This window comes from Hymenobacter sp. FMD4 (genome assembly GCF_058932745.1).
The window spans coordinates 57672-102611 of sequence record NZ_JBZYWH010000019.1 but is presented as its reverse complement, the minus strand read 5'-3'; the positions used below and the strand labels follow the sequence as shown (position 1 = coordinate 102611).

At 60.3% G+C, this 44940-nt stretch carries 36 protein-coding genes; 28 read left to right on the top strand and 8 right to left on the bottom strand.

Annotated features, from left to right (window positions below; genetic code table 11):
- The coding region (locus AC5FXY_RS16400) for a DUF4468 domain-containing protein (protein WP_493557782.1) at positions 1–566 on the bottom strand (566 nt) is incomplete at its 3' end.
- Between the two features lie 434 nt (positions 567–1000).
- Positions 1001–1204 (bottom strand): hypothetical protein, encoded by a 204-nt coding sequence (locus AC5FXY_RS16395; protein ID WP_493557781.1) that lies wholly within the window; start codon positions 1202–1204, stop codon positions 1001–1003.
- A gap of 3 nt (positions 1205–1207) precedes the next feature.
- Here AC5FXY_RS16395 and AC5FXY_RS16390 point away from each other — a divergent pair, with 3 nt between their 5' ends.
- The 13 genes from AC5FXY_RS16390 to AC5FXY_RS16330 all read left to right on the top strand — a co-directional run bounded on the left by AC5FXY_RS16390 (position 1208) and on the right by AC5FXY_RS16330 (position 14644).
- The gene (locus AC5FXY_RS16390) at positions 1208–1348 is read left to right on the top strand and encodes a hypothetical protein (RefSeq protein WP_493557780.1); all 141 of its coding nucleotides are present in this window, start codon (positions 1208–1210) and stop codon (positions 1346–1348) included.
- A gap of 201 nt (positions 1349–1549) precedes the next feature.
- Positions 1550–2419, top strand: coding sequence for a dihydroorotate dehydrogenase (locus AC5FXY_RS16385; protein WP_493557779.1), 870 nt, complete (start codon positions 1550–1552; stop codon positions 2417–2419).
- Complete coding sequence (pyrF, locus tag AC5FXY_RS16380; protein WP_493557778.1) at positions 2407–3189, top strand: orotidine-5'-phosphate decarboxylase; 783 nt, start codon at positions 2407–2409, stop codon at positions 3187–3189. Before AC5FXY_RS16385 ends, pyrF begins: the two co-directional genes overlap by 13 nt.
- The gene (pyrE, locus tag AC5FXY_RS16375) at positions 3152–3769 is read left to right on the top strand and encodes an orotate phosphoribosyltransferase (protein ID WP_493557777.1); all 618 of its coding nucleotides are present in this window, start codon (positions 3152–3154) and stop codon (positions 3767–3769) included. Before pyrF ends, pyrE begins: the two co-directional genes overlap by 38 nt.
- 568 nt (positions 3770–4337) lie before the next feature.
- Positions 4338–7379 (top strand): phosphoribosylformylglycinamidine synthase subunit PurL, encoded by a 3042-nt coding sequence (locus tag AC5FXY_RS16370; protein ID WP_493557776.1) that lies wholly within the window; start codon positions 4338–4340, stop codon positions 7377–7379.
- 12 nt (positions 7380–7391) lie between these two features.
- A complete protein-coding gene (locus AC5FXY_RS16365) occupies positions 7392–8279 on the top strand; it encodes a phosphoribosylformylglycinamidine synthase subunit PurQ (protein ID WP_493557775.1) in 888 nt (295 codons plus the stop codon).
- Positions 8280–8303: 24 nt separating this feature from the next.
- Positions 8304–9248, top strand: a complete 945-nt coding sequence (locus AC5FXY_RS16360; RefSeq protein WP_493557774.1) for a phosphoribosylaminoimidazolesuccinocarboxamide synthase — start codon at positions 8304–8306, stop codon at positions 9246–9248.
- Between the two features lie 12 nt (positions 9249–9260).
- On the top strand, positions 9261–9719 hold the full coding sequence (locus tag AC5FXY_RS16355; protein ID WP_493557773.1) for a DUF6985 domain-containing protein: 459 nt from the start codon (positions 9261–9263) through the stop codon (positions 9717–9719).
- 34 nt (positions 9720–9753) lie between these two features.
- On the top strand, positions 9754–11040 hold the full coding sequence (gene purD, locus AC5FXY_RS16350; RefSeq protein WP_493557772.1) for a phosphoribosylamine--glycine ligase: 1287 nt from the start codon (positions 9754–9756) through the stop codon (positions 11038–11040).
- Positions 10988–11668, top strand: coding sequence for a phosphoribosylglycinamide formyltransferase (purN, locus tag AC5FXY_RS16345; RefSeq protein ID WP_493557771.1), 681 nt, complete (start codon positions 10988–10990; stop codon positions 11666–11668). Before purD ends, purN begins: the two co-directional genes overlap by 53 nt.
- Before the next feature lie 26 nt (positions 11669–11694).
- On the top strand, positions 11695–13197 hold the full coding sequence (gene purF / locus AC5FXY_RS16340; protein WP_493557770.1) for an amidophosphoribosyltransferase: 1503 nt from the start codon (positions 11695–11697) through the stop codon (positions 13195–13197).
- A gap of 14 nt (positions 13198–13211) precedes the next feature.
- A complete protein-coding gene (locus AC5FXY_RS16335) occupies positions 13212–13505 on the top strand; it encodes an EF-Tu C-terminal domain-related protein (protein WP_493557769.1) in 294 nt (97 codons plus the stop codon).
- Positions 13506–13525: 20 nt separating this feature from the next.
- On the top strand, positions 13526–14644 hold the full coding sequence (locus AC5FXY_RS16330) for an AIR synthase-related protein (RefSeq protein WP_493557768.1): 1119 nt from the start codon (positions 13526–13528) through the stop codon (positions 14642–14644).
- A gap of 564 nt (positions 14645–15208) precedes the next feature.
- On the opposite strand, the gene AC5FXY_RS16325 is transcribed toward AC5FXY_RS16330, so the two are convergent.
- On the bottom strand, positions 15209–16699 hold the full coding sequence (locus AC5FXY_RS16325; protein WP_493557767.1) for a nicotinate phosphoribosyltransferase: 1491 nt from the start codon (positions 16697–16699) through the stop codon (positions 15209–15211).
- 441 nt (positions 16700–17140) lie between these two features.
- Between AC5FXY_RS16325 and AC5FXY_RS16320 the strand changes: the two genes are divergently transcribed.
- Positions 17141–18478: a M20/M25/M40 family metallo-hydrolase gene (locus AC5FXY_RS16320; RefSeq protein ID WP_493557766.1), complete on the top strand. Its 1338-nt coding sequence runs from the start codon at positions 17141–17143 to the stop codon at positions 18476–18478.
- Positions 18479–18816: 338 nt separating this feature from the next.
- On the top strand, positions 18817–21690 hold the full coding sequence (locus tag AC5FXY_RS16315) for a T9SS type A sorting domain-containing protein (protein WP_493557765.1): 2874 nt from the start codon (positions 18817–18819) through the stop codon (positions 21688–21690).
- 110 nt (positions 21691–21800) lie between these two features.
- Here the strand turns inward: AC5FXY_RS16315 and AC5FXY_RS16310 are convergent, their stop codons facing one another.
- The 3 genes from AC5FXY_RS16310 to AC5FXY_RS16300 form a co-directional block, all read right to left on the bottom strand.
- Positions 21801–23153 (bottom strand): DUF4132 domain-containing protein, encoded by a 1353-nt coding sequence (locus tag AC5FXY_RS16310; RefSeq protein ID WP_493557784.1) that lies wholly within the window; start codon positions 23151–23153, stop codon positions 21801–21803.
- On the bottom strand, positions 23098–24390 hold the full coding sequence (locus AC5FXY_RS16305; RefSeq protein WP_493557764.1) for a hypothetical protein: 1293 nt from the start codon (positions 24388–24390) through the stop codon (positions 23098–23100). The genes AC5FXY_RS16310 and AC5FXY_RS16305 overlap by 56 nt, the downstream gene beginning before the upstream one ends.
- A gap of 86 nt (positions 24391–24476) precedes the next feature.
- Positions 24477–24875, bottom strand: a complete 399-nt coding sequence (locus tag AC5FXY_RS16300; protein ID WP_493557763.1) for a hypothetical protein — start codon at positions 24873–24875, stop codon at positions 24477–24479.
- Between the two features lie 374 nt (positions 24876–25249).
- On the opposite strand from AC5FXY_RS16300, the gene AC5FXY_RS16295 reads away from it, so the two are divergent.
- From AC5FXY_RS16295 to AC5FXY_RS16255, 9 genes are all read left to right on the top strand, one after another.
- Positions 25250–26503: an efflux RND transporter periplasmic adaptor subunit gene (locus tag AC5FXY_RS16295; protein ID WP_493557762.1), complete on the top strand. Its 1254-nt coding sequence runs from the start codon at positions 25250–25252 to the stop codon at positions 26501–26503.
- 27 nt (positions 26504–26530) lie between these two features.
- Positions 26531–28096 carry a TolC family protein gene (locus tag AC5FXY_RS16290; protein WP_493557761.1) on the top strand — a complete coding sequence of 522 codons (1566 nt, stop codon included), beginning with the start codon at positions 26531–26533 and terminating at the stop codon, positions 28094–28096.
- A 581-nt stretch (positions 28097–28677) separates the two neighbouring features.
- Positions 28678–29103 carry a hypothetical protein gene (locus tag AC5FXY_RS16285; RefSeq protein WP_493557760.1) on the top strand — a complete coding sequence of 142 codons (426 nt, stop codon included), beginning with the start codon at positions 28678–28680 and terminating at the stop codon, positions 29101–29103.
- 566 nt (positions 29104–29669) lie between these two features.
- A complete protein-coding gene (locus AC5FXY_RS16280) occupies positions 29670–30338 on the top strand; it encodes an ABC transporter ATP-binding protein (RefSeq protein WP_493557783.1) in 669 nt (222 codons plus the stop codon).
- Positions 30339–30468: 130 nt separating this feature from the next.
- Positions 30469–30648, top strand: coding sequence for a hypothetical protein (locus tag AC5FXY_RS16275; RefSeq protein WP_493557759.1), 180 nt, complete (start codon positions 30469–30471; stop codon positions 30646–30648).
- Positions 30638–31897, top strand: coding sequence for an ABC transporter permease (locus AC5FXY_RS16270; protein WP_493557758.1), 1260 nt, complete (start codon positions 30638–30640; stop codon positions 31895–31897). The genes AC5FXY_RS16275 and AC5FXY_RS16270 overlap by 11 nt, the downstream gene beginning before the upstream one ends.
- 30 nt (positions 31898–31927) lie before the next feature.
- Positions 31928–33127 carry an ABC transporter permease gene (locus AC5FXY_RS16265; RefSeq protein ID WP_493557757.1) on the top strand — a complete coding sequence of 400 codons (1200 nt, stop codon included), beginning with the start codon at positions 31928–31930 and terminating at the stop codon, positions 33125–33127.
- A 217-nt stretch (positions 33128–33344) separates the two neighbouring features.
- Positions 33345–34736: a sigma-54-dependent transcriptional regulator gene (locus tag AC5FXY_RS16260; RefSeq protein ID WP_493557756.1), complete on the top strand. Its 1392-nt coding sequence runs from the start codon at positions 33345–33347 to the stop codon at positions 34734–34736.
- Between the two features lie 126 nt (positions 34737–34862).
- The gene (locus AC5FXY_RS16255) at positions 34863–36221 is read left to right on the top strand and encodes a sensor histidine kinase (protein ID WP_493557755.1); all 1359 of its coding nucleotides are present in this window, start codon (positions 34863–34865) and stop codon (positions 36219–36221) included.
- An 840-nt stretch (positions 36222–37061) separates the two neighbouring features.
- On the opposite strand, the gene AC5FXY_RS16250 is transcribed toward AC5FXY_RS16255, so the two are convergent.
- Positions 37062–37664: a fasciclin domain-containing protein gene (locus AC5FXY_RS16250; protein ID WP_493557754.1), complete on the bottom strand. Its 603-nt coding sequence runs from the start codon at positions 37662–37664 to the stop codon at positions 37062–37064.
- Positions 37665–38080: 416 nt separating this feature from the next.
- On the opposite strand from AC5FXY_RS16250, the gene AC5FXY_RS16245 reads away from it, so the two are divergent.
- The 4 genes from AC5FXY_RS16245 to AC5FXY_RS16230 all read left to right on the top strand — a co-directional run bounded on the left by AC5FXY_RS16245 (position 38081) and on the right by AC5FXY_RS16230 (position 43873).
- Entirely contained in the window at positions 38081–39040 is a 960-nt protein-coding gene (locus AC5FXY_RS16245) for a mechanosensitive ion channel family protein (protein ID WP_493557753.1), read from the top strand.
- Between the two features lie 265 nt (positions 39041–39305).
- The gene (locus tag AC5FXY_RS16240; protein WP_493557752.1) at positions 39306–40853 is read left to right on the top strand and encodes a M43 family zinc metalloprotease; all 1548 of its coding nucleotides are present in this window, start codon (positions 39306–39308) and stop codon (positions 40851–40853) included.
- 209 nt (positions 40854–41062) lie between these two features.
- On the top strand, positions 41063–42583 hold the full coding sequence (locus tag AC5FXY_RS16235; RefSeq protein WP_493557751.1) for a T9SS type A sorting domain-containing protein: 1521 nt from the start codon (positions 41063–41065) through the stop codon (positions 42581–42583).
- A 195-nt stretch (positions 42584–42778) separates the two neighbouring features.
- Positions 42779–43873, top strand: coding sequence for a hypothetical protein (locus AC5FXY_RS16230; RefSeq protein ID WP_493557750.1), 1095 nt, complete (start codon positions 42779–42781; stop codon positions 43871–43873).
- Positions 43874–44180: 307 nt separating this feature from the next.
- Here AC5FXY_RS16230 and AC5FXY_RS16225 read toward each other — a convergent pair whose 3' ends face one another.
- Entirely contained in the window at positions 44181–44912 is a 732-nt protein-coding gene (locus AC5FXY_RS16225; RefSeq protein ID WP_493557749.1) for a TIGR04283 family arsenosugar biosynthesis glycosyltransferase, read from the bottom strand.
- Positions 44913–44940 lie beyond the last annotated feature (28 nt).

Here is a 44940-nt window from a genome sequence, read left to right as displayed (position 1 = left end):
TTGCCGGCGGGCAGACCTACGCTACCGTCTTCCACTGTCGGCATGCTGTTCATGTACGAGCGGAAGGCTAAGGCAATTTCGCTGGCCAGAGAATTAGCTTGTGCCCGCACGCGGCGGTCGTTTTTGGTGCGTTCGTTGTTTTTGTCGGCCCGCAGCTGCGTCAGGTAGTCATCAAGGGCAACCAGTTCTGCCGGCTTATCGGAATCAGGAATGATGCGAAAGGCGCCCACGCTATAGGTGTAGCCTTCGTCGGTAGCCTGAAACATAAATTCAAAGCGGGCTGCCCGTTCCACGTCCTGGCCTTTGTTGTCGACCTGCTTGAGCTTCACGGTACCTATTACGCTAAGGGAGCCAGCGTCAGGGTTGGATTTGAAGTCCGTCTTGGGGCCGTAAGCAAACCGACGATCAGCCCAATCCCGTGCACGGGCGTGCAAGGTTTGGCGGCCAACAGCATTGGCTGAAACTCGTTCGCTATACTCTACTGGCGCCGTGTTGGTCTGGGCAACAGCGGGCAAAGCAACGAGCAGACTCAGTAGCAGACCAAAGAAGGGTACTATTGATTTCATAGCGCAGAAAGACAAAATGAAGTGACTTGGAAATGTGCTGCACAAAACTCCGCCCAGCAGTGGCGAAAGAGGTTAAGTTGGCGTTACCAAAACATGAACTTATAACACCTAGACTTCGCTTAACGCTGCAAATTTAAATGAAAGATAAGCTTGTTTTTGCATTTTTTCAACGGCTGTTAATTTTCGAAGAACTGTCCAACTAAACCATCGATAAATAAAAAGTCCAAACTTGAATTGGCCCCATAGATAGTTGTAAAAGAAGTGTGGTTTCTACAATGCGCTGTATATCAAGCTTGTTAAAATAGATTTTTGTTGCGCACTCGTGTTCCTTGATAATACATATGGCCATGCGGTGTTAACATTTACTTAACAATGATTTTCATGCGGGGAGGAGTTGTGTTGTAACCGAAGTTGGATACTTTTGCGACGTGCTTCTAGTCAATCAACATCAGATGAAGCGCAGAACGGCTCATTCGACGGTTCTGCAACGGGGTCGAAACCCGTTCCCATCGGTTGATTTTGTTTCTTCTTTCTGCTTTTTCCTCGTTTGCCGCCCGGTTGTAGCCGGAGCGGTTTTTTTGTGTCCGCTCGGTTCGGATGCGAGGCAAGACGGCCGCCTGCGCTAACACTTCATCCACGCAATGGAACAAACTTCCGCACCCGCCAAGGTTCAGAACTACAACCTGACTGTGACACCCCAGCGCGTGGCTCAGTTCATCCTCGGCCTGACGGGCATCCGCAACTGCGTGCCTTTCCTGATCAACCGCGACAATGGTATCTAGGCTTGCTGCCTACAAAAGGCCCGGTGTATTGCCGGGCCTTTTGCTTTTTGATTGCCTGCCGTTTAACGCAGCAAAGCGGAGTGCAGGACCTGTTGGACGCAGCAGAAGCACGAAGGCTTGGATAGTTCAAGCCAGCTCATCAAACCAAATTCTCTCACCCCGCCGCGGATGACCGCCCGAACCAAATAGCCGTTCCCCACTATGCAACTCGGATCTTCTTTGACGCTGCAAAATCCCGTGTGCCTCGCCGCAGCTCCCTGGCAGTTGCCCGACGGCCTCGGCTATGAGCGCCTCGGTGCCATCTTCACCAAGACGGTAATTATGGAGCCGCGCCCCGGCAGCCGGAGCGAAGGCATCATCAAAGTGGCCGATTCGTCGCTCCTGAACACCACCGACCGCCGCACCGACGGCGCCGAGCAGCTGGTGCAGGAGCACCTGCCGCACCTGCGGCGCCACGGCGTGCCCGTGCTGGTGAGCATCACCGCTCCCGGCATTCCTGGATTTAGAAAAATAGCCCGCTTTCTGGCCCGCGAAGCCGCTGGTCAGATTGCTGGAGTGGAAGTATACATCAGTAGCGCCACCACGCAGAAAGGCTTTGAAGTGACGCCGCGCTTCGTGCGCGAAGCCACCGAGGCCGTGCGCAACGAGCTGGGCCCGGATGCGGCCCTCATTGTTAAGCTGCCGCCGTGGCCCGACCACGTGCGGGTTTTGGGTTTTGCCGCGCAGGAAGGCGGTGCCACCGCCTTAGCAGCTTGCAACACCTTGAAGGCCCTGCACCTGCCCGAGGAAGGGGAGCCTATTTTGGGCGGCCTGTCGGGCGAGGCCCTACGGCCCATGGCTCTGCGCTGCGTGTACGAGCTAGCCCACGATGAGAATATCACGCTGCCCATCATCGGAACGGGCGGTATCTTTACGGCCCAGCACGTGCGCGACTACCTGCGCTGCGGCGCCACAGCTGTGCAGCTGGCCACCGGCGAATGGCTGGAGCCCGGCCTCACTGCCCGCCTGGCTACGGAGTGGGAAGAAGCTGCTACGCTCACCGAAACCAATACCCCCGCATGGAACAGCTAACCCGCCGCGCCCTGGGGGCGCAGTCTCTGCTCTGCGTCGGCCTCGACCCCGTTGAATCAACGCAGGGGGAAAACGTCGAAGCTCGCCTGCAGGAAGTGGTGGAGCAAACGGCCGAATACGCCGCCGCCTTCAAGCCCAACCTCGCCTTCTTCCTCGCCCGCCCCGACGGTGTGGCTTTGCTGCAGCGCCTGCGCCAGTGGATTCCCACCGACGTGCCGATGATTCTCGACGGCAAATTCGGCGACATTGCCAATACGGCCGAGCGCTACGCCGCCTTCGCCTACGACATCGTCGGGGCCGATGGCGTGACCGTCAATCCGTACATGGGTGAGGACGCTATTTTGCCCTTCGCCCGGCCTGGCAAAGCCGTATTCGTGCTGGCCAAAACCTCCAACAAGCCCGTGCACTCCTGGCAAGACCAGGAGCTGGTGAGCGGCAGCACCGTCAGCGACTTCTCGGCAGATGTGGTACAAACGCTCAGCCACGAACACCGCGGCCTCGGTCTGGTAGTTGGCGCAACCAACGCTGAAGCCTTGGCGCACTTGCGCCAGCGTTGCCCCGGACTGTGGTTCCTAGTGCCCGGTATCGGCGCGCAGGGCGGCGACTTGGCCGCCACGGTGCAAACCGGCTGCCGTCTATCCGATGGCTTGGGTGTGCTTATCAATTCTTCCCGCGGCATCTGGCAGGCCGACGATGCCGGCGCTGCTGCCCGCTACCTAAACTCGCAAATCAATGCCTTACGCGCCGAGCGAATTTCAACAGCAATTTGAGCAACAGCTCCGCGGCGAGGATGCGCTGCTGAGCGGCCACTTTCGCCTATCCTCCGGCCTGCACTCCGATACCTACGTGCAGTGCGCCCGATTCCTGCGTCGCCCCGACCTGGCGGCTCCGGACCTGGGTGTTTTGGCGAAGCTGATTCAGGAAGCCGGCCTGCAGCCCGATGTAGTAGTAGGCCCGGCTATGGGAGGGGTGGTTGTGAGCTATGAGCTGGCTCGGCAGCTAGCCGTGCCCGGTATCTTCACCGAGCGCGACGCCGACACCAAAATGACTTTGCGCCGCGGCTTCACCCTGCAGCCCGGTGAAAAAGTTATCATCGCCGAAGATGTGGTGACGACCGGCAAATCGACCCTGGAAGTAGCCGAAGTGCTGCGCAGCATGGGCGTGGAAGTATTGGCGGTGGCTTGCCTGATCGATAGAACTGGCGGCAAACATGAACTTGATTTCCCCTTGTTTGCGTTGCTACCGGTTCAAGCGGCCACGTATCAGCCCGAAAATTGTCCGCTGTGCGCCAAGGGCATCCCCGCGGTGAAGCCCGGAAGTCGGCCCGATGCGGTGCCGGCGCTTGCGTAGGGGCGGCGGTTGTCGTTCCTTTGTGTCTCCTTCGCTACCCTGTGCAACGAAGTCTCTCCCATACCAGCCCCTCGCATAACCGGATCAGGCCCGCGTCTGATTTCGACAGCATGTGGCGCGGCAGCGCGCTCTTCAGCGTAGCCGCGGGGCACCGTCTCGACGCGCAACGGGGAGAGGCAGAAGACCGAATAGCCGAGCGGCAACAGCAGCAACGCACTGCCGCGCAGCCCCAGCACAGCCAAAGCCTGGCGTGCATTATGGACTTACGCAAGCAGCTGCGAAAACCCGCAGCTGCCAAGTTTGAAAAGTTGCTGGGAAACGACTGCGGAGTAACCGCTGCCAATCTCAACCGGAGCCAAGCTCCGCACCACACTGTAAGCCGCCTTGTGGCCCGCTCGTCGGGCCCGGGGCGGCTTACCGCATTCATGGGGTTTGCGAATGCGGAATTCCGCATTCGCAAACCCAAAAGATTAACGCAGAAAGGCAATCGGTTAAACGATGGAATTACTATCTGCGGACGCGGACTACAAAGTCCGCGCTACACCCTGCTGTGCTACCCTTCTGAGCTTTGAATAACACCGCCTCCCATACCATCCAACTGATTCCGCGCCCCAGCCAGCACGACGGTGAAGGTGCCCGCGTGGCCGAGGCCGCACGGCGCCACCTGCACCTGCTTACTGGGCACGTGCAAACCAGCGCCGTGTATACCGTGCGCTACCCGCTGACTACGGAACAGCTGCAGAGCTTTTCCGCGCACTGCCTGCAGGACCCGCTGCTCAATGACGTGGCCTTGGACGAATGGGCCGTGGCCCCGGGGTTCAAGAGCTACATTCTGGTAGCCAAAGGCCCCGGTGTAACCGACGACGAAGGCACCTCGGCTCAGAACGCGCTGCAAGACTTCCTGGGCGCCGACCTGGATACGCGCACCCAGCACATCTTCAGCAAGCGCCTGTATTTGCTGGAAAAGGAGCTGCCCGAAGCGGACTTGCGACGCTTGGCAGAGGAGTTGCTCGGCAACAAGCTCATCAACCGCTTCGTGGTGGGCCACACCGCCGCTGGCATCCGCGACTTCACCCCGCAGCCCGGCGGCGGTGCCGATTCTACTACGCACACCATCCGCCTGGAGCACCTCACCGACGAGGAATTGGTGCAGCTCTCCAAGGAAAACGTGTACGCGCTGAACCTGGAGGAAATGCGCGCCATCCGGGACTATTACTACTCGGCCGAGACGCAGATCAGCCGCGCCGAGGCCGGCCTTACGCCCGACCCGACGGACTGCGAGCTGGAAATCCTGGCCCAGACCTGGTCGGAGCACTGTAAGCACAAAGAGTTTGCGGCCGTCATCCGTTACCGCAATGCCGTGACGGGGGAGGAAAAGGAAGTTGACGGACTGTTCAAGACCTATATTAAAGGAGCTACGTCGGAAGTCGACCGGCTCCTGCGCGAAAACGGCAACGACTGGCTGATTAAGGTATTTTCGGACAACGCCGGCGCGGTGCGTATCAATAAGGATTCGTTGTTTGTCTGGAAGGTTGAAACGCACAACTCGCCCTCGGCCATCGACCCCTACGGCGGCGCCATTACCGGCATTCTGGGCAACAACCGCGACCCGCTGGCCACCGGCATCGGCGGCGCGCGGCTGCTCTTCAATACCAACGTGCTTTGCTTTGGCCCGCCCAACTGGTCGGGGCCGCTGCTGACGGGGCAATTGCACCCGCGCCGGGTGTTCGAGGGCGTGCGCAAGGGCATTGAGGACGGCGGCAACAAGTCGGGCATACCGACGGTAAACGGCGCCATCGTGTTTGATGAGCGCTACCGCGGCAAGCCGCTGGTGTACTGCGGCACCGGCGCCGTGCTGCCCATGCAATTGGCCGGGCAGGATGCTTGGGAGAAAAAGATTGACGCCGGCGACCGGATCATCATGGCCGGCGGCCGGGTGGGCAAGGACGGCATTCACGGTGCCACCTTCAGCAGCATCGAGCTGGACGAAGCCGCGCCGGCCACGGCCGTGCAGATCGGCTCCCCGATTACCCAGAAGCTGGCCATGGACTTCTTGCTGCTGGCCACCCGCCGCGGGCTGATCAAGTGCAGCACCGACAACGGCGCGGGCGGCTTGTCCTCCTCGGTCGGCGAGTTGGCGGGCATCAGCGGCGGCGCCACGGTGGAGCTGGAAAAGGTACCGCTGAAATACCCTGGCCTGCGGCCTTGGGAGATTTTTGTGTCGGAGTCGCAGGAGCGGTTTACGCTGGTGGTGGAGCCCGCGAAGCTCGATGAGCTGAATGCGCTGGCTGCCGAAATGGAAGTGGAGCTGTCCGACATCGGCCAGTTCACGGACAACGGCCGCCTGGACGTAACCTTCGACGGGCAGCCAGTGGCTTCGCTCTCATTAGAATTTCTGCACGAAGGCGTGCCGCGCAAGGTGCTGGATGCCGAGTGGCAGCAGCCCACGCTGCACGAACCCAAGCTGCCCGCTTCGCTCGACGCAACCGAACTCCTTATTAAGCTGCTGGGCGCGCTCAACATCTGCTCCCGCGAGGCGGTGATTCGGCAGTACGACCACGAGGTGAAAGGCCGCACGGTGGTGAAGCCCCTGATGGGCCGCACCGGCCAGGCCCCGCAGGACGCGGCCGTGGTGCAGTTCAATTTCGAGTCGTGGGAAGGCGTGGCGGTGAGCAACGGCATCTTGCCGCGCTACGGCGACATCGACCCCTACCAGATGTCGGCCGGGGCCTTTGATGAAGCGGTGCGCCAGATCATTTCGGTGGGCGGCAAGCTGCCCAACCTGACGCCCGGCGACGGGATTTTCTGGTCGGTGAACGACAACTTCTGCGTGCCCGACTCGGTGTACGACCCCGTGACGAACCCCGACGGCAAGCAGAAGCTGGCCGCCCTGGTGCAGCTCTGCGAGGCTCTGCGCGACATGTGTGTGGCCTACCAAATTCCGCTGACCTCGGGCAAGGACTCGATGAAAAACGACTTCAAGGCCGACGGGCAGAAGATTTCGGTACCGCCCACTGTGCTATACTCGATGACTGCCCTGATGCCCGACGTACGCCGCGCCGTCACCTCCGACTTCAAGGCCCCCGGCGACGTAGTATACCTGCTCGGCGACACCTACGACGAACTGGGCGGCTCGGAGCTGTACCACCTCTTCGGGGAGCTGGGTCAAAACGTGCCCCGCGTGCGCCCCGCCGAAGCCAAGGACTTGTATCAGAAAGTAGGGGAGGCGCACGAGCGGAACCTCATCCTGTCCTGCCACGACCTGTCCGACGGCGGCTTGGCCGTAGCCGTGGCCGAAAGCCTGTTCGGCGACGACAGCCTCGGCGCCGAGCTGACGCTGGAAGGCGAGCTGCCGGCCCTCACGGAGCTGTTCTCGGAAAGCCACTCGCGCTTCGTGGCCACCGTGGCTCCGGAGGACGGGGTAGCTTTTGAAGCCCTGATGGAAGGCCGCGCTACCCGCCTAGGTGTTGTAACTGATGGCGGCCGCCTCGTTATCCGTCACCAGGAACAAACGGTGGTGGACGCGGCTACGGCTGATCTGCGCGAAGCCTGGTCGAACGGCCCGGTCAACCGCGTGATGGCCGGCGAAGAACTTACCCTGCAAGCTTAGGAGGTGGAGACGATGAACGAACTTACTGCAAACGCCCGCCCGGTGCACGCTTTGGTGCTGACCGGCTTTGGCATCAACTGCGAAGAAGAACTGGCCGCCGCCTACCGCCTCGCGGGCGGCCAGGCCACCATCGTGCACTGCAACGACGTGCTGCACGGCCACGTCAGCATCCACGACTACGACGTGCTCAATTTCCCTGGGGGCTTTTCCTTCGGCGACGACCTGGGCTCGGGCGTGGTAATGGCCAACAAGGTGCGCTTCCGCAAGCTGCCCTCGGGTCGCACGCTGCTCGAAGAGCTGCGCGCCTTTATCGAGGCCGGCGGCTACGTGGTGGGCATCTGCAACGGCTTCCAGATGCTGGTGAAAATGGGCCTCTTGCCCGATTTCGCCGGTCAGCAGGAGCGCGAAGTAACTCTGACTCACAACGCCTCGGGCCGCTACGAAGACCGGTGGGTGCGCCTGGCAGTGAACCCCAACAACCGCTCCCCCTTCCTCAAGGGCCTGACCTCCCTGGAAGTGCCCGTGCGCCACGGCGAAGGCCGCTTGGTCATCCGCGACGAAGCAATCCGGAGCCGCATCCTGGCCGAAAGCCTGAACTGCCTGACTTACTGCGACGCTACCGGCTGCGAAACCGAGCTGTACCCACACAATCCCAACGGGGCCGAGCTGAACTGCGCCGGTCTCACCGACACCACCGGCCAGGTGTTTGGGCTGATGCCGCACCCCGAGGCGTTCCTTTCGCTCTACAACCACCCCGACTGGGCCCGGCGCAAGCGCCTCGACCCCACGGTATCGGAGGAAGGCGACGGGCTGAAGCTGTTCCGCAACATTGTGGAGCACATCAGCCAAACACGCGTCGCGCAGCCCGCTGAGGCTGCCCAGAACGAAGTTTCTCTTTAGCCAGACAGCCGCTTAATCCGCGCCATGAACACGCTTCCGCACTTTACCACGTCCCAACTCGAGTTGCTGCACCGCGGCAAAGTTCGCGACTCGTACCGCGCCCCCTCGGGTGAGCGGCTCATCATCGTGACGGACCGCCTGTCGGCCTTCGATTCGGTGCTGGAAACGGCCATTCCCAACAAAGGCGCTGTGCTCAACGGCCTGGCCAACTTCTGGTTTGAGAAAACTCAGGACATCGTGCCGAACCACGTCATCCGCATGATCGACCCAAACGCCATGCTGGTGAAAGAGGCCGAGCCGATTCGCGTTGAGATGGTGGTGCGCGGCTACCTCACCGGCTCCATGCTGCGTGGCTACCTCCAGGGCCAGCGCACCTTCTCAGGCGTGTCGGTTCCCGACGGGCTAAGCAAGCACCAGCGCTTCCCCGAGCCCCTCGTGACGCCGACTACTAAGGAGGAGTCGGACCGTGAAATCACGCCGGAAAATCTGGTTTCCGAGGGTTGGGTAACGGCCGAGCTGTACGAGCAGATGCGTGTGATTTCGCTGAAGCTGTTCAATTTCGCCTCGAAGTGGATGGCCGAGCGCAGCATTATCCTGGTCGACACAAAATATGAGTTCGGCCTGGTGGACCGGGAGCTGATTCTCATCGACGAAATCCACACGCCCGATTCTTCACGCTTCTGGGACGCAGCCGATTACCAGCAGAACCCCGAAGGTGCCGCTCAGATGGATAAGGAGTACATACGTCAGTGGCTGATTGCTAACAAAGTTGACGGGAACTACCCCACCCGCCTCACCGAAGAAGTAACCGCCGAAGCCAGCCGCCGCTACCTCGACATCTACCAGCGCATTACCGGCCAGCCGCTGCCCGGTGCCAATGTGGACGGCGTGAACGTGCCCGCGCGTTTAGTGCAGAACCTGGTGAAGGAAGGCTACATGCAGCATGATGCTTTGGTTAGCTTCTCTTAAGAGAGAATCAGCATGAGCGACTGGAAGCAAACAGTACAATATGAGGACGAAGAGCTGACTGCTCAAGTATCAGTGACGGTACTGCAAACCGCAGAATCTGTGCGGGTTCAGTTTCTGGAAGCCGATGAAATGACTCCTGCTGCCGAAGCTGCTCTGGATGCAGTGCTGCAGCGGCTGCCCGGCCTGGAGTCAGCTATTGCAAAAGCTGCATTTGAAAACTATCAGCACGTAGTCGAAGCATTCAGCCGCATCTACGGCAACGCGGTGCAGCTGCCTGAAGCCGCCGATGCGCAGGCGTTACGACCTTTCTACTGGCTGGTAAGCATCTACCTGCCCTACGAGCCGCAGCTTGGTGAATTCGGCCTGGGCTTTGGCTGCGATTGGGAAGAAGAGCATGGTTTCGGCCTGTACTTCCGCCAGTGGCAGATTGTTGATAACGGCGGCTACACGGTAGCGTTTGACCCCGAGTAGCTGCAATCACTCCGACCTATTTATCTCACCTATTTTGGCAACTCCCACAACCAACCTCATCCTCCTCGGCAGCGGCGCCCGCGAACATGCTCTGGCCTGGAAACTAACCCAGGACGGCGCCCAGGTGCACGTGCTGCCCGGCAATGCCGGCATCCCCGGCTCGGTGCCCAGCATCAGCGCCACCGACTTCACGGCCATTCAGCAGTTCTGCCAGGAGCACGCGGTGAAGCTCATTGTGGTAGGCCCCGAAGCGCCGCTGGCTGCCGGCGTGGCCGACTACTTCGCCGACACGGATATTCGCGTGTTTGGTCCGCGCAAGGCCGCGGCGGTGCTGGAAAGCTCCAAAGTGTGGTCGAAAGGCTTTATGCGCCGCCACGGCGTAGCTACCGGCCGCTCCTGGACCTTCCGTTCCGATCAAATGGAGCAGGCCCACGCCACGGCGGCCGAGCACGAGGGACAGGTGGTGCTCAAGTACGACGGCCTCGCCGCCGGCAAGGGCGTGTGGGTGTGTTCTTCGGTAGCAGAGTTTGATGCCGCCCTGCAGGAAATGCAGGCGCTCAGCCCGGCGGGCCACGACTGGTATTCTTTCCTCGTCGAAGAAAAACTCACCGGCCCCGAAATCAGCATCATCGGCATCACCGATGGCAAAACGATGCGCCTGCTGGCTCCCTCGCAGGACCATAAGCAGCTGCTGGCGGGCGACCAAGGCCCCAACACCGGCGGCATGGGTGCCTATTGCCCCGTGCCCTTCGCCGATGACAACGTGCTGGCCCTCGTGCGCGAGGTTATTATCGAGCCGACGCTGCGGGGGCTGAGCACGCAGGACATTCCTTTCACCGGCTTCCTGTATTTCGGCATCATGCTGACGCCTGCCGGCCCGAAACTGCTCGAATACAACGTGCGCCTCGGCGACCCGGAAGCGCAGGTACTGCTGGCCGCCATGGGCAGCAGCTTGTTGGAAATCATCGAAGCCACGCTCAACGGCCGGCTGTCTGAAATAGGCGTGCGCCAGAAGCCCGGCTCCTTCGTGGGCGTGGTGCTGGCTTCGGGCGGCTACCCCGCGGCGCAGTTCCCCACGGGGTTTCCCATCGATGGGCTCGACCAGCTCAGCCCCGGGACGCTGGTATTCCAGGGCGGCACCAAGCGCAACGAAGCCGGCCAGCTGGTGACCAGCGGCGGCCGCGTGCTGACGGTGGTAACCCATGGCCACGACCTGGAGCTGGCCGTGGAAAATGCCTACGCCGAGGCCAAGAAAATTACCTTTCAGGATGCCTATTACCGAACCGATATCGGCCAACGACCGGCCCCGCAGCTTGTCTGAGCCAACGCACCACCAGCGGCCAGCGCGGCTGGCCATCCTGCTGTCGGGGCGCGGCTCCAACATGCTGGCCCTGGCGCGCGCAGTGCGCGAAGGCGTGCTGCAGGGCGTGGCCGACGTAGCGGTAGTGTTCAGCAATATTCCCGAGGCTGCGGGCCTGCAAGCCGCCGCCGACCTCGGTTTCGCCACCGCCAGCCTCGACTCACGCGGCCGCAAGCGCACCGAGTTCGATGCCGACGTAGTTGCCCTGCTGCTCCAGTACCAGCCCGATTACGTGGTGCTGGCCGGCTACATGCGCATCTTGTCGCCGGGGTTCATCCGGGCTTTTGCCGGGCGCATCCTGAACATTCACCCGGCCGATACGCACCAGCACCAAGGGCTACACGCCTACGAGTGGGCGTGGGAAAATCGCCTGCCCGAAACGAAAATCACCGTGCACCTTGTTGACGAGGGCCTGGACACCGGTCCCGTGCTGGCGCAGGCACCCGTAGACCTCCGCGGTGCCGAATCCTTAGCTGATGTGGAGCGTCGCGGCCTTGCCGTGGAGCACCGTTTTTACGCCGACACGCTGGCCCGCCTTATCAGCGGGCAACTGCAGCCGCAAGCTGCATCTCACTCCACCCACCCCTAGTTTCCTCTAGACTTTCCCCTCCGGCTATGTGCGGAATTGTTGGTTTTTTCGGTCCGGATGACGTCGCTCACGACATGGTATTTGGCCTCACCGCCCTGCAGCACCGCGGGCAGGACGCGGCCGGCATGTGCACCTTCGACGACAACTTCCACCTCTGCAAGGGCAACGGCCTCGTGGCCGATGTGTTCCGGCCCAAGCAGCTCAAGAAGCTGACCGGCAACATCGGCATCGGGCACGTGCGCTACACCACGCAGGGCTCCAACGACTCGGCCCTGGCGCAGCCCTTCACCACCAGCTACCCCTTCGGGCTGGCCATGGTGCACAACGGCAACGTCATCAACTTCCGCGAGGTGGCCAAGCGTCTGCACGAGAAGTACCACGTGCTACCTAAAACCAGCAACGACCTGGAGCTGATCATGTACACCTTCGCCTCGGAGCTGCGCCTCAAAAATCTCGACAACCTCTCGGTGGTCGATATTTTTGACGCCGTCGAGACGACGCAGGAGCTAGTGAAGGGCGCCTACGCCACCATCACCGTCATTGCCGGCCACGGCCTGCTCGCCTTCAACGACCCCAACGGCATCCGCCCGCTGGTGCTCGGCCGCCGCGACACGCCCGAAGGCCCCGTTTTCGCCTTCGCCTCCGAAAGCACCTGCTTTGATTACCTCGGCTTCGAGTTCATCCAGAACGTAGGCCCGGGCCAAGCAGTGTTCATCGACAAAGACTTCAACATTCACTTCAAGAACCCCTACGAGCTGCCCAAGGCGTTCTGCGTGTTCGAGCAGATCTACTTTGCCCGCGAAGACTCCACCATTCACGGTCGCCTGGTGGCCCGCGAGCGGGTGCGCCTGGGCAAGGTACTTGCTCGCAAAGTCATGGCTGCCGGCATAGAGCCCGATATGGTCATCGATGTGCCGTCGTCGGGCTACTTCGCGGCTTCGGGCCTCGCCGAAGCCATCGGCGTGCCCTATCGCCGCGGCCTGGTGAAAAACAACCATATGGGTCGCTCCTTTATCGTAAGCAGCCAGGCCGGCCGCGAGGACGTGGTGAAGAAGAAGCTGAACCCCATTCGCGAGTTCGTAGAAGGCAAAAAGGTGGCCGTGGTGGACGACAGCATCGTGCGCGGCACCACCTCGCGGCGCATCGTGCGCATCCTACGCGAGGCCGGGGCTAAGGAAGTGTACTTCATTTCGTCGGCGCCGCCCATCATTTCGCCCTGCATCTACGGCATCGACATGGCCATGAGCACCGAGCTGATTGCGGCCAACTACACGGAGGAAGAAATCTGCCGCTACATCGAGGCCGACCGCGTCATCTACCAGTCACTCGAAGACCTGCAGGAGTTATTTTCCGCCGAAAAAGGCCACGGCGGCAGCTGCTTCGCTTGCTTCTCGGGAAAGTATCCTACCGGCGACGTGACCAAGTACCTGCGCCACATTCAGGAAGAGCGTACCAGCCACCGTTCAAAGCAAGACCGACCAACGGAAACGTCGGTAAGCGCGAAAGCGCCGGCGCCCACGGAGCATTAAGCACGAAGCTGAACATGCCCCTGCCCATTGAAGCAAAGCTTCAATTATTTAAAACCAAAGAAGGCGGTCGTAAGACGCCGTTCTTATCCGGGTACCGACCCGGCTTTCATTTGCGCGAAGGGCAACAGTTTTCAGGGGTCATCACCCTGCTTGATCGAGATGAGCTTTTTCCAGGTGAGGAAGCATTGGTGCACATTGATTTTGCTTTTCCACTTTTAACGGCTGATGACGTCGCCGTTGGCAAAGAAGTAGTGTTTGGTGAAGGCGCTAGGGTTCTAGGTAGAATTCTAATTCTCCAAGCACTTTAAATCCATTGAATTTATCCCGCATGAGCCAGACTACCGCCGCTTCCAACCTCAAAGAAACCGCCGGCTACTCCATCGAAGAAGGCAACGCTGCTTCGCGCTGCGCCTATAACTGGGCCAAGAAAACCTTCACGACCCGAGCTGGCAAGCCCGGCGAACCGGCGCAGGACCTGGAAGGTGGCTTCTCGAACGAAGTTCGTTTCGGAGCTGAGCGCCTGGGCATCGGCTCCGACGGCATCGGTACCAAAATCGAAGTAGCCGAGCGCGTCGACCGCTACGACACCCTGGGCTACGACCTCATAGCTATGGTAGCAGACGACTTGGTGGTGGCGGGTTTTATTCCCACGAACCTCTCGAACATCATCGACGTCAACACCCTGAACTACGACGTGGTGGACGAGCTCATGCGCGGTCTGCACGACGCGGCGCAATTCAGCTCCGTGGCTGTAACCGGCGGCGAAATTGCCGAGCTGGGCAACCGCATTGGCGGCTACCCCGGCGCCCGCATGAACTTCAACTGGTGCTCCACCGCCGTAGGCGTGCTGCACCCTAGCCTGGAACGTCCCCTGAGCGGCGCCAACGTGCGCGCCGGCCAGGCCGTGGTGGCGCTCCGCTCGCCCTCGTTCCGTTCCAATGGCTACTCCCTGGCCCGCCGCGTGCTCACCAAAGCCTTCGGGGAAGAGTGGCACAAAGCGCCCTACACCGGCTCCGATGCCGACCAGATGGGCCAAACCTGGGGCGAGGTGATGCTCGCGCCCTCACTCATCTTCGCGCCCGGCGTAACAGCCGTGCTCGATGCTGGCTTGCCCGTGCACGCCGCCGCGCACATCACCGGCGGCGGCATTGCCGACAACTTCAAGCGCGTGCTGAAAAACGGTGTCGGCGCCGAGCTGGACAACCTGTTCGAGCCGCTGCCCGCTATGGCGCAGCTCTGTGAGCTGGGCGACATTCCGCTCACCAACGCCTACCTGTACTGGAATATGGCCAATGGCATGCTGCTCGTTACCGACGCCGACCAAGCCGAAGCCGTAGCCGCCGAATTGAGCTCCAAAGGCTACGCGGCTCAGGTGGCCGGCCGCATCATCGCCGAGCCGACGATTACGCTGAAGGTGGGCGCGGGCGAGCTGCGCTACGAAGTCTAGGCTACGTATATTATTCATAAAACAAACCGGGCCGATTAGTTGCGAACTAATCGGCCCGGTTTGTTTAGCTACACTACTTGCTCTGGCCAATTCCTAACGAATCGTTACTTGTCAATTGGTAGCTTCTAATTCTTGAAGTGTAAGTGAAATTTTCCTATAAAGCATCTTCCGATTAAGGCTGTCCATGTTTTGGTAGAGCCGAACGGAATCAGCGTCATAGATGAAAATATTCAGCTTGCCATTGGTGCTGCTTTTTACACTCTGAGTCCAAGCATCTTTACCGGGAATGATTTGGTCAACAGTGTCTTTCGGTAATATGATGTGTCTTAAATAGAACTCTGGGTGATTGAGGGCTGAGACTGGCAAGGTGTCCTCAAATGTTTCAACGCAAATTGGCCTTTCAGTTTGGTTTATGACTTTGAGCCGCCCGTCATAATAGTCTATAACGCAACCGTTCAATATGAGACACAAAGCCCCAAGGGCTATGCAAACAGCGTTTCTCATATAAAAAGAAGATTGGCTCTGTTGATAATCATTGCCTGAGTTTAGTAACCCAAGTTGCCCTTATGCCGGCCGCACGGCCCGCTTCTCCAGAATCAACTGCGTGCGGAATTCGTGCAGGCTCTTCTCCAGGCCCACTGGATACACGTGCGGGTTCAGGAAGCGCCGGATGCTCGGGTCGAGGGCGTTGACTTCCTGCCGGGCGCGCTGCCGGCTTTCTTCCAGGGTGGGCAGCTCCAACACGCGCTGGCCATGGCGGAACACCGGCTCCAGCAGCTCGCGGTAGTTGGTCGACTTCACCGGCCGGCGGCGCGTGGGGTCCATGGGGTCCACGATGGTAAGGTCACCCGGTAGCTCCTCAGCGGTGTTGTAAAGCATATCGGCCACGGGCTTGCCTTCCTCGTTCAGGAACCGGCGCACCTGCAGGATGCCGGGGATACTGGTTTTGGCCAGCTGCTCCGAGATTTTGACGGTGTAGTCCCAGCCGCTGCCGTCGGCTTTTTTCATGGCAGCCAGCTTGTACACGCCGCCCAGGGCTGGTTGGTCATAGGCCGTTACCAGTTTGGTACCGATGCCCCAGGTGTCGATGCGGGCGCCTTCGAGCTTGAGGGCGGTGACTAGCTGCTCGTCGAGGTCGTTGCTGGCCACGATACGTACTGCGGGAAAGCCAGCTGCATCGAGCAGCTGACGGGCTTCGCGGCTGAGGTAGGTAAGGTCGCCGGAATCGAGGCGGATACCGCCCAGTTCGTGGCCGGTGGCACGCAGGCGCTTGGCTACCCGAATGGCGTTGCGCACGCCTTCCAGCGTGTCGTACGTGTCGACGAGAAAGACCGAGTCGTCGGGGAAGGCGTCGGCATAGGCATCAAACGCTTCTTCTTCGCCATCGAAAGCCATAACCCAGCTGTGGGCGTGGGTGCCGCGCACCGGAATGCCAAACTGCTGTCCGGCCAGCACGTTGCTGGTGCCGTCGGCGCCGCCGAGGTAGGCGGCTCGAGTGGCTGACAGGCCGCCGTCGAAGCCCTGGGCGCGGCGCAGGCCAAACTCCAGAATCTGATCATTGGGCCCGACGGCTTCGCGGATGCGGGCAGCTTTGGTGGCTACCAGCGTCTGGAAGTTGACCAACGTCAGCAGCGCCGTCTCGACCAGCTGGGCCTGTAGCAGCGGGCCCCGGACGCGAATCAGCGGCTCGTTGGCAAACACCACCGTGCCCTCGGTAATAGCGTCGACGTCGCAGGTAAAGCGTAGGTCGCGCAGGTACGTGAGGAACGAAGGGTCGAAAAGCGCGGTGCCTTGGCGGCCACGCAAGGAGCTGAGGTAGGCGAGGTCTTCTTCGGAGAAGCGCAGGTTTTCAAGCCAATCGACGACATAGGCCAGGCCGGAGGCCACGGCGTAACCACCCTGGAAAGGCAGCTTGCGGAAGTACAGGTGAAACACGGCTTCGCGGTCCTGCATTCCTTTGCGCCAGTAGCCGTAGGCCATGGTAAGCTGGTAAAGGTCGGTGAGCAGGCTGAGGGAGGGGCGATAAAGGCTGGAAAGCGGCGTGGCCGTGGGCATAATTGGGAGCGAAGATTGGCGCGCCAAGTTAAGCAGCTAACGCGGGCTGAGCGGTGCTTAGGGGTGGCGGTCTGCGGAAAGCTGTAGACCAGGTCGCAGCCGCCACTTACTGGCGACCCATCACTTAAGTGGCGAGTACGGTGTGCGGCAGCAGGACTGCCGAGGCCACTAACGGCGCAAGACCAGGGGGCGACGTCAGCGGGCATACAGGCATGAACCGACCGACTTTGGTAGCCAAGCCGGCATCGTTCGGGCGCTGTTTGAGCAAGACGTGCGCTTGCAGGCCGGGCGTGATAAGAAGCCGATGGGCTTACTCATGTCGGGAGGGAGCCGCCGGCAACAAGCCGCCCATGCAGAAAGTGTAGGGCAGGGTACAGCGGCAGTATGCTTTTTGCGGCGGCTGGCACGCAACGCTGTGGTGTGCTTCCGCTACTTTGCGGCATGAAACAACTACTCCTGGGCTTGGCGCTCATCGGCTCGGTGCAGCTGGCAGCCGGGCAGCAAAAGGCCGCGAAGGCCCCAAAAACGAAAGTATCGGCCGCGACGGTGGAGCGCGTGGAGCGCACCCTGGCCGCCGACAACATGCGTGGCCGGGCCCTGAGCACCGGTGCCCCTGAGGCGGCGCAGTTTCTGGCCGCGGAGTTTAAGCGCATCGGGCTGCAGCCGCTGCCAGGGCTTACCTCGTACGAGCAAGCTTTTCCGGTTTTTGAAGTCCGCAACACTAGCTTGCAAGCCACGCTCAACGGTACGGCCGTAGCCGCCGAAAATGTGGTGATGATTTCCGGCCAGGAGCAGGTTAGCTGGGCCAGTGGGCAGGCCGGGGCGCCACGCGTAGTGGTCGTAGGCCCCCAAGCCGATTTTCGCAAGGAAGTAGGCCCCCTGTTGCGGAGCAAAGAAAACCTCCTGGTTTTGCTGGACCCGACACATGCCCAACGCTTTCAATCGTTAGCGCACCGTTTTGGCCACGGCAGCCAATACCATCCGGAAAAACCTACGCCCAACACCATTGCCATGGTGCTGGCACCCAGCACACCGACTGAGGCAGCCAGCTTTCAGTTCACGGGAAGCACCAGCATCAAGCAAGTCGAAATCCGTAACGTGGTGGGCGTGCTGCCCGGCCGCGATAAAGCCAAGGCTGCTGAGCAAGTAGTCTTCTCGGCTCACTACGACCACATCGGCATCCTGCCCGCCATGGCCGGCGACTCCATTGCCAACGGCGCCGACGACGACGCCTCCGGCACCACGGCCGTGGTGGCTCTGGCCGAGCATTTTAAAAAGACCAAGAAAAACGCCCGCACGCTGGTGTTCGTGGCTTTCACGGCCGAAGAAATCGGTGGGTTCGGCTCGCAGTACTTTTCCAAGCAGCTTGATCCGGCCAAAGTGGTAGCCATGTTCAACATCGAGATGATTGGTAAGGTGTCGAAGTTCGGCCCCGGTACGGCCTTCATCACTGGCTTCGAGAAGTCGGACTTTGGCCCCATTCTGCAGCGTAACCTGCAAGGCACAGCCTATAAGGTAGAGCCCGACCCGTACCCCGAGCAGCAGCTATTCTACCGCTCCGACAACGCTACGCTGGCCCGTCTGGGCGTGCCGGCCCACAGCATCAGCACGGCGCCCATCCCTACCGATAAATTATACCACAGCGTGGATGATGAAATCGAAAGCCTCGACCTGAAAAACATGACCACCGTGATTGAGGCCATTGCCATCAGCGCACGTGGCATCGTGGGCGGACAGGACACGCCCACGCGCATTACGGATGCGGGCACGCGGAAGTAGGGGCCCAGTTGCCCTATGCAAAACGCCCCATTGGCTCCGCGCCAGTGGGGCGTTTTGCATGTCTAGCGTCTCCGTCAAACGGTAACGCTACCAAGCTCACTGTTGGGAAAGTTACAATTGAATATAAATAATTAAATAAAGCCATGCCGTTAGCTGGTATTATTGTGCCGGCAAATGCGTCGGCAGGTGTATCTGCGCTTGGATTCTGCTTCACACACCTTTATTGGTCCTTATTAATTATGACAAAAAGCTTACTTCTGAGCTTATTGGCGACGTTTGCTACGGTTTCTTCTGGGCAAGCCCAGACAGCGGCACTCAGTTCGGCTGATGCTAACGGCGTGCTACGAACGCCCGCCGCCGTGCCGGGCCGTTGGCCGGCACAACTCCTGCCTACAGCTACGCCGCAGGCTCGCACCACAGCTACCTGGACGCAAGTAGCCAGCATGAATGTAGCCCGGGCACAACACGCGACCTTGGCGGTGGGCGGCCGAATTTATGTGTGGGGTGGCTACAACGCAGTAACTGGCATTGAGACTGCCAGTCTGGAGGTTTACAACCCCGCTACCAACATCTGGAGTGCTGGCACTAGCTTGCCCACGGCGTCGCGGGGCCATGCCTTTGCCCTCGGCAACGACGGGTTGTTGTACAGCTTTGGCGTCATCAACAACGGTGGTGCGCTTAACGACTGCTACCGCTACAGCCCGGCGACGGGGACCTGGACGGCTATTGCGCCGATTCCTACGGTGCCCTATAACTTCCAGGCAAAAGCCTCCACCGCAGCTGATGGGCGCATCTACGTAATGGGCGGCAGTAGCAACTCAGCTTCCCTCAATCAGATTTACAACCCGGCTACCAACACCTGGAGTACGGGGGCACCGTTGCCAGCGGGCCGCAATGGGCACGCTCAGGTGGTAGATGCCAATAACCGCATCCACGTTATCGGTGGCAGCGAGTCTTTCCAGACCAGCTTCGCCCTAGCCTCGCACTTCATCTACAACCCGGCCAACAATACCTGGACCACCGGTGCCAGCCTGCCCAGCGCGCTGCAGCAGCCAGGGGCTGCACTTGGCCCCGATGGCAAAATCTACGTGGTAGGTGGTAAGGCTCAGTTTGCCAATAACAGCGGCCCATTTTACAGCACCACTTACGTGTACAACCCGGCTACCGATTCTTGGAGCACGGATACGGCGCTACCCGTCACGCGCGGCGAAACTGCGGCCGTAACTGAAGGCGGGTTCCTGTATAGCCTGGGCGGCACCGACGGTACGGAGCAGGCCACGGTGTTCCGCATGGCCCTAACGAGCACCAATGCTTATACCTGGACCGGCGCTACTTCCACGGACTGGAGCATCGCCACCAACTGGTCGGCCGGGGTAGTACCCGCGGCGCTCGATGACGTGACCATCCCCGGGGGCTTGGCGCGCTATCCGGTGGTGAGCACCAGCTCGCCTACGGCGCGCAACATCACGCTCAACAGCGGTGGGCAACTGAGCATTGCCAACGGCGGCACCCTGCGCCTGACCGGCAACCTGGTAAACAACGGCACCTTCGCGGCCGCCGGCAACGCCTCGGTGGTGCTGTCTGGTAGCACCGGGCAAACCATCGGCGGCAGCAGCACCACGCAGTTTCGCAACCTGACCGTGGGCGCTGCGGGTGCTACGCTCGGGGGCCGAACCGAAATCCAGCGCCTGCTTACGCTAACTGGCAACCTGAACACCAACGGGCAGCAATTCCTGATTTTGTCTAACAACGATGGCTCGGGCATGGTGCACAACAACGGCGGCGTGGTAACGGGCAGCACTATGGTGCAGCGTTACATCGACCCGGCGGGCAACAGCAGCTTCGGCTACCGCCACCTGGCCCCGGCTGTGAGCGGCGCTACGCTGAGCAACCTGGCCATCTTCCCCATCTTGCCCGGGGCGGAAAACCCTGGTCCGTTTCAGCTGAACGCCGCCTACAACACGGCTGCAGTACCGAGCTTGGTTACGCCCTTCCCCACCGTATTTGCCTACGACGAGACGCGAGTGGCCACAGCGACGGCAGGCGCCGCTAGTTTTGATCGGGGTTGGCTCTCGCCCACGGCCAGCAGCCAGGCGCTGGTGCCCGGCCAGGCCCTGACGATAAACCAGCCGGCTGGCAACTTCTTTGAGCTGACGGGTACGGCCCTGAACAATGGCAACTTCACCCGCGGCGGCCTCACCCGCGGCACGCAGCCGGAGTCGGGCTGGCACCTAGTGGGCAATCCTTATCCGTCGCCCCTGAACTGGGACCTGGTGGGCCGTACCAACGTGGACGCGGCCGCTTACGTGTACCGTTCTGATAGCCGCTACACCGGAGGCTACACGGCCTATGTAAACGGCGTCGGCAACAACACCATGCCCATGGGCCAGGGCTTCTTCGTGCGGGTAAGCACGCCTGGAACCAGCGGCAGCCTGAGCTTTACCAACGCGGCGCGCATCACCACCTTCACCGAAGCGACCTACAGCCGCCCCACCGCCGAAACCCGGCCCCTGCTTCAGTTGACGCTGCAGCGCCAGGGCGCTACCGCCTCCGAGGACGAGCTGCACGTGTATCAGCAAGCCGGCGCCACCGCCAGCTTCGATAGTCAGTTCGATGCCCTGAAGGTGCAGCTCAACGGCGGCCAGCGCCCCTCGCTTTACCTGCAAGTCGGCCCCGAAGCGCTGGCCATCCAGGGTCTGCCCGGAGGTTCGCAACCCCACTCCATGCCGCTGGGCCTGAACATACCAGTAGCCGGTACCTACACCTTCACGCCTGAGCAACTGATCAACTTCTCGGCTGCGGATCAGCTGGTGCTGGAAGACCGCCAAACCGCGGCCTGGCACGACCTGCGCCGCGGGGCTTACACCGCCCAACTGCCCCAGGGACTGAGCACCACGCGCTTCGTGCTGCATCTGAATGCGGCCCGCCCGCTCCGCAACCAAGCCACGCAAGCTTGGGCCGGCGAAGTGCAGGTGTACCCTAACCCCAGCACTGGCGCTGAGCTAACTGTAGTAGCCACGGGCATGAACAGCCTCACCGCCGATCTGCAACTGATGAACGCCCTCGGCCAAGTGGTGCGTAAAGCCACGCACCGCGTGAGCGGCAACGAACTGCGCGCAGAACTGCCCGTGCAAGGACTAGCGCCCGGCGTATACCAGCTGCGCGTGGGCGGCGAAAGCAGCGCTGTTATTCGCAAGGTGGTAATTCAGTAAGCCTTGCCGGCTTAATAGCGCCGTTCGAACTCTGCGCCCTATTCCCAGAGCAACAAAAAGCCCGGCCGATATGTATCGGCCGGGCTTTTTGTTGTTGAAACGGCTTCAAATCAGCCGCGGCCAATCTGCCGCGTAATGGTCGAATCGGTGATTTTGTCGTCGTCAGCCAGCAGCAGGGCTTTGCTCAGGATGATGGAAAGTACCGCGTCGCCTTCGAAGGGCAGGAACACGTCGTTGGCGGTGCTGCGCTTGCTGCTGTCGGGCACGATGCACAAGTACTGGTCGTTGGGCGACATCAGGATGTTGCCGCTGCCGAGGTGAATCTTGTAGCTGCGCAGCTTGCCGCGCACCACCAAGAACTTGTCCTGCACCTCGCTCACCTTCCCGATCTTCAGTCGCGGCACCAGCCGCTCCAGCACCGCCTTGCGCGTTTTGGCTACTTCCGACAGTTCGCCGAAAGAGTAGGAGTGCCAGTAGTCGCGGTAAGCGGGCAGGCCGCCGTTGTCTTGCCACGCTGGGTCGTTGCCGACGCTGGCCACGCCCACGAACAGGTCCACGTCGCGCATCACTTCGCTGAACACCAGCGGCGGCACCTCGCGCAGGGGCACCGGCTCGAAGCCGGTGCTGCGGGTGAAGCGCACCTGATCGGTGCTCACGTAATGCCAGATGCCGGTGTCGTTCCAGGCGTCGTCGGCATTTACCTCGTTTACCCAAAACTCGGCTTGGTAGCCCAAGCGCGGTAGCTTTAGCTTGGCCGTTTCCGATTCGTAACCCTTGTCGTAGGCGCCGAGCAGGCTGTACTTCCAGCCGCGCAGCTTGGCCAGCGAGTTGAACTGGTGCTGCTTGAGGATGTGCGCGGCCATGCGGTTGGAGTAAGTGCCGGTGCGCTCTTCGGGTGGTGTCAGCAAGTATACTTCGCGGTAGGCCTGCCGGAGCGGCTGCCGCAGTTGGCGCTGCTCCATTAGCTCGCGCCACGCCAGCACAACGTCGGTAGACACAAGCACCGGGTGCCAGAGCTGGACTTGCGTGTCGTCGGTGGGGGCGGGGAGGGGTTGCCCGTGCGCGTCGCGCCAAGCCTCGTCAAGCCAAAGCGCGTCGTGATGGGAGCCGTCGGCGTGGTGGAAGCGCCAGATCAGCGGCTGGGCCAGCTGGCTCATTAGGCCGTGCTCCAGGTAGTACTGCCGAAACCACGCAAACGGCATGCGGCGCTCCTCCACGAAGCTGCGGTCGAGCCGGTCGCGCTGAGCGGTGAAAGTTTGCTGGGCCTGCGTTTGCTGATGCTTGAGCTCTTTTAGCTCAGCCGCGTGGCTTTGCTTGAGCGCGACCGGGGCGGCTTTGAGGTCTTTGCCCGCTTTCTGCCACTGCACTTCGGCCTTGCCGCCGCGTAGCTGCAGCACGGCGCGGTAGTCACCGTACTGGTATTCGGCGCGGCCATTGGTCAGGTCGCCAGCTGGCACGGCCATGTCCTCGATTTCGGCCGGCGTCACGCCCAGCTCCAACGAGGTTTTCTCGATGTAGCGGCCGATAAGTTCTTGGGTGTTGGTCTGGCGCACCTTCAGCCGCAGCCGCGACAGGTGCGCCACGCCTGGCAGGCCGCCCTGCGACAGGGCAAGCAAGCAAGCAAGCGTTGCCGAGGCCGGCGGCGAGTGGGCCTTTGCCCGGGATTTTCTGGTGGCACTTAGCCGTTAAGTCAGCCAAAGACCGCTGCAGGTCGGCATCAGCCAAAGGAGCTATGGTCCAGATCATGCCCTTGGCTAAGTTCGCGTTGGGCTCGTGCAGAAAGTGATATTCGATGTATTCGTAGGTGTGGCCGTTGCCGTAGTCGTAGCTCTGCGGCTTCTCTTCTACCGGCAGCTCCACCAGTAGCTTGATCCATTGCTTGCTTTGCTCCCGGACCCGCTCAGCGCCAATAATAGCGACAGCGGCGGCCGCTTCTTTGCTAGACTTCGCCGAAGGCTGCGCGCCGCTGGCTTTTTGCCAAACCTGCAGCAATTTTAGCCAGGGCAGCGTAGCCGTATCGGCTGGCTGTAGCTTCGTCACAAAGTCGTTGAGCAGGGTTCCAAGCGCATCGCCCTTAGGAAAGCTTATAATAGGCAGGGTATTGTCGTCTTTCTGCCCTAGCAAGTCCAAGATTTTAGCGCGGATTTTAACTATTGTGGTGCCATTGAAGCCCCCTACGTTACCTTCTGTGGCCAACAGCAGCCCGGCCAAGCAATGCGTTAGTTCTGCAGTAAGCCCATGCTTCTTCTGGTGCTTCTCCACTTGACTCAATATCAGCAGTATTGGCGCATTGAAAAACGCGCTACCGACAGTGGCCGCAGTTGCTGGTTCATTTTTGGAAAAACGAATACCATACAACTCGAATAAACGGATTAGAGCAGCCGGGCTTAAGGCAAGGGTGGAGCGCAGCAACTGTTGCAACAGCTGTTCCAGGACGCGGTAGATGTCGTAACTGTATTCCGCTCCCCGGTTGCGCTTTAGCGCTTCAGCCGTAGCCAGCGTTAGCCGACCTTTAGAGGCTGGATCCAGGGTGTTAATGCTTTGATACGTTAGTAGACTGGTGAGTTTCAAGCCGTAATAGCTAAAACCTAGCTCGTCAATTTCGGCGAGGTATTGGTGCAGGGTGGTTTGCATCTCGGCAGCTTTCGGGCTGTCGCTCTGGAGAATAGAATAAACTTTAGGCGTTTGGGCGGTGCTCATGATAGAGTAATGTAAAGGGAGGCACAGGCGTAGCAAGAAGATGTTTGAGGTTAGGCGTTGCTTTGAGATTAGTTAAGGATGAAAGCTCACCCGCCCACCAGCGGCGTGAGCTTCACGAAGCTGGCCGTGGCACCTGCGCCCAGCCAAATCTGCTCGTCGAGGGTTTCCACCTGCCGGTCGTTCACTAGGATAAAATAGCCGTTTTGTTGAAAGGCCTGCAGCGCTTGGTACAGCTGCTTTTCCACGTCGATGGGCTTGCGTTGGCGCTGCCGAAAGCCATTCAGGGTGCGCTCCGAATCGGTGGGCTGTACCAGGCCGCGGAAGAACTCGTCGTTGCGCTGGTTGTGCGCTTCTACTTCCTGCCGCACGCGCTGTTCGATCAGCTCGCGCACCGTGATGGTTTCTTGGGCAAGTTCAAGCGCGAGGCGGTGTAGCACGGCGCCGGTAGCCGTTTCATCTTGAATAATCAGCGTTTGGGTGGCCATAAAGGGTAGTATAATAATTTGAGCAAGCTGCTAAAAATACAGGTTTTCGGCCTAGCGCACGCGGTGCTGATTTGCTTTTTCAGCGCCGCTCAGCGTCGTCTTTGCTGGCTGCTGTCGGGCAGGAGCAGGGTATACCTAAAGCTAAATGCTCAGCTAAATATGAGGTTAGCACCGTGCTCAGAATAAGCCGACACTGACGCGCTTCATTTTCGGTCAATGGCCCTCTCGTTTCCGAACACTCTGTCCAATAATGGACAAATTTTTAATTTCAGTCATTTAGCAATAGGTACTTAAGTTATTGATAATCAATATTATATGAATTTGGCATTGGTCTTGGCTTAGTCTATCCGAATCCGACCCTAATCCGAACGAAAATGGACAGAGCTATATCTTCCGCTACCCAGGCCAAACGTCGACAGCGACGCCTGCTGCTGATCATCGCCGCTGTGCTGGTAGCGGCGGCGGGGCTATGGGCCTTCCGCGGCGTGCTCAAGCCCAGCGTCAAGTACGAAGAAATCCTGACGGCCACGGTGGAAACCGGCGACGTGGAAGCGGCCATCACGGCCACTGGCCTTGTCATTCCGGCCCGCGAGGCGGTGATTACCAGCCCCATCCAGAGCACCATTCGGCGCGTGAACCTCACAGCCGGTGCCAAGGTGCAGCCGGGCCAGACCATCCTAGAGCTCGACAAAGAACTCACCAACAGCGCCCTCGCGAAGCTGCAGGACGAGCAGCTTCAGAATCGCAACAAGAGCACCCTACTCCAACTCTCCCTGGAGCGCAGCCTCAACGACCTCGAAGCCCAGGAAAAGGTGCAGCAGGAAAAGGTACGTAGCCTGCAGTCAGCTTTGCGCGACGAGCAGCACCTGCTCGGCATCGGCTCGGGCACGCAGGAGAGTGTGCGGCAGGCCGAACTGAACCTCAAAATCGCGGAGCTGGAGCTGCAGAAGGTGCGCCGCCAGATTCAGAACCAGCGCCAGTCCAACCAAGCCGATGAGCGTGGTCTGGGCTTCACCATGCAGATTCAGGACCGCAACATCACGGAGCTGGCCCAGAAGCTGCGCCAAGCCAACATCAGCGCCGAACAGGCTGGCGTGGTGACTTGGGTGAGCGAAGACATCGGCTCCACCGTTACGCCCGGCCAGGTGCTGGCCCGCGTGGCCGATCTTTCGTCGTTCCGGGTGCGTGGCTCGGTGGCCGATTCCTACGCCGATTCCATCCACGTGGGCGACCCGGTTATCGTGCGCCTCGGCGGCACCGATTTGCGCGGTACCGTCAGCTCCATCAGCCCGTCGGTCGACAAAGGCGTAGTGAACTTTTATGCCCAGCTCGACCAAAGCAGCCACCCTGCTTTGCGCCCCAACCTGCGCGCCGACGTGTACGTGGTCAGCCGCGCCCACCGCAGCACGCTACGCGTCAAGAATGGGCCCTTCTATAAGGGCAGCCGCGAGCAGCAAGTGTTTGTGCTGCAGGACGGCGGCGAGCAGGCCGTGCGTCGCACCGTGCGCTTCGGTGACGCCAATTTCGACTACGTGCAAGTGGTGAGCGGGCTGCGCCCCGGGGACGAAATCATCGTCAGCGACACGAAGAACTACGAGCAAGTACCGGCGCTGAACATCCAGCGCTAACCCCGACTCTTTCTGCCTTTCTGAGCTATGAACAATCGGTTTACCCTCGCTTTCATCTGGGACGTGCTGCGGCTGTGGCTGCTGATGGTGGCCGCGCTGCTGACCCTGGTGTTCCTCTTCGCGCCCAAGGTCCTGATTGCGCAGTCGATGCCGGTGGCTGCGCGGCTGCAGTCGGCGGTGCGCAACAGCGCGCCGGCGGCCCTGTCGCTGCCGCAGGTGATTAACCTCACGCTGGTGCAATCGGCTGTGGCCAAGCAGGCCGTGACCAACCGCGAAACCAGCCTGTGGCAGTACCGCTCCTTTCGGGCCGACTATCGTCCGCAATTGGCGCTGGAGGGCGTATTGCCCAACTACAGCCGCACCATCACGCCCGTGACGCAGCCCGACGGCACCACCGATTTTCGCTACGTACGCATCAACAATTCCTACGTGGCCACCACCGTCTCGCAGGGCATCGGCCTCACGGGCGGCCGGGTTTCGGTCGGCTCCACGCTGCAGCGTTTCGACAACTTCGAGGGCAATCAGCGCCTCTACAACTCCAATCCAATATCGGTGGGTTTTCAGCAGCCCATCGGCGGCTTCAACGCTCTTAACTGGAACAAACGCATCGAGCCCTTGCGCTATGAGGAGTCGCACCGGCAGTACGTGGAGGAGCGCGAAACCATTGCCCGCCGCGTCACAGAGCTGTATTTCGACGTGCTGATGCAGCAGGTCAACGCCGGCATTGCCCGCCAAAACCTGCACGCCAGCGAGGAGATGCTGCGCCTGGGCCGCGAGCGGCACCGGCTCGGCCGCTTGTCCGAAAATGACCTGCTGCTGCTAGAGCTGAACCTGCTCAATGCCCGCCAGGCCGAAGTGCAGGCCACCATCGATGCGCAGAACGCCGCCGTGCAGCTCAAGGGCTACACCGGCCTCACCGTGGACCCCGCCGCCTCGCTGGAGGTGCCCACCGCCACGCCCAGCACGGAAGTAGCGCCCGAAGCGGCCTTGGCGCAGGCCCGGCAGTACCGCCGCGAAGCGCTGATGTTCCAGCGCCGCTTGCTCGAAGCCGACCGCGACGTGGCCTTGGCCAAAGGCACCACCGGGTTCCAGGCTACGCTTACCGCCGGTTTCGGCTTGACCAGCAGCGCCGACCAGCTCGGCCGTTCCTACGTCAATCCCAACGACCAGCAGCAGGTGCGCCTCGGCTTTGCCATGCCCATCGTGGACTGGGGCAAGACGCGTGCTACCGTCAAGACCGCCGAACTAGCCCGCCAGCAGGCCAAAACCACCGTGGAGCAGGAGCAGCTGACGTTTGAGCAATCGGTATTGAACCAAGCCGCTCAAATCAGCTCCCTGAATCAGCAATTGGCCATGGCCGCCCGCGCCGATTCCCTCTCGCAGCGGCGCTACGACATTGCCCGCGCCACTTATCAAGTGGGCCGCATCTCGCTCACCGATTTGAATATCGCCCAGAGCGAAAAGGACCGCGCCAAGCGCGGCTACATCGCGGCATTGCGCTCCTGCTGGGTGGCGCATTACCAGCTGCGTACGCTCACGCTCTACGACTTCGAACGCCAGCAGCCGCTGCTAGTGGCAGCGCAGGTAGAGTAGGCAAGGAGTTTAACTTCGAAGCGGTGACCGACTTGCGACGTTTGCACCGAGCGCGGTGACAACGTACCGCTATCGGTTGATGTCATTGGGCGCTTCTTGCAAGGGGGGCGCGTTGCAGTTTGGGCTTGCAAATCAACGCACAATTGAGGACCGACATATTTTGGGGCAGTCGCCCCCAGGTGTGGTGCGCAAATGAATTTCGCGCGCCTGCTAAGTGGAATTCGGTGTTTGAAGTAGCGCGGGGTAGGAGGGTTTATTTATCAAAGCGTAATAAAGCCAACCTGCCAGGTCGAGCTTGTTGGGGCACCTCACGTGCTGAAGGCCGCCAGTAGTTGATCAAGAAGCATGGTATTTGGCTAAACCGGCGAGATGTCCCGGCGCTTTGCTGGGGCCAACTTATGTTTGACATAATGGAGGGTATTCAGCTTTAACTACCCAAGTGCTGCGGAACTTCTACGCAGAAAGAATTCCGGATTTTGGCCAAGACAAATGCCGTAGTTATGCTGATGGCGTGCCTGCCCAGGACGCGTTGAATAAGGAGGGAGCTACACCCCCTTTCTTTTCATCTGCATCCCATTCTCATGAATACCTTGATTTCTTCTAACGGCAAGGCAGCCACGTCCGCGGCTGTGGCGCCATCATTTCTTGTGCACCGCACGTGCGCATCGCCTGGGTATTGCCACTTATCATTGGAGGATGAGCAGGGGCTTGTGGCAAATTGGGTTCTGACCCGGGAACTGCGGGCGCACCGTAAAAACGATATGCTGGTGGTATTGCTCCCGGACGATGGATGCCAAGGCCGGCACGAGTGGATAGAGGAAGGCGACGTGCGCGCCATTTCTAGCCATCGACGCAAAGTCCGGGCGCAACTAAACGAGCTGCGCGCCGGTCTGAAGCAGGGGCTACTGCAATTGTATTTCAGCGGCCGTTTTCTAAACGGTTACTACCGTCTGCGGCGCTTGACGGAAGGCGGCGGCCACCTCTGGCAGCTAACAAGCATTGGATAAGCAAAGCCCGCTGTGCTGCGAGCTGGTATAATTTAAAGCCAAAAACGCCCCCGCCTCTAGACCAGAGACGGGGGCGTTTTTGCGTGGCCTGATGACCAGCCGTAGTTAGCATTGCAGCGTGCGGGTCATTTGCTGATTGCCCTGCCGTACGCGCAGCTTGTACAAGCGTACCAGCAGCGCCTGCACGTGCAGCTGGTAGCGGCTCGGTCGCTTGGACGCGGTATGGTAGAATCACTGTGATGGAAAGCCGGCGCACGCGGCAAAGGACCTGGCCGCGAAGAGCTTTCATTTTCGAACACTGTGTCCAAGAATGGACGCTATTTTTCATGCTGTATTATCTTTGCTATAGTATAAAAAACTGATATGCAATGGGTTAATTAAATGGCACGGAGCTTGGCTAATCATCATGACAGTTGCTCTTTCCGTGCCCGAAAGCGGACAAACACGCAACTGCCATCTCAACGGCCAACCCCGAAAACAAACCCTCACCGCTCATGGAACCTATCCTGACTCACAGCGCCGCCCTCACCGATGCCCGCGGCAAGACTTCGCTGAAGAATACGCCCATGATCAAGCTCTCCGACATCGAGAAGGTGTACCAGACCGATACCATTGAGACGGTGGCGCTAAACCGCGTGAACCTGACCATCAACAAGGGGGAGTTCGTGTCGGTTATGGGGCCTTCGGGGTGTGGCAAATCCACGCTGCTGAGCCTAATGGGCTTGCTGGACGAGCCTACCAGCGGCACCATTGAAATCGACGGGCGCGCCGTCACCAGCTATTCCGACAAGGAGCTGGCCCGCCTGCGCAACCACAAAATCGGCTTCATCTTCCAGAGCTTCCACCTCATCAACGACCTCTCGGTGCTCGATAACGTGGAGGTGCCCTTGCTGTACCGCGCGGGCATTAATGGCAAGGAGCGGCGGCAGCGCGCCCTGGCGGCGCTGGAGAAAGTAGGCCTCAGCGCCCGCACCCGGCACTTTCCGTCGCAGCTCTCGGGTGGGCAGCGCCAGCGCGTGGCCATTGCCCGCGCCCTGGCCGGCGCCCCCGAAATCATCCTGGCCGACGAACCCACCGGCAACCTCGACTCGGTGATGGGTGAGGAAATCATGGACCTGCTGCTGAGCCTCAACCGGGAGGGAAGCACCACCATCGTGATGGTAACCCACGACGAGACCATGGCTCAGAAAACGGAGCGCATCATCCGCTTCTTCGACGGCAGCCAGGTAGTCTGACGATGATATGTAAAGGGCGAAGTGGCGGGTTGCGGAGCGTGGGAAGTGGGCTTTGGTGAGACAACGCTTTGCATCGACATAAGCCCCGCAACTGCGCTACTTCTCCTTTCACAACTTCACTACCTGCGCCATGAAACGCGTGTTGCAAGCCACTGCTCTGTTGCTCTCGGCCGTGCTGTGCCTACTGGCCGGCGCCGCGCTCTACGACCTCACGGCCCCAGCGCGCCCGCAGCCATCGGGCCACCCGGCCTTGCTGCCCACGCTTCAGGTTTCTCCCCAACCCTCTGCTCCCCAGATTTATGCTGCTTAGCTACCTTAAAATCGCCTGGAAGGTGCTCTTGCGCCGCAAGTTTTTCACCTTCATCAGCCTATTCGGCATCAGCTTCACCCTCATGGTGCTGCTGGTGCTGGTGGCTGCTGTCGACCACTTCAACGGCTCACACAAGCCCGAGAAGCACATGGACCGCATGTTGTTCGTGAACATGCTCAGCCAGCGCTTCAAGGACGGTGGCTCCAACAACTCACCTGTCAGCGCGCACTTCATCGATACCTACGTGCGGAAAATGAAGACGCCCGAGTTGGTGGGCTTTACCTCCATCGGCAACAGCGCCACTTCCTTTGCCGGCAACCAAACCCTCACGCTGGATGTGCGCTACACCGACTACAATTTCTGGCGCGTGATGGACTTTGATTTCCTCGATGGCCGGCATTACTCCGCCGCCGAAATTGACCAGAAGGCCCGCGTATGCGTCATCAGCCGGCGTACGGCCCGTGCATTCTTCGGCACGGAGAAAGGCGCGGCCGGTCGTATGCTCGACATAGGACCGCACCGCTACCGCGTCACGGGGGTGGTGCCCGATGTACCGGCCATTCGGCTGTACTCCAGCGCTGATGTATGGGCGCCTTACACACTCAATCCGCAAACCATTGAAGACGAGCGCCCCGGGGGCGTATACTTGGCCATTCTGCTGGCGCCTTCGACGGAGGCCGTACCGGCGGTGCGCGCAGAGTTTGAGCAGGTGATGCGCCGTGTACCGCTGCCCGATCCGGCCCGTCTCAGCAAACTGACCGCCCACGCTGATCCGGCCCTGGCCGGTGTAGTGCGGGAACTCACCCGCAGCCAGGAAACCGATAACGACGGCATGGGACTTTTCCTGACGGTGTGCGGTGTGTTGGCCCTGCTGTTTATGCTGCTGCCGGCCCTGAACCTGGTGAACCTGAACGTGACGCGCATCATGGAGCGGGCCGGCGAAATCGGCGTCCGCAAAGCTTTTGGGGCCTCTCGGTCCGTGCTGGTAGGACAGTTCCTGACCGAAAATCTGGTGCTCACGGCGCTGGGCGGGCTGCTCGGCCTGGGCTTGGCCGCTGTGGTGCTGTACCTGCTCAATGAGTCGCAGTTTATCGCCCACTCGCACTTCGGGCTGAGTTGGCGGGCCTTCGGGGTCGGCCTTGGCCTCACGGTAGTGTTTGGGCTGATGAGCGGCGTGTACCCGGCCTGGAAAATGTCGCGCCTGAACCCGGTAGACGCCCTGCGCGGCGGCGGCGGTGGCCCCAAGTAGTCCTATTCTCCTCTTGACTCTCCCATTGCCATGTTTCGTCATCTGCTTCGCCTGATCTGGAACCGCAAGCGCACCAACGTGCTGCTGCTCAGTGAAATTCTGCTCTCCTTTATTGTGCTCTTTGCTGTGGGAGTGGTGCTGGTCACCGTCGGGCACAACTACCTGCTGCCTCAGGGCTTCCGCCACGAGCAGGTGTGGCGCCTCAACATAGCGGCAGGGCAGGGCGAGAAGATGCCCCGCCCCGTGCTCGACGACGTGCTGCGCCAGGTGCGCGCCCTGCCCGGCGTGCAGGAGCTGACCCTTACCAGCGCCAACACGCCTTTCCGTTTCATCACGATGAACACTGACTTCGTCGCCGCCAATAAAAACAAAGTGGAGAACGTGGACCGCTACGACGCCGACGATCAGTACGCAGCTACCATGGGCCTGCAGCTGTTGGAAGGCCGTTGGTTTCGCAATACCGACGACGCAGCTACTTATCGTCCGGTCGTAATTACGCGCAACATGCGCGAGAAGCTGTTTGGCACGCAGGCTGCTTTGGGCCAGTTGGTGAGCCCGGATGTGCGCTTCGGCGAGGACCCCAAAGACCGATACCAAGTGGTGGGAGTGGTAGAGGACGTGCGCGTGCACAGCGAGTTCAGCGAACAGTCCCCCAGCATATGGATGCGCCTCTTGCCCCACGATACTACCCAATGGGAAGGAGCTGCGGTACTGGTGCGCGTAGCACCCGGCCAAGGTGCCGAGCTGCAGCAAAAAATCGTGAAAACGGTGGCCGGCGTGACGCGCCAGTGGAGCACCGAGGTATACACCCTTGAGGCCGACCGAGTCGACAAGCTCAAAGTGACGCTGGCCCCGATTGCCGCCTTGTCGGTAGTGGGTTTGTTCCTAATCATCAACGTAGCCCTGGGCTTGTTCGGCGTGCTGTGGTACAACATCAGCCAGCGCCGCGCCGAGGTAGGCCTGCGTCGGGCCCTGGGTGCCTCTGGCACGGCCATCAGCTCGCAGTTCCTGGCCGAAATGCTGGTATTGACTTCCTTAGGAGTATTGATGGGCCTGGTGCTGGCCGCACAATTCCCGCTGCTCGGCGCCTTCGATGTGCCTGCCCGGGTATACTTGCTGGCCATGCTGCTGGCCACCGGCATCATCTTCCTGCTCACGGCCGTGTGCGCCTGGCAGCCCAGTCGTCTCGCGGCCGGTATTCAGCCCGCCGTGGCGCTGCGCGAAGAGTAACGAATATAGGTGCGCGAAGCGGCCCAGACGCGGCGCGTACCAATGCGGAAGCGCGCCGCCCTTCAACAGCGCCCATCGGTGCACTCCACAGGGCGCCATAACCTTGTCAGCGAAAGCGGCGCCGCGTGCTTCCGCACGGCGGCCACGGACCGCCGCCCCACGCTTCGCTTTCCGCCGCGAAATTCCGTCCTTCGCTACTCTCTTCTCAGCCCTTCCCATGATACTTATTGTCGACGATGATATAGCGGTGCGTACCTCGCTCGGGCTGCTGCTCAAGCAGGCCGGCTACGCCACCAAGGCCGTAGGCACGCCCGAAGATGCCCTGCGGGTGGTGCGCGAAACCCTGCCCGAACTAGTGCTCATGGATATGAACTATTCGCTGGCCACCACCGGCGAAGATGGGCTGCGTTTGCTGGGCCAGGTAAAGGAAGTAGCGCCACAGGTGCCCGTGATTCTTATCACCGGCTGGGGCTCCATCACGCTGGCCGTGGAAGGCATGAAGGCCGGCGCCGCCGAGTTCGTGACCAAGCCCTGGAACAACGACTCGTTGCTGCAGACTATCCGTACCGTTATCAGCCTAGCTCAGGCCCACGCCGCGCACGCCGATGACGAAATCAGTCCCACCCGCCGGCAGCTCGACAAACAATACAACTTCAAGAACATAGTGGGGCAAGACGCGCAGCTTATGCACGTGCTGCGCAGCGTGGGTCAGGTGTCCGCCACCGATGCCTCGGTGCTGATTGAGGGCGAGTCGGGTACGGGCAAGGAACTCATCGCCGAGGCCATTCACTTGAACTCGCACCGGCGCAACAAGCCCTTCGTGAAAGTGAATTTGGGGGGCATCTCGGCGTCGTTGTTTGAAAGCGAAATGTTCGGCCACCGACGCGGCGCTTTTACTGATGCCAAAGCCGACCGGCAGGGACGCTTCGAAATGGCCAACGGCGGCACCATTTTCCTCGACGAAATCGGGGAACTGGATATGGGCTCCCAGGTAAAACTGCTGCGAGTGCTGCAAGACCGCACCTACGAGGTGCTGGGCGACTCGCGCAGCCGCTCCCTGGATATCCGCGTGATCTGCGCCACCAACCGCGACCTGGCCCACGAGGTACGTGAAGGCCGTTTTCGCGAAGACCTGTTTTACCGCATCAACCTTATCACCGTGCGCCTGCCCGCCCTGCGCGAGCGGCCCGACGACATTCCGCTCCTGGCCCAGCACTTCATCGGCAATTTGCGCACAGCCTACAACCGGCCTGCGCTGAAGGTAAACACCCGCGCCCTGCACTGGCTGCGCGAGCAACTGCTGCCCGGCAACATTCGCGAGCTGAAAAACCTGGTGGAGCGCGCCGTGCTCGTGAGCGGCAAAGACGAACTCGGCCCCGAGGAATTCCAGGCCCAAGCGCAGCGCATCAGCACGAAGGCTCCCGAGCCCGGTGCCCTGCCCGAAGTGGGTACCATGACCCTCGATGAGCTGGAGGCTCAGATGATCCGCAAAACCGTGGACTTCTACGCCGGCAACCTCTCGCGCGTGGCCAAGGCCCTGGGGCTGAGCCGCGGGGCCCTGTACCGCCGCTTGGAGAAGTTCAATATTCCCTACGACGCCGCCCAGTAGCCGGGTGTAGCGCGGGCTTTAGCCCGCGTTTGTCAAGACGGAACCGTTGATGCGGCAGTGGCACACAACAGCGGTTCGGGCAAACGCGGCTTGACGCCTGCGCTACGGCGCGCTTCACCACCGCTCATGACCCTTCGTACCAAGTTCATCCTCTTTGTGGTCCTGGTCCACGCGGCCATTGCCGGGCTGGCGTTTCAGTTTCGCCCTGCCAACCCGCCGCTGTTCATCGCCACGGAAGTGCTGCTGCTCGTTACAGCTGTGCTCAGCATTCAGCTGTACCGCGGCTTTGTACGGCCGCTCAACCTGATTGCGGCCGGCACCGAGGCCATTCGCGACCGGGACTTCACCATGAAGTTCCTGCCGGTGGGCCAAACCGAAATGGACCAACTAATCGAGACTTACAACACCATGATTGACGAGCTACGGCAGGAGCGGGTAACGCAACAGGAAAAAAGCTTTCTGCTGGAGCGCCTCATTGCGGCGTCGCCCGCGGGTATTCTGCTGCTCGATTTCGAAGGCCGAATCCAGGATGCCAACCCCGCGGCCCAACGCCTTATGCAGCTTGGTCCGGGTGAGCTGCAAGGCAAAGTGCCGGCCGTGTTGCCCGGCGAATGGGGGCGGGTGCTAGGACAACTGCAGGCCGGCGAACCACAGGTAGTGCAGCTTTCGGGCGTACAAACCTACCGCGCCAGCACCTCGCACTTTCTGGACCGTGGCTTCACGCGCCACTTCATTCTGGTGGAAGAGCTAACGCAGGACGTTATCCGAAAGGAAAAGCAGGCGTATGAAAAGCTGATCCGGATGATGTCGCACGAGATAAATAATTCCATCGGCGCCGTCAACTCCATCCTGCAGTCGTTCCGCTTCTACGCCGCTCAGCTAGCCGACGACGACCGCCCCGACTTCACCGAGGCGCTGGACGTGTCCATCAACCGCAATACCCACCTTGCCAACTTCATTGCCGGCTTTGCCAACCTCGTGCGCCTGCCCGCCCCCACGCGCCGTCCCGTGGATGTACACGAGCTGCTAAAAGCCACCTGCCGCCTTTTGCAGGTGCAAAGTGAGAAGCGTAACATCCGGTGGCACTGGCAACTGGCACCTGGGCCACTGATGGTGGAACTCGATGCCCAGCAAATAGAGCAGGTGCTGCTGAACATCTGCAAAAACGCCCTCGAGGCCATCGGTGAGAACGGCAACATCTGGGTGCGCTCAGCTACCCAGCCCGCGCTGATTCTTATTGAAAACGACGGCCCCGGCATTCCGCCCGAAGTGCAGCCCAATCTGTTCACGCCCTTCTTCAGCACCAAGCGCGACGGTCAAGGCATCGGGCTGACCATGATTCGCGACATCTTGCTGCAGCACGGCTTCCTGTTTCGCCTCGCCACCGACGAGAACAGCGGCCATACGGGTTTTACCATTGGGTTCAGCAGTGCCGTGCCCGCGCCTGTCGCCGGACCACCGACCACCGCTACGGCTGCCAGATAGTTAAGTATTCCTTTGCACCAACGCCAAGTGCCGCCGGCATTCCAGTTGCCGGCGGCGCTTGGCGTTGGTGCTAGAAGCGGCTGCTTTTTTCGGCGTTGATCAAAACTGAACGGACTAGCTGTATCAATAGCGAACAGCGTGTCCGGATGCGAACAATAATGATTAGGCGTAAAAACATGGTATTCTACATAATTAATTGATAAACAAATATTTGTGTGCTTGGCATGGCGTTTGGCAATACCCTAATAACCAAGCACCTAACCGCTACGAAAATGGACATGCACACTTCTTTTCCCATGGCAGCTAAAGCAACCAAAAGAGCCGCTTTCGCGCTGCGAGCCATGGGCAGTGCTCCGGCTCGGGTAACTCAGATGCCTACGCGCCGCTGTCCCTGGGCCTGCCGTTAAGGTCGCTTTCCTCTCGTCATTTATCCACAACCTCTTTCTCTCAGAAGCCATGAAAACGATCAACACTCCATCCCTGATTGCCCGTCCTTGGCGCCGTGCCAACCGCCGCTGGCTGCGCGCTGCGCTTTAAGCTGCCCGACGCGTCGGGGCAAAAAATAAGGCCGCTGCCTAATGGCAGCGGCCTTTGCCGTTCGGAAAGTCTAATCCATTCCCCCCTTATTCTTTGCGAAGCGGCCAGTCGGTAAGTCGTATTGGTCAGCAGACGGTGGCAAGCGTTTGCCTGTCTGATGATGTAAAACTACCGGCTGACGCTCCCCGTCGCGGGGCATTTTATCTGAACCGACCCATTTGTTGGCTCAATAGCGTCCACCGCTATGTAAAGGAAAAAAGCTGGCCCTGCCGCATCCAATCGGGCTGCAGCAGGGCCAGCGGATTATTGGTGCCCAAGCACGAAATCGACTGCGTGGGCCGTGCCGTTGCTTGATGCAATGTCGGTAGCGGCTAAGGTAGCCCGGCGGCCGTGGTGGTCTTCCAGCAGCAAGTGGCTGCCTTGGCGGTGCACCGTCAGGCGGGTACCTGCCAAGGTAGTTAGCTGCTGACCATCGGTGAGGTCACGGGTGCGCAAGTCGCCCGCTACGATATGGCCGGCGAGCAGTTCTTGCAGCTTTTGGCGGTTTTCGGGCAGCCAAAGCTCAGCCATGGTTCCGGCGCTGAGGTGTTCGAAACCCTTGTTGACGGGCACAAACACCGTATAAGGGCCGGCACTTTGCAGCAGCGGTACCATGGCCGCCCGTTCCACCGATTGGATGAAGGAAGTGTAGTCGGCTTGGCGGTCGATGTTTTCCAGCAGGGTCTGGCTGGCCGACTGATTGCCGTTGAGCGCAATGTGCGCCGGGACCCGAACGCCGCCCCCAGTACGAAGGGCAAGGGACGAAGAGCCAAATTTGCCAAAAGGTACGGCTGGGGCTTGTTGGGCCAGGGCCGAGCAGGCTGCGACAGCGCAGCAGGCAAACGTCAGGAGAGCATGCTTGAGCATGATGATCAGGGGTTGGAGCAGGAATGAAACAAAAGCAGAAGTGCCCGCCGGCAATCAAACCGAGTGGGGCAAGCTGAAAGGCCAACCCAGCGCCCAAATTGTGGGCCGCCAGCGGCAGTCAGTTGATGCGTTGTAGCTACCTGACAAAGGTATAATGGGACTATTCGTCTTTGTGTTTGATTTTATCGCATAATGATGTGCTTGCTCACTCACATAAGCATGTGGCCTTCAGCGTGCAACCGCGCTAGCATAGAGTTGCTCTGGAAGCACGGTATAATGAGGTTTGATTAGCAAACTGGTAGTTGCGCTGCCATTGCTAAGGCGAAAGGCAGGCTGCCGGGGAGGAAGGGGAGTAACTATTTGCGCTTCAGCTTCGTGTACAATAGCACCCACCCACCGGAGCTCCGTTGTTGCCTATGGACTTTTCTATCGCCTGGCAGAAGCTGAATCAGATTGGCCGCGACCTAATTGCGGTGTTGCCCAACCTAGCCATTGGGGTGGTGGTATTCGTGATATTTGTGTTGGTGGCTCGCGGCGTGCGCGCTCTGGTGGCCCGCGTCACGCACTCGAAGCGCCGCAACCACAGCCTTGCCTTGCTGATGAGTCGCCTGTCCTACGTGGCCGTGCTCATCCTGGGTGTGCTGGTGGCCGTAACTATCATCCTGCCGGGTTTCACACCAGCCAGCCTGATTAGTGCGCTGGGAGTGGGCGGCATTGCCATTGGCTTTGCTTTCAAGGACATCTTTCAAAACTTCCTGGCCGGTGTGCTGCTCCTGCTGACCGAGCCCTTCAAGATCGACGACCAAATCAAGTACAAGGATTTTGAGGGAACCGTCGAGTCCATTCAGACCCGGGCCACCACCATCAAAACCTACGACGGGCGCCGCGTGGTCATTCCCAATGCAGAATTGTTTACTAATGCAGTGACGGTGAACACCGCCTACGAGCAGCGCCGCTTGCAGTACGACGTGGGCATCGGCTACGGCGACGACATTGCCCGGGCCCGGACCCTGATCATGGAAGCCATGCTCGGCACGGAAGGCGTATTACAGGAGCCTGCTCCTGATGTGTTGGTCACGGAGTTGGCCGAAAGCACCGTTAACCTGCGGGCCCGTTGGTGGGTAAACCCGCCCCGCCGCGCCGATATAATGGATGCGCAGGATCGGGTGCTAGAAGCCATCAAAAACAAGCTAACGCAGAACGGCATCGACTTGCCTTTTCCCACTCAGCAGATCCTGTTTCATGACCAGACCGAAGAAACCGACGGCAACCGTCGGCGCCAGCGCGAAGGCTGGCCCGCTGGGCAAAAGGATGGGCCCCGTTCACGCGCCGAAGTGCAAGCTGCACAGCAGGATCAAGACCAGGATCAGCACTGAGCGACGATGGTAGGTTTTTGTAAGTAAAATGCAAAAAAACTTTATTGTCATATGCAATGCGAAACAGTAGTAAGATTTTTGGCTTTCAAGGTTGTTAAGTGGCCTAATGAAGCTTTAGCAGTTGTGTTTTTATAATTAATACCAGTTAGCTCATCACCGGTAAAAGAATTTTTGCTGATTCGGGAACTATCGGAATTATTATCAAAAGAAGGAGGTTGCCGGGCTGTTTTGATGCCTTAACCTTTCGGCTACTCTACCTCTTTCTATGACGCTTCTTTACATTAGGGAAAGGCTCCGGCCGCTGATTACAGGTTTGGTACTGATGGGCGGAGCCTTGCTTTCGGCGGAAGCCAAGGCGCAGCGCATCTGCGGAACGCCTTCTCCTGAGCAGTGGGAAGCGCAGCTGACACCGGCCCAGCGCCAAGCCTACCAGCAAGCGGAAATCCGCTCAGCCGAGCGGCAGCAAGAACTGGCCGCTGGCGGTAGCGCGCAGCGCACCACGGCCACCGTTACCATTCCAGTGGTGGTGCACGTGGTGTATAACACGCCCGGCCAGAACGTAACGGATGAGCAGATTCAGGCCCAGATCGACGTGCTGAATGAGGACTTTTCGCGTACCAACGCCGACGCGGGCAACACCCCAACCCGCTTTCAGGCTAGGGCCGCCAGCCTCGATGTCGAGTTCAAGCTGGCCCTGCGCGACCCGCAAGGCCAGGCCACCAAAGGCATTGAGCGGCGGCAGACCTCAGTTGTTTCCTGGCTCGGCGACAACGTAAAGCGCTTCAGCGCCGGCGGCCTCGACCCGTGGCCCGCCTCGCAATACTTGAATATTTGGCTGTGTAATCTTGATCAAGGCCTGCTTGGCTTCGCGCAGTTTCCTGGCGGCACCGAGGCCTACGACGGCGTGGTGCTGCTGTACTCGACCGTGCCCGGCGGCACTGCCGCGCCTTACAACCTGGGCCGAACGGGCACGCACGAAGTGGGCCACTGGCTGAACCTGTACCACACCTTCCAGGGCGGCTGCCGCGATACCGACCAGGTAAACGACACCCCAGTGCAAAGCACCGGCAACTATGGCTGCCCCAGCGGCCCACGCCTCTCGTGCCGCAATAGCCCGGCCGAGGGCGACATGTACATGAACTTCATGGACTACACCGACGACGCCTGCATGAATGCCTTCACGGCGGGGCAACGGGCGCGCGTTCGGTCGTTGTTTGAGGCCGGTGGCCTGCGCGCCAGTCTGCTGGCGTCAACCGCGCTGGAGCCCGTGGTTCGGCCGCTGCCTGTGCAGTTGGTAAGCTTCGGGGCTACTTCTCGCGCCACCACGGTGCAACTGCGCTGGACCACGGCCCAGGAAAGGAACAATGCCTTCTTTGCCATTGAGCGCGCTTCCGATGGCCGCACCTTCACCCAACTCGGGCAGGTAACCGGCGCCGGCAACAGCGCCCAGGTCCGCACCTACACGTACACCGATGCCGCTTTGCCATCGGCCAGTACGCTCTATTACCGCCTGCGTCAGGTAGACCGGGACGGTACCACTACGTATTCTGAGGTCCGCCCTGTCACGCCTGCTGTTGGGCAGGAACGCTTTCAGGTAGTGCCCACCATCGTGGCCGATGGGCAGCTGCGCTACACGGTGGCCGCGGCGGGGCAGCTGGAGTGCTGCACCTTGGCTGGGCAGCGCGTGGTGCCCGCCGTGCAGCTAGCCGCCGGCACGGGTCAGCTCGATGTAAGCCACCTGCAGCCGGGAACGTACATCGCCCGCCTCACTTCGGGCGAGGGTGTACAGATGATGCGCTTCGTAGTGCCGTAGCGCAGCGCTGCTGTGGGTCATAAGCCAGCCAAAGCCTTTCACTTCTCAGTGGAAGGCTTTGTTGTTGATGAGTCCGTTATGATGATTCGTGGGGTACTATTTAGCCGTTTGGTTTCTGTGTGCCGTTACTGATGAAGTCATAGTTTGCCTCGGAGTATCTATGAATATATTTTAAACTTAATGTACTTTCGTGGCCTAAGCTGCTTTCTATGAAACACTCTTACTCGTTGGCCTTGCTGGGATTGGTATTGCTCGGGGCAAACTCCCTGGCCGCCCAGGACCTGACCAACAACGGTGCTGTCATTTCCGTCGGGAGTGGTGCTACTTTGTTTGTTTCTGGCGGACTCACCAATAGCAGCGGTACTCTCACCAACGCTGGCACTGTGCAAGTTGACGGCGCACTTTCCAACGCCGGTACTCTTGATTTGAGCAACGGCGCCTTGGTACTGAAAGGCAACCTAACCAATACCGGTACCATCACACCGGGCACCGGCACGGTGACGTTGGATGGCACTACCAATCAGACTGTGGCTCCGGGGGGCGCTACGCTGGCCACGGTGGTCGTAAACAAAACCACCGCCAACAACAACCGGGTTGACGTCAACGCTGATCTGACAATTACCAATCAACTCACGCTGACCAGCGGCATGGTGCGTACCACGTCCACGGCCGTAATTGTGCTACCACAAGGGGCCAGCATGAGCACTGAAGGCGAGGACCGTTATGTGCAAGGCAACCTGCGGGCCGTGCGAACTGGCGTCAGTGGCAATACCGGGGTGGTTTTCCCCAACGGAATGACCATCAACCCTGGCGGCAATGCCATGGGTACCGTAACGGTGACGCGCACAGCCGGCCTGCAAACGGCCAACGTGAGCTACGCCACCAATCCCAACAACTCCGCCAGTCAGGGTATCGACCGGATCTGGAATATCGAAGCGACGGGCACCGCTCCTTCCGCGGCTACGCCTGCCACCGTTACGCTCAACTGGGTTTCTAACGACGACAACGGAGCCAACAACTTCTCGCAGACGCAAATGTGGCGCCGGCCCGATATGCCTACCGGCTGGCTGCCCGTGGGAGCTGTGCAAAACGCTAACTCCCGCACCATTTCCGCCGCCGCAGAAGGACTGGGGCAATTCACGGTGTCGTTGCGCAGCAACCCGCTGCCCGTGGAACTGGTCCGCTTCACGGCCGAGCGCCGCGCCGCCGATGCCTGGCTGCGCTGGACAACGGCGCAGGAGCTGAATAACGACCGGTTTGAAGTGGAAATCAGCCTCGACGGTCGTGAATTCCGTCAGATAGGTACGGTAGCGGGCCGGGGCACCACCACCCAGCGCCAGGAATATGAGTACACCGATGCGCGGATAGCACGCTATGCCGTGGGGACGCTCTACTACCGCCTGCGGCAGGTAGACCGCAACGGCGAGGCCCACCTCACCGATGTGCGCACTGTGCGGGTGGAACAGGTCACTGGCTTTGCGGCGGCGGCCCTGCCCAATCCTTTCGGCCAAGATGGTATTAGCCTGCAGGTGCGGACCGAGCAAGCTGGGCCGCTTAGCCTGTCGTTGCACGATGCGGTGGGCCGGGTGCTGCTGAAGACCCAAGCCGAAGCCGCGGCCGGTGCAACCATGGTGCGCCTGCCTGAAGCTGGTAAGCTGCCTATCGGGGTGTATTTTGTCACCGTGCGCCAAGGCGCTCAGCATGCCACCATCAAAGTGGTGCGCGAGTAACGAGCAAAACCCCATCGATACCAAAAGCCGCCCGATTTATCATCGGGCGGTTTTTTTATGTGCGTTGGTGGTAAACATAGGGGTCGATAACTGCACGGCAGTCAGACTTAATCGTAGCATTGCACTGGAGAGTATGTGGGTAGTCGTTCACCCGCTATAACTTAGATTGTTGGTCCACCTTCCCATTCGTGCCATATGCCTGCTTTGAGTTCAACCGACGCTGCGCCGCAGTCTCCATCAGCTACGGCCACAGGGTCCGAACTGGTTCCTGGCTCCCGCAAACCTCGCAAGCGTGACCGGCTGAAAGAGGCCTTGTTCATGACCCAGAACGTGGTGCGCGGCAACCTGATTCACAACACCGGCGGGGCTTTCCATGTAATGCGCCTGCTTTCCATCCACAAGATGCCAGCAGGGCTGGTAGCAGCGGAGCACCCATGGGTGACGGGGCTGATGCCCGGTACAACCGAGCCCGTGTGGCTGCACAACGTGGCATTCTGCACGCCGGTGGGCACGCAGTGGGCCAAACCGGATTACATGCCCGAGTCCGACGATGCCATTGTGGGCAAAGTAGGCCGCTTCCTGGCCGCCATGGTGCGCAAATCCGTCTCGACGCCCGAAATACCGCACGGCCCGCAGCGCCGCATGCCGCACGCCATCAACTACCTGCACGGCGCCGTGCATTACAACGGTCTGACGCTGCTCTTCAACACTTTCGCTGAGGCCATGCAGTACCTGGCCGATACGCGCTTCCGCAAGGAGCTGCGCCGGCTGATTCGGGCCGAACGCCGCGAAGTGACCTTGGTATTTCGGGAGCGTAACTACGACCCCCAGGAGTTTGCTTACTTCTCGGCCTTCGTGATGTCGCACCTGCCGTGGTTTGCCAACGTCAATGGCTCGGGGCGCAAAGTCATGTGGGGCAACCCGTCGCCGTACCCGGCCGTGAACATCATCAACGGCGCCTGGGTGGCCGACATTAGTCGCCTGCGCCACGGCGACGCTGTGGGCATTGTGCGTCCGCCGCTGCAGCCGGACCTATACTTCCAGGGCGACTACGGCGTGCCCACCCGCGACTTCCATTCCCTGGAACGCCTGCACGCCTACCTTATTAACAGCTGGGTGCGCCGCCGGGGCTTCCGCGGCGGCTTGTACTTCGTGGACCGTCGCCGCATCGAGCCGGAGCGTTACCAGCAGTACCGCGCTACCGACGGGCAGGAATGGGTCGGGAATCAGCCGCTGCCCAATCCGCTGCGCCAGCGCTGGACACGGCGCCGCAAGCGGGACGTGGCGTAGCAACACAAGAAGGTCAGCGTTGCTAACACTTTCTGCCTTAGTGCTTCTGATGTCGCTTGTTGGGAATCGGAAAGCCAATTGAAATCAGACTAACATAAGTCTTCTGTCATCCTGAGCAACGCAAAGGACCTTACCACGCTGAAACAGCAGCCGTAACAACGACTCGTTCTGCGGTGGTAAGGTCCTTTCTGCGTCAGGATGACAATTCCTGAAGAGCTTCAGTGTTTGTTTTATGGGGGTTAATGATTGACGCACAATGTATTAATTGTGTTGAAATTTGGCTGCGCCGTTACGCTGATCAGAAGCTTTACACCTTATCCTGCCGAATAAGCGCGCAGTACACCCGCTTTAGGTTCGTTTGCGAAACGCCCAGGCGGTAAAGCACGCAGATCAACAGAAATACGCCCTGCAGGCGGTAAACTCCATTTTCAAGGTACTTGCGGGCCGAGGTGGTTACACGCCCTGGCAGTACCTGAAAGCGGCTGTGCTGCCGCAGCCGCCGCGTAATTTCTTGGTCTTCGAGCACAATCATTTCCTCCCGAAAGCCACCTGCACGCTCAAACACGTCACGGCGCACAAAAAGGCTTTGGTCACCGAAGCGCACGACCTCAGCTCGGAAGCGCGTAAACCAGGCGCTGGCCCGCAAAAACCAGTGCCGGTAATCGAAGGCCAGCCGGTAGCAGCCGCAGCCGTAGCCCTGCATTACGGCTTGGCGGATGTCGTGCAAAAAGCCAGCTGGTGGATAGCTGTCGGCGTGCAGAAAATACAATATCTCTCCCTGGGCGGTCTGGGCGCCGAAGTTCATCTGGGCCGCGCGGCCCTTGCGCGGGCAGCGTAGTACACGGGCGCCGGCCGCCGTGGCCTCGGCAATGGTGGCGTCGGTGCTTTGCCCATCGGCCACGATAATTTCCACGGCAGCATCCGCGCCGCTGGCTTGGCGCAGGTACCGTACCAGCGCGCCAATGTTGGGCGCTTCGTTGTAGGTGGGAATGATAACGCTGACGGGCAGTGGCTCGGATAAGGTAGAAACGCGGGACACGGCAGCTAATTACGAAATCAACCTGGTT

What these genes read in the sequence shown, in the direction of transcription:
- AC5FXY_RS16285 (WP_493557760.1), top strand. Translation starts at nt 28,678, where the DNA reads ATGAATACCTTGATTTCTTCTAACGGCAAGGCAGCCACGTCCGCGGCT.
- AC5FXY_RS16335 (WP_493557769.1), top strand. Translation starts at nt 13,212, where the DNA reads ATGCCCCTGCCCATTGAAGCAAAGCTTCAATTATTTAAAACCAAAGAA.
- AC5FXY_RS16385 (WP_493557779.1), top strand. Translation starts at nt 1,550, where the DNA reads ATGCAACTCGGATCTTCTTTGACGCTGCAAAATCCCGTGTGCCTCGCC.
- purN (WP_493557771.1), top strand. Translation starts at nt 10,988, where the DNA reads ATGCCTATTACCGAACCGATATCGGCCAACGACCGGCCCCGCAGCTTG.
- AC5FXY_RS16275 (WP_493557759.1), top strand. Translation starts at nt 30,469, where the DNA reads ATGAAACGCGTGTTGCAAGCCACTGCTCTGTTGCTCTCGGCCGTGCTG.
- AC5FXY_RS16250 (WP_493557754.1), bottom strand. Translation starts at nt 37,664, where the DNA reads ATGCTCAAGCATGCTCTCCTGACGTTTGCCTGCTGCGCTGTCGCAGCC.
- AC5FXY_RS16230 (WP_493557750.1), top strand. Translation starts at nt 42,779, where the DNA reads ATGCCTGCTTTGAGTTCAACCGACGCTGCGCCGCAGTCTCCATCAGCT.
- AC5FXY_RS16365 (WP_493557775.1), top strand. Translation starts at nt 7,392, where the DNA reads ATGAACGAACTTACTGCAAACGCCCGCCCGGTGCACGCTTTGGTGCTG.
- AC5FXY_RS16305 (WP_493557764.1), bottom strand. Translation starts at nt 24,390, where the DNA reads ATGAGCACCGCCCAAACGCCTAAAGTTTATTCTATTCTCCAGAGCGAC.
- AC5FXY_RS16265 (WP_493557757.1), top strand. Translation starts at nt 31,928, where the DNA reads ATGTTTCGTCATCTGCTTCGCCTGATCTGGAACCGCAAGCGCACCAAC.
- AC5FXY_RS16270 (WP_493557758.1), top strand. Translation starts at nt 30,638, where the DNA reads ATGCTGCTTAGCTACCTTAAAATCGCCTGGAAGGTGCTCTTGCGCCGC.
- AC5FXY_RS16320 (WP_493557766.1), top strand. Translation starts at nt 17,141, where the DNA reads ATGAAACAACTACTCCTGGGCTTGGCGCTCATCGGCTCGGTGCAGCTG.
- AC5FXY_RS16280 (WP_493557783.1), top strand. Translation starts at nt 29,670, where the DNA reads ATGATCAAGCTCTCCGACATCGAGAAGGTGTACCAGACCGATACCATT.
- pyrE (WP_493557777.1), top strand. Translation starts at nt 3,152, where the DNA reads ATGCCTTACGCGCCGAGCGAATTTCAACAGCAATTTGAGCAACAGCTC.
- AC5FXY_RS16290 (WP_493557761.1), top strand. Translation starts at nt 26,531, where the DNA reads ATGAACAATCGGTTTACCCTCGCTTTCATCTGGGACGTGCTGCGGCTG.
- AC5FXY_RS16330 (WP_493557768.1), top strand. Translation starts at nt 13,526, where the DNA reads ATGAGCCAGACTACCGCCGCTTCCAACCTCAAAGAAACCGCCGGCTAC.
- AC5FXY_RS16355 (WP_493557773.1), top strand. Translation starts at nt 9,261, where the DNA reads ATGAGCGACTGGAAGCAAACAGTACAATATGAGGACGAAGAGCTGACT.
- AC5FXY_RS16360 (WP_493557774.1), top strand. Translation starts at nt 8,304, where the DNA reads ATGAACACGCTTCCGCACTTTACCACGTCCCAACTCGAGTTGCTGCAC.
- AC5FXY_RS16255 (WP_493557755.1), top strand. Translation starts at nt 34,863, where the DNA reads ATGACCCTTCGTACCAAGTTCATCCTCTTTGTGGTCCTGGTCCACGCG.
- purF (WP_493557770.1), top strand. Translation starts at nt 11,695, where the DNA reads ATGTGCGGAATTGTTGGTTTTTTCGGTCCGGATGACGTCGCTCACGAC.
- pyrF (WP_493557778.1), top strand. Translation starts at nt 2,407, where the DNA reads ATGGAACAGCTAACCCGCCGCGCCCTGGGGGCGCAGTCTCTGCTCTGC.
- AC5FXY_RS16235 (WP_493557751.1), top strand. Translation starts at nt 41,063, where the DNA reads ATGAAACACTCTTACTCGTTGGCCTTGCTGGGATTGGTATTGCTCGGG.
- AC5FXY_RS16240 (WP_493557752.1), top strand. Translation starts at nt 39,306, where the DNA reads ATGACGCTTCTTTACATTAGGGAAAGGCTCCGGCCGCTGATTACAGGT.
- AC5FXY_RS16245 (WP_493557753.1), top strand. Translation starts at nt 38,081, where the DNA reads ATGGACTTTTCTATCGCCTGGCAGAAGCTGAATCAGATTGGCCGCGAC.
- AC5FXY_RS16300 (WP_493557763.1), bottom strand. Translation starts at nt 24,875, where the DNA reads ATGGCCACCCAAACGCTGATTATTCAAGATGAAACGGCTACCGGCGCC.
- AC5FXY_RS16260 (WP_493557756.1), top strand. Translation starts at nt 33,345, where the DNA reads ATGATACTTATTGTCGACGATGATATAGCGGTGCGTACCTCGCTCGGG.
- AC5FXY_RS16295 (WP_493557762.1), top strand. Translation starts at nt 25,250, where the DNA reads ATGGACAGAGCTATATCTTCCGCTACCCAGGCCAAACGTCGACAGCGA.
- AC5FXY_RS16390 (WP_493557780.1), top strand. Translation starts at nt 1,208, where the DNA reads ATGGAACAAACTTCCGCACCCGCCAAGGTTCAGAACTACAACCTGACT.
- AC5FXY_RS16325 (WP_493557767.1), bottom strand. Translation starts at nt 16,699, where the DNA reads ATGCCCACGGCCACGCCGCTTTCCAGCCTTTATCGCCCCTCCCTCAGC.
- AC5FXY_RS16310 (WP_493557784.1), bottom strand. Translation starts at nt 23,153, where the DNA reads ATGGCCGTGCCAGCTGGCGACCTGACCAATGGCCGCGCCGAATACCAG.